The sequence below is a fragment of the Hyphomonas sp. BRH_c22 genome, from assembly GCF_000961795.1.
Taxonomy (GTDB): Bacteria; Pseudomonadota; Alphaproteobacteria; order Caulobacterales; family Hyphomonadaceae; genus Hyphomonas.
Window position 1 is genome coordinate 1 of the sequence record NZ_LADU01000023.1, and the last position, 54007, is coordinate 54007.

The window sequence follows — 54007 nt, forward strand, 5'->3', positions numbered from 1 at the left end:
CATTGCGCCCCCGGCGATCATCGCCTTCGCCCCGGCTGCCGCGATCCCGGCGGTCACCATCGGCGCGCGGGCCATCACCGTCCCGGCGTCCCCGGTCGCCGCGATCATCTCCACGGTCCCGGTCTCCGCGATGCTCACCCCGGTCCCGGTCGCCGTCCACGGGACGGATCGAGGAGATATTGTCGTTCAGGCGCAGGCCGTTCAGCTTGCCCGTCGAGGCGTCGATAATCTCGCAACGGCCCCTGAAATTGGCATGCTCGCAGACTTCCCACCTGCCTGACTTGATGTTCAGCGACGAGACATTGTCATTGAACCGGTACCGGCTGAGATCCTTGACGCCGCGATTGATGCCAAGCGACGCGCCCCGGCCATTGGAATGCACATACAGCGTGGCATCCGCATCGCGCGCCCCATAATGGCCGCGCAGTGGCGGGCGTTCGTGGTGATAGGCGCGATAGGTGTTCAGGCCGCCGCGCGAATAGCCGAAGCCGTAGGGGCCGTATCCGGCCAGCGGGTCATAATAGCCATAGGACCGGTAGGCCGGTGAGTAACCGTAATGGTAGACCTCTATCCGCGTGCTGCGGGCGTAGCCATAATCGTAATCGTCCTGGCCATACCGTGCCGCATCGGCGTAGCGGATATAGCCGTTGGAATCGCGGATGAACATCAACCCATGCGCCGCATCGGTATATTCGTAGATCGGACGGACCGATGAGACGTCGCCATCAAGGTCGAAGTATCGCAGGTCCGCAACGTCCTCGCGCACCAGGACGCATCGCCCGGTAAAGTCACTATGCTCGCAAATTTCCCAAGCGCCGGAAAGCACCGCGACTGACCGTGCGCGGTCATTGAACCCTATTTCCGGCAAGGCGTAGATGGGGTCGAAAATGTTGACGGCTTCGCCGGAATATTCCGGTCCGCTGAACAGGATCAGCGCCGCTTCATCCTGCGGCGCGTCATATTGCGCTGACGCTGTGCCCATGAGGGCCAGCGGCGCGGCGATGATGGCGCCAAGGCGCAGGAGCGTGGCAAACATGGCCAATTCCTCTCGGTTTCAGCCCATAATATGGAACATGGCACCTGAACGCGGCACAACACCGGCAAGGCCTATGCCTGCGGCTCGTCGCCTTCTTCAGCCCATTGCATCAGGTCGGGTATCCTGATCCGTCCGGCATTCAGGTCTATGTCCGGCACATCTGCCAGGGTGAACGGCACGAAAACACTTGCCCCGCCGGTGATCAGCTGGATTTCCAGAAGGTCATCCGCGCCGAAATTCTGGACCGATTTGACGCGGCCTTCGGCAACATTCCCAACAGAATGCACTTCCAGGCCGACAAGGTCCTCGATATAGAATTCGTCCGCATCGGCTGCAGGAAGCTGGGCGCGCGGCACATGAAGCAGGGTGCCTTTCAGGGCGTCCCATTCTTCCTTCTGCTTCTGCTCGCGAGGTTTCACGATGAAGTGATCGTTGCCGGGACGCGCCGATACGGGCGTCAGCACGATCCGGCCCGCCTCATCCGTGAGCGCGCCGTACTCAAACAGGTCAGCCGGGTCTGCGGTAAAGCTTTTGACGCGCACTTCGCCGCGTACGCCATGGGCGCCTTTCAGGGCGCCCACAACAATCAGTTTGCTGCTCGGATCAGACATCATCGCGCTTCTCTAACCGCAGTCCGGCCCGGAGAGAACCAGGCTGCTGAAGTTTAGTGCCGCCAATCGTAGCGGCTGTGATCCCGGCGCGCGTCATGACGCTGGTCGTAACGCCGGATCGACGAGATGTTGTTGTTGAGCCCGATGGGACGCAGATCGCCCGAACCGCGCGAAATCACTTCGCAGCGGCCGCGATAATTTGCATGTTCACAGGCAAGCCATGTCCCGCGCGTCACCAGGATCGAGCTGGCCTTGTCATTGAACCGGTAGTCGGACAGGTTTGCCATGTCCCCGTCGAGTTCGAACGCCTCTCCCCGCAGGTCTTCGCGGGAAAACATCACAACATCCGCCGCCCTGCCTCGTGCACGCTCACGCCTTACAGGCCTGATCGAAGAAATATTATCATTCAACCGCAAATCCCCCAGGCGTGAGATGCTCGTGTCTATTGTGGCGCACTTGCCGCGAAAGTTTGCGTCCGTGCAGACTTCCCAGACACCGGAATGAATGCTGATCGAGGAAATGCGGTCATTGAACCGCACGCGAGCAAAGTCCGGCACGGCGCCGTCGACCTGCAGGGCGCTGCCCCGATATCCCGCGTCGGCGTGCACGACAGCGCCGCCATAACCGTTGCCATAGGAATTGCGGCCACGGTCCGCCTGCGCTGGCAGGCTGAGTGCGGCAAGGCTTGCGGCGACGATTGCGCCATTCCGGATGCGGTTCAGTTTCGACATGGCGAACTCCTTTTGAACAGCGCGATGTCTACGTGAAGCGAACTGAACCGGGGCAAGGTTCCCTGTTGCCGTGCGTTCACCGGTCCCTAACGGGCTGGCAAACAAAAAGGCCAGTGCGCCTGGCACTGGCCTTTTGACGGTTTGCTTGCTGGCCGAACCTATTCGGAAACGGCTTCCTCGGCAGGTGCGTCTTCAGCTGGCGCTTCTTCAACCGGGGCAGGGGCTTTGGCCGCCTCGGCAGCAGCTTCAGCTTTCTCGGCACGTTCCTTGGCGCGTTCCTGCGCCTTCTTGCCTGGCTCGCCCTTGTTCGGGTTGCTGCCGGCGCTCCATGCGTAGATCGGAGCGGATTCGCCTTCGAGTGTTATCTGCGACAGGAAGCGTGCGACGCGCTCGGTGGGCTGGGCGCCTTTCTTGATCCATTCTGCGGCTTTGGCGCCGTCGATTTTCACGCGCTCGCCGGAATCCTTGGCAAGGCGCGGATCGTAGACGCCGATCTTCTCGATGAAACGGCCGTCGCGTGGTGCACGGGCGTCAGCGATGACAACCGAATAGAAGGGGCGTTTCTTGGACCCGCCACGGGCGAGTCGGATCTTGAGGGACATTGGGGTTACTCCTGTAAAGTGTCGTCTCTGGAATTAAAGTTCAGCTTCATCGCTGCGGATTTGCTCATGATGGCGGATGACTTCCGCCACAATGAAAGTGAGGAATTTCTCGGCGAATGCCGGGTCGAGGCCGGCCTCATTGGCCAGGTTGCGAAGGCGTTCGATCTGCTGGCCTTCGCGGGATTTGTCAGCGGGCGGCATATTGTGCAGCGCCTTGAGCTTACCCACTTCCTTGGTCGCCTTGAACCGCTCGGCCAGCGTGTGAACGAGGATGGCATCAAGATTGTCGATGCTGGACCGAAGCTGGTTCAGCTGGAACAGAGCAAGTGTATTGTCAGCGTTTGTCATTTATTTCTTCGTTCCCCCGAGGCCCGGAAGGCCGTTGCCCAGTCCCGGCAAGCCGCCAGAGCCCATGCCCGGCAGTTGCTGGCCGCCCATTCTTGCCAGGTCGGCCGGCGACATGCCGGCCTGTGAGGCCGCGCCCATCATGGCTTTCATGCCGCCCTTGGTACGCATCTTCTTCATCATGCCGGCCATCTGCTGGTGCATCTTGAGAAGCTTGTTCACTTCCTGGACCGTGGTGCCGGACCCTGCCGCGATGCGCTTGCGCCGCGACGCGTTCAGCAGCGCAGGCTTGCGGCGTTCCTTCCGTGTCATGGACAGGATGATCGCTTCCTGGCGCTTCAGGACATTGTCATCGAGATTGGCGCTGGCCATGGCTTCCTTGGCCTTGCGGGCGCCGGGCATCATGCCCATGATGCCGCCAAGGCCGCCCATGCGCTGCATCTGGCGCAGCTGTTCGGCCATGTCTTCGAGATCGAATTCGCCCTTCTTGAGCTTCGCGGCCATCCGCTCGGCCTTGTCGGCGTCCATCTGCTCGGAGGCTTTTTCGACGAGGCTGACAATATCGCCCTGACCGAGGATGCGCCCGGCCACGCGGGAGGCATCGAACGTATCGAGACCATCGAGCTTTTCGCCGACGCCGAGAAACTTGATCGGCAAGCCGGTGACGGCGCGCATTGACAGCGCAGCGCCGCCGCGCCCGTCGCCGTCCATCCGTGTCAGGACAAGGCCGGTCAGTGGCAGGCGGCTGTGAAAGCGTTTCGCTGTTTCAACCGCGTCCTGGCCCGTCAGCGCATCGGCAACCAGAAGCGTTTCGGACGGCTTGGCGATGGCGGCGATTTCCGCCGCCTCATTCATCATCTGCTCGTCAATCGTGGTGCGGCCGGCCGTATCGAGGATCAGGACATCATAGCCGCCGATCTTGGCGGCCTGAACGGCGCGCCGCGCAATGTCGGCTGGCAGCTGGCCTTCGATGATCGGCAGGGACGATACATTGTCGCCGCACTGATCGGCCAGAATCGCCAATTGCTGCATGGCGGCCGGGCGGCGGACATCCAGCGAGGCGAGCAGGACTTTCTTGCGCTGCTTTTCCGACAGGCGCTTGGCAATCTTAGCTGTCGTGGTCGTTTTGCCCGAGCCCTGAAGGCCGGCCATCATCATCACGGCCGGGGGGTTATCGACGCGGAGGCTGGAATCGGCATCTGCGCCGCCGAGCATTTCGACGAGGCCGTCATAAACGATCTTGACGACCTGCTGGCCGGGCTTCACCGAGCGGACAACTTCCTCACCGACGGCACGGCTGCGCACGCTGTCGATGAAATCCTTGACCACGGGCAAGGCTACGTCAGCTTCGAGCAGAGCCACACGTATTTCACGCAGGGCGGCGTTCACGTCCTTTTCGGACAGCGCGCCGCGGCCGGTCAGACCGTCGAAAATGCCGCCAAGACGATCGCTTAATGCGTCGAACATGTGCCTACTCCTTTGCCATTTGCCTGAAGGACAGACATAGGCGCTCAAACCCGGCGCACAAAGCATGAAGCCCCGCTGAGCGAACCTTCGCCGGGCGGGGGGCCTCGCTGACCTCGAGTGTCAGTCAAAGCGCGCTTTTCATGTTTGCGCGGATGTAAGCGCGCCTAAAGCATGCAGGCCGGTTGAGGTCAAGCCAGCTGCATCTGTGCGACCCGGTCCTTCAGGAGGTCGACCGCCGCCCGTATCTCTGCGTCCACAAGCGACAGGATGGCCAAATCAGACCATGATCCGTCGGCGAGGCGCATATAACGGCGCAACACACCTTCCTGGCGCGCACCAAGCCGCTCAAGCGCCCTGATCGCCCTTTCATTGCCCGCGGCAATCGGGAATTCGATACGGCGCATCCGGGCGCCGAAGGCCCGGCCGATCATGGCCATTTGCGTCGCCACGGGTACGACCGTACCGCGCATTTCGGGCGGGTGCCAGACATAGCCAATGCCGACCCGCCGATGGGTCCGCGAAACATCGAGATAGGCGATCACGCCTGCAAAGGCATCGTCAGACTGGCGCGTTATCGAGAAAGGAATGATGCTGCCCTGTTTCTTCATCGCCAGCATGAAGTCGACATAGGCGTGAAAATTGGTGCCTTTGGGGATAACCGGCAGCCAGTCCCACATGGATTGCACCGCGTCCGATACTTCAAGCCGGGCACGGTCACCCTCCTCCAGCATATCCAGCCGGACGACGTCGTTATGGAATCCCTTCTCGTCAAGCCGCATGCCTGAGAAAGTGTCACGGATTGGATAACTGGCAAGACCCAAGCCAGAAAATCATCCAAAGTTCCAATCCGGAACTGATATCCGCACCGCGTTCCAGTTTGGTACTCTCTACGCGTCGAATAGCCGCTCGGACAGGTAGGTGAATTCCAGAGCGGACCGCTTGGCGCGCTCCGTCTGGTTCGCCGCCGCGGAGTGTCCGCCGTCAATGTTCTCGTAATACAGGAAGGGCAGACCGGCAGCCTCAAACAGTTTCGCCATCTTCCGCGCGTGCCCCGGATGAACCCGGTCATCCTTGGTCGAGGTGACAAAGAACGGCGTCGGATAGGACCTGGCCGCATCGAAGTTCTGATAGGGAGAGATCGTCTCGAGAAATGCGCGCTCTTCCGGCACATCCGGGGACCCATATTCATCCACCCATGACGCACCCGCCAGCAAGACATGGTAACGCATCATGTCCAGCAGCGGCACCTGCACGACCACAGCGTTCCAGAGGTCCGGCCGCTGGTTCAGCATGACACCCATCAACAGGCCGCCATTCGAACCGCCCATGATGCCAAGATGCCGAGGACGGGTGACCTTGCGCGCAATCAGGTCTTCGCCGACCGCGATGAAATCATCAAATACGCGCTGCCGGTCGCGCTTGAGGCCCGCCTGGTGCCAGGCCGGACCGAATTCGCCGCCGCCCCGGATATTCGCCAGCACATAGGCCCCGCCCTGTTCCAGCCATAGCCGCCCCGTGACGGGGCTGTAGGCTGGGTTCATCGACACCTGGAACCCGCCATAGCCGTAAAGCAGTGTCGGCGTGCTGCCATCCAGTGGCATGTCGGCCTTATGCACGATGAAATAGGGGACCTTCGTCCCGTCCTTCGAGGTCGCAAAGTACTGTTCGACCTTGAGACCTGATACATCGAATTTGCCCGGCAGGCTCTTCAGGGATGCCACATCGCCGGTCCTGATGTCATAGGACAGGAGCGAATCCGGCGTCAGGAAGTCCTCATAATTGAGGAAGACAGCTTCCTCATGCGCTTCAGCAAACGCGATACCGGCCTGACCGCTGCCCGGCAGGTCGACCGGCGTGCGTGTCCATCCATCCGCACCAGGCTCCAGGCGCATCACACGCCCGACCACATTGTCATTTATCGACAGGAGCGCGGCGCCCTTCGCAATGGCCACGCCGTTCACCGCCTGCGTCGCGCCGGGACGGAACACGAGATCGACTTTGGGCAGCTGCCGTGTTGCCAGGAAAGCTGCCACGTCGAATGCGACAAGATCACCGGAAGTGAACGATTCCGTCTGGCCCTCGGGTGCCCAGTCCTCTTCGAGCGACAAAAGGAACTGGCCCTTGTAGATGCCGTTCGGTGAGGATTTCAGCGGGATCGGCCAGCGCACGGGCTGGGCTTCTCCATCCGGCAGCCACCAATAGGAATGCGTGAAAAAGGTTTCTGCCTTCACCGCGCCCTGCAGCACCTGGCCGTCATCCAGCTCCATGACCATCGGCCAGACGCCAACCTGCGTGCTGGCCCCTCGGATTACTTCCTCGGCTGCATCGAGCGGCGTTCCGCGATGCCAGCGCTTGACGATGAAGGGGTAGCCTGAATCGGTCACCGTGCCGGCGCCCCAGTCAGAGGCGATCAGCAATGTGTCGGCATCCACCCATGCCACGCCCTGCTTGGCTTCAGGCGTGACGAAGCCGTCCTGAACGAATGTCTGGGTCGAGAGGTCGAATTCCCGGTTGATGACCGCGTCCTTGCCGCCATCCGACAGGGACACGAGGCAGTGCCGCGCCGGCTTGCCTGTCTGACGCAGGCAATCGGCGCCCTTGTAGACCCAGTTCTTGCCTTCATCCGCCGACAGCTTGTCGAAATCGACAATCGTTTCCCATTCCGGGTCCGCCGACGCGTAGCTCGTCAGGCTGGTCCGCCGCCACAGGCCGCGGACATTTACATCGTCCTGCCAGAAATTGTAGACCCAGCCATTACGCACCGCGCCATAGGGAATACGTTCCCTGGAGTTCAGCGCATCCAGCGCGGCCGCTTCGAAACCGGCATAGCGCGGATCGGTCTGCAACTCAGCGAGCGTCCGCTCGTTCTGGGCCCGCACCCAGTCAAGCGCTTTCTCGCCCTCAACTTCTTCCAGCCACAGGTTTGGATCGACCGGGGCGGTTTTAGTCATGGGCAATGGTGTGTCAGGCAAAATCGTCTCCGGTTCTGGTGCAAGGGTGCACCCTGTCAGAATGAGGGCGGCAGTTAGGGATTTCAAAAGACGCAAGGGATCTCCATCGTTCATGGCCGCCTCAGCAATCAGATATGTGACTCGTCCCCGCCAAAGCTGGCACGACATAGTTTGTGATCGCGTTCAAGGCAAACGGCGACATGACATGGACGAACGGCCCGCTCGCCCTAGGCGGGACCGTTCGGGGTCCATGGCCCGATCCGCTCGAACGATATCCGCTCGACCAGCAAGGCTCTCGACTTGTCGGGCACGACGGGCCGGATGCCGATATAGTCAACCGCCTGATCGCCCTCGACACGGGGCACATCGTATTCGAACGTGAAATCGGAGAATTCCGGCTTCAGGTCAAAGACCCTCCACCCTGATTCGCCGACACGTCCGGCAGAATAGTTCACGGCAAGCTGCATCGCGCCGCGGTCATCGGTCGGCCGGGCGCGCACGGTGACCCGAATGGTCATGCCGGAAAACTGGGTCTCGATATCGGCTGCCAGCCGGAAATGCGGGCCAAGGTCCGGCTCGTCGCGCAGCGCGCCCGCATCTGCACTGATCAGCAACAGGGTTTTCTTGTCAGGCCCGTCCGTGAGCTCAGTCCGGGCATTCCCGCCGGAAAACACCTTGTTGAGATAATCGCCCTCAATGGTGATCTTGTCGTAATTTGCGCCGTCGCCCGTCACTGGTCCCGTGGGCAAGGCACCGATACCGGGCCGGATCGCCAGGTAAACCATCATGGCGACGAGCGCCAAAGCGGCCGAGAAGAAAAATCGGTCCCGAATCTGCATCTTCCTTCCGTCATACGGGCGCGAGTCAGGGCGCTGGCCAATCCATTGATCTGCTGATAGCAGGAGCACGAACGGTTTGGCGAGCCGTAGCTCGGATTCAGGTGCATTTTGGGGATCAGGCTCGATGTCGAAATCAGCTTTGAAGCGCAGGGCCAGCGAAGCCCGCCTCTGGCTGACTGACGCCTTCTTTCCGCTTTGGGCCGAACGGGGCCTCAATCAGGATGGCCTCTTCTGTGAAGTGCTGGACCTCGATCATGCCCCCGCCGAACGCGATTTCGCGCGGGTGCGGGTGCAGGCGCGCCAGACCTATGTCTTTGCAGAAGCGCTCCGTCTCGGCTGGCGTCCGGATATCGCAACAGACCGTGTCGAGCTCGGGCTCGGCATCCTGACCAACCTCGCCCGGCGCCCTGACGGTCTGGTGGGACGCACACTCAAGGCCGATGGCAGCGGGTTTCTCGACGACACGGCAGACCTTTACGACATCGCCTTTACGCTCTTCGCGATCGGCGAGGCCGACGCCGCGCTGGGAGGCATGGGTGAAACGCGTGCCAGCGCGAGCGCCCTTCTGGATTCCGTCGACCGCCAGATGCGCGACCGGACGAATGGCGGCTATGCCGAAGCATTGCCTCCGCCGCAGGTGCGGCTGCAGAACCCGCACATGCACCTGCTCGAGGCCTGCCTCTCCCTGCACAATGTCGACCCCGATGGCGGTCATCTGGATCGCGCCCGTGAAATACTGTCCCTGTTTCACGCGCGGCTGACGGCAGGACCCGGCAAGTTGCTGGGAGAGCGGTTTGCCGCTGACTGGGGCATCCCCGAGGGACGTGACGCAGACATTGTCGAGCCTGGCCACCAGTTCGAATGGGTCTGGCTGCTCCACCAGTATGCCGAAGCGGCCGGTGTGCCGGTATCTGATGCGGCCGGAACGCTGTACGCTTTCGCCTGCGCAACGCTCGATGACGCCGGCCGAGCCTGCCAGGAAGTCACCCGCGATGGCGTGCCGGCTGACGCTTCACGGCGCACCTGGCCACAGACCGAAGCCCTGAAAGCACATCTGGCCATGTACGAGCACTCCGGCGACGAGCGCTTCGCCGCTGCCGCCTGTACCAGTTTCGACGTGCTGCTGGACGAATTCCTTACCGTCGATGGCGGCTGGATCGACCATTATGGCGCCGACGGCAATGTAGTGGCCCAGGATATGCCCGCCTCGACCGGCTATCATGTCGTTCTGGCCTTTACCGAGCTGATCCGGGTCATGAAAGCTTGAATCTGCAGCCATTTCACCCGAAAAGGGCGGCGAAAGCCCGTTTTGAAGCCCGTTTGAAGAAAGTCACGCCATGACCAAACTCGCCCTTGTCCGGCACGGACAGTCCGCCTGGAACCTCGAAAACCGTTTCACAGGCTGGTGGGACGCCGATCTCACCGAAAAAGGCGAGGCTGAAGCGCGCCATTCCGGCGTCCTGCTGAACGATGTCGATGCCGATTTCCGCGCAGCCTTTACCAGTGTACAGACCCGGGCCATTCGCACGCTCTGGATGGCCCTGACGGAAATGGGGCGCGTCTGGCTGCCGGTCGAAAAGCACTGGCGCCTGAACGAGCGTCACTATGGCGGCCTCACTGGCCTCGACAAGGCCGAAACCGCCGCGAAGCATGGCGACGAGCAGGTCCATGTCTGGCGCCGCTCTTACGACGTCCCGCCGCCGCCGATTGATCCGGATAGCCCGTACAATCCGGCCCGCGACCCCCGCTATCAAGGGATTGACGTGCCGGCGACAGAAAGCCTGAAGACGACGCTGGAGCGCGTTCTTCCCTATTGGACCGGCGCAATCGCCCCCGTCCTGTCCGGTGGCACCGATACAATCATTGCCGCCCATGGCAATTCCCTGCGCGCCCTCGTCAAGCACCTGTTCAATGTCCCCGATGAGTCCATTACAGGGATCGAGATTCCGACCGGCAACCCGCTCCTGATCGATCTCGACGAAAATCTGAAGCCTGTATCCGTGCAGTATCTGGATTCAGGACGCAGCGCACCGCTTCCAAGCCTGCCATGAGCCGCCGCCGCGACCGCCGCATGATGGGCCGTGCCCTCGCGCTGGCGCGGCTGAACCACGGGCTGACTGCCGAGAACCCTTCCGTCGGGTGCGTCATTCTCAATGCAGAAGGCCATATCGTCGGCGATGGCGTTACAGGCCTTGGCGGCCGCCCGCATGCCGAGGAGATCGCCCTCGACGAGGCAGGCGCCGCCGCGCTTGACGGAACGGCCTATGTCACGCTTGAGCCCTGCCGCGAACGCTCGGCTGGCGGGTCATCCTGCTCAACCAGACTGAAAGAGGCCGGGATTGCCCGCGTTGTGTGCGCCATCACCGATCCGCACCCATTGGCCGAAGGCGGCGTCACCGCGCTGCGCAAGGCCGGCATCCGGGTCGAAATCGGCATTGGCCGCGCAACAGCCGCGCACCTCTATGATGGCTTCTTCCGCTCGGTCCACGCCGGCAAAGCCTGACCGGGCCTCCTATTCAGCAAACGGGCCGGCATGGGCGGAAATCTTTTCGTACAGTGCGAGGGAATCCCGCTGGAAAACCGCCTTGGTGAACTGCGCCTCATATGATGCCCGCCCGCCGGCCACCAGTTTCGCTGCAAGCGCCTTGTCAGTCACGACCTTGCGCAGGGCATCGGCCAGGGCGTCGACATCATCCTTAGGGATGAGCAATCCGTTGACGCCATCCTTCACATAGGCCGCTGGCCCGACCGCATCTGCGGCGACAAGCGGCCGCGAGGCTGCCCACGCATCCACCGTCACCGTGCCAAACGGCTCGTAACGCGACGGGAAGGCGACGACATCGCATGCCGCCAGCAAGGCGCCCCGGTCATTGCGCCATCCGAGAAACCGCACACGGTCATCCAGGCCCAGCCGCGTGCACTGCGCTTTCAATTCAGCCTCCAGCGGGCCATCACCCGCGATCCAGACATAGAGACCGTCAATCTTCGCTGTCGCATCCAGCAGCGTGTCGAGGCCTTTTTTCTCATGCAGCCGGGCCAGCGCGAGGGCGACGGGCGCATCATCCGGCGTGTTGAGGGCTTTGCGGCTCGCCGGGTCTGCGCCGCTAAAGTCTGCATAAGTGTGCACAATGGCCGACCGGTCGTCGCTGACACCCTGTTCGCGGATATGGCGCAGCAGGTCCTTGGTCAGGCCGACATGCCATTCGCAATTCGCGAACCGCGCCAGCTTGTAGTATCCGCCATACCAGCCGATTGACCGTGCACGGTATTGCTTGGGCGCGAACTGTCCGGCGCGGCCCATCCAGTATTCAATCACGTCCGGCTTGAACCGGGTAATGGCATCGCCAATCACACGGCGTGTCGGGAACGGCCAGCTATTGTTGAAGGCGGCCACATCGACACCGATGCCGGCCTCACGAAATTTCTGGATACGGAACGCGTTATCCGGGCGCGTGACGACATGCTGTTCCAGGTCCGTTTCGGCCAGTGCGAGGACCGATTCCAGCATGATATTCTCTGCGCCGCCTTCGGCCGCACCTGCCATGACATGCATTACCCGCATTTCATTTATCCTTCGTGTCCTGCCGCCCGGCCAAGCCCGTTGATAGCGCAGCGCATAGCGATTATCGCCCCGCGCGGCAAACGTTGCTTGGCAGTTCGGGGTGAAGTCCCTAGAGAAGGGCTCAACCAGCAAGGACAGCCCGATGACCGATTACCGTCTGTTCGGCGCAGACACGTCTCCCTATTCTCTCAAGGTGCGTGCATTCCTGCGTTACAAGGGCCTCGCATTCGACTGGATATCCCGCTCGCGCGCGAACGAAGCCGACTTCCAGGCGAACGCCCAACAGATTGCGACCGTGCCGCTCCTCATCTCACCCAGCCGCCCGACAAGCCAGGATTCCACGGCGATGCTGGCCGCGCTGGAGGCCGATCATCCCGAGCCGTCCGCCGTGCCTGACGATCCGGCCTGCGCCGTGCTGGCGCTCATGCTTGAGGATTACGGCGACGAGTGGCTGAACAAGTGCATGTTCCAGCAGCGCTGGGGCCAGTCACCTGATCGCGAGGCTGCGGCGCTGCGCGTGCTCACCCAACTCTATGACGGCAAGCTGCCGCGCGCGCGCAAGGCACCGCAGACGCAGATCGCCGAACGCATGGCCGCGCGCCTGCCTTTGGTGGGAGCCGAAGCAGAGAATTGGGAAACGCTGGAAAATTCCTGGCGCCGGTTTGCCGGCCTGCTCAACGATCACCTGAAGGACCACCTGTTCCTGTTTGGCGGGCGCCCCACGGTTGCCGACTTTGCCATCGCGGCCCAGTTCCAGCAGATGCTGCTGGACCCGACCCCGGCTGGGTGGCTAGAGGATCGCGCGCCTTTCCTCGTCGCCTGGTGCGAACATATGGAAGACCCGCGCGCGGGTGGCCCGTTCGAGGATCTCGCAACACTCGGCAAAACGCTCGCGCCGCTGTTCGCGGAGGAACTCAGCCTGACCTACCTGCCCTGGGCCAGCGCCAACGCGGCGAGTGCGTCGCGGAACAAGAAGCGTTTCTCGGTAACGCTCGGCGACGGCATCTTCGAACAATCGACGCAGAGATATGCCGCCCGCTCGTTCCAGTCCGTCCGCGCCGCCCTGGCCAAGTCCGCAGATAACACCCCCCTGCAGGATTTACTCGAGGCAACGGGTGCTAAAAAATACCTTTGATGTAAAAACGGCGCGCCCGGTTGGACGCGCCGCTTAAGGTCAGTCAGCCAGATTTGCCTCAGGCGGCGTTGCTGGCTTTCTTGCCGATCAGTTTGGGTTCCGACGCGGCAGCTTCAGACCCGATTTCGATCTTGCGGGGTTTCTTCTCTTCCGGCAGCTCGCGGACGAGATCGATGCGCAGGACGCCGTGGTCGAGATGGGCGCCGGTCACAATCACGTGATCTGCCAGCTGGAAACGGCGAATGAAGCTGCGCTGCGCGATGCCGCGGTGCAGGTATTCGCGTCCGTCACCATCCTCGTTCTCACCCTTCTTGCCAGCAACCGTAAGCTGGCCTTCCTTGGTTTCGATGTCGAGGTCGGCTTCAGTGAAGCCGGCGACGGCGATTTCGATCGCAAAGGCGTTTTCGCCGGAACGCTCAATATTGTAAGGGGGATAGCCCTGCGTGCCGTCCAGACGCGACGCGGTGTCGATCATGTTCGCCATGCGGTCAAAGCCGACCATGGTGCGGTAGAGGGGGGTCAAATCGATATTGCTCATGGAAACAGTCCTCTCGTTTGAAGCAACTGTGAGGGGCCTGGAGCAACCAGGTCCTTCGTCATTCTCGGGAAATGCGAACACCCAGCCCATCATTGGCGCTGGCACATCACCCGGTCCCGGCCCGCATTGCAGCACCGTGACAACTAGTATTTGGGTAGCGTAAGGGGGTGTTCAAGATGTTGACGGAGGAGAACGCAATGAAGAATTTCCTGATGGCTGGCGCTGCGCTTGGCTTGCTCGCCGCCTGTGGGCCCGCTGAGGCCCCGGCAAAGCCGGAAGCGCCTGTCGCACCTGAGGCGGCTGAAACGGAACCAGTGCTGAACCCGCTGGAAGTTGCAGTCAATAATCCGGCACGCTCGGACGCGGAAAAGGCACGCGATGCCTGGCGCCATCCGGCTGAAACGCTTGAATTCTTTGGCGTCGAGCCCGGCGATACCGTTGTCGAAATCTGGCCGGGCGGCGGATGGTACACAAATATTCTCGCGCCCTATCTGGCCGCTGGCGGCGGCAAGCTGGTTGCCGCCGGGTTCGATCCGGCTGCCGCGCCGGATGAAGAGCGCAAGCAGCGTACCGAAGCCCGCTTGGCCGAATTCAAGGCCAACTATGCCGATCCGCAGTTCGGAACGATTGAATACAGCGTGTTCTCAGGCATTAGCGGGCCGCTGACCGAGCCGGGTACAGCCGATGTCGTGCTGACATTCCGTAATGTCCACAACTGGATGTCGGGCGGCTATACCGAAAAATTCTTCACCGACGCCTATACGGCGCTCAAGCCGGGCGGCGTGCTCGGTGTTGTCGAACACCGGCTGCCCTCGACCGCCACGCAAGACCCGACCGGTTCAACCGGATACGTTCATGAGGACTTCGTGAAAGCCCGTGCGATTGCCGCCGGCTTCGAGTTCGCCGGGTCGAGCGAAATAAACGCCAATCCGGCCGATACGGCGGACCATCCGTTCGGGGTCTGGACATTGCCGCCTGTCAGCTCAACCGCTGATCGCGAAGGCAACACACCGGACGGGTTTGATCCGGCGATCTATGCCGATATCGGCGAGAGCGACCGTATGACGCTGAAATTCGTCAAACCTGAATAGGTGCCTGCCCGTTCACAAACGGCCTGTCATCGTCACCTTGCGGGGGGTGTGCGCCACTCAAGCCGCCCCCCAACCAGCCCCAATGGCCACTCTTCCATGACCGTCCAGACACTCTTCCCGACCCTCCTGCGCCACGCCGAAATCGGTGATGAAACCCTGCGGACATCTCTCGAAAAAGTATGCTGGGTACTCGAGGATGAAGATGAAGCCGGCAATGACTGGTGCGACCGGGAAGGGTATGATGGCTATACGTCCTATGCCTCCCTTGATGACCTTCCGGAGCGGTTCCCTGAAATCGGGGAGTTGAAAGCCCTGCTCGACAGGGTGGCTGAAGCATTTACCCGAGATCTGCATTGGGACATGCAGGATCAGGCGCTCGAACTGAACGGGCTCTGGGTCAATATCCTGGGTGAAAGCGGGACCCATTCGGGCCACATCCACCCCGGCAGCGTCATATCAGGAACCTATTACGTGACCATCCCGGAGGGGGCTGGCGACCTTAAGTTCGAGGACCCGCGCCTCGGCTTCATGATGGCCGCGCCGCAGCCGGAAGACGATGCGCCCGAAACGGCTCGCCGCTTTGTCTACGTCTGCCCGAAAGAAAGCCATGCAATCATGTGGGAAAGCTGGCTGCGCCATGAAGTGATGCCAAACCGCTCCGAAAGTCCGCGCCTGTCGATCAGTTTCAATTACGCACTCAAACATATCTGACGCCGTCCGGCCGCGCGAATTCCGGCCGATATTAACCCTCTCGATCACGCGGCAGGCTTGACGTTAGGGCCACGACAGGCCATCCGCCTCGCCAGAAGAATTTCCCTCCCAGATACAACAAGTGAGCTTTGCCACATGGACCTGTCCAAGATCGCCACCGGCCAAAATCCACCCGATGACGTCAATGTCCTGATCGAAGTGCCGCTGGGCGGTGACCCGATCAAATACGAGATCGACAAGGCGTCTGGTGCCATGTTCGTGGATCGCTACTTGTACACGGAAATGCGTTATCCGTGTAATTACGGGTTCGTTCCGCACACGCTCAGCCTCGATGGTGATCCCATAGACGTCATGGTTGTTGGCAACCGTCCGCTTGTGCCGGGCAGCGTTGTGCGTGCTCGCCCAGTCGGCGTGCTGATGATGACCGACGACAAGGGCCCGGACGAGAAGATCCTCGCCGTGCCGCACGGCGCACTGACCAGCTATTATGACAAGATCGCGACCTATCACGACCTTCCGCAAACGCTGATCGACAAGACGGCCCACTTCTTCGAGCACTACAAGGATCTCGAAAAGGGCAAGTGGACACGCATCGAAGGCTGGTACGGTATTGAAAAGGCGCGCGAGCTGATTTCGCTCGCTGTCGAGCGCGGCAAGAAAGCCTGATCGGCAGGCAGGGCGACGACGCTTGTCGTCGCGCGCCTCTTTCCTTCCTTGGGGCCAAGGGCACCGGTAGATGGACATATCTGTCTGGATAGCGCTCTTGGCGCTCTTCTTTGCTGGCGGCCTGACACCCGGCCCGGCCGTGATGATGGTGATGAGCACGTCGCTCCGCTATGGCACTGCCACCGCGCTTGTTCCCGCACTCGGCATCTCGGCCGCCAATCTGGTCTGGATCTCACTGGCTGCCACCGGTATCGCGACCTTTGCAGCCAACGCGCCATCCGTGTTGCTTGTGCTGAAGATGGCGGGCCTGATTTTCATCGCCTGGCTGGCCTGGAAAATGGCAACCGATTCTCCATCGCAACCCCGCGCAAGCGCGTCACAGGCGCCCCCGAAGGCAAGCCTTTTCGGCCGGGGTGTCGGGCTTCAGCTCCTGAACCCCAATGCGCTCGTGTTCTTCGGCTTGCTGCTGCCCGGCTATTTTGATGCCGCGCGCCCGGTTGCGCTGCAGGCAGGCATCATCATGGCCACCGTCACGGCCACGGAAATGCTTGGACTGACGGTTTATGCCTGGGCAGCGGACGCCATGAACCAGCGCTTCCAGAATCCTGCATTCACGGCCTGGTTCAGCCGGCTGGCTGCGGTGGCCATGCTGGCGTCGGCAGGGTTCGCCGCCTTCCTGACGACGGCTAGGTAGTCGAAACGATTTCGAAACGGCCGGTCGAGGCATTTCGCCAGTGCAGTTCACCATGCACGATGGCGAACCATGCGCCATGCAGCGCCAGTTCCCCGGCTTCAACCGCCTGCGATACAAACGGGAAGGTGAGCAGGTTCTTCAGGGAGGATTCGATGCCTTCCAGTTCAAGCGCAAACTGTGGGTTGATCGAACCGCTGGCAACGACACGCTCGCGCGCTTCCTCCAGCAGGGTCACCCAGGGCGTGACAAACTCGCCGATTGCAGGATTGCCGGCACCGCCAAGTGAGGCGGATATCCCGCCGCACCCGCCATGTCCCATCACGACGATATGTTCAACTTTCAGCACGTTCACCGCATACTCGAGCGCCGCGCTGACCCCGTGCAGGCCGCCATCGGGCTGGTAGGGCGGCACCAGGTTGGCGACGTTGCGCACGACGAACAGCTGGCCGGGCGCCGCATTGAAAATGTCCGACGGCTCTGCGCGGCTATCGGCGCAGGCGATCAGCATGATATTGGGGTCCTGACCCTCGCCCAGCTGGCGGTACAGGCTGGCCTGTTCTGCATAGGCACCCGCGCGAAACCGGCGGTAGCCCGAAATCAGGTCATCAATTGATTCCATGTGCCATTTTCCTGACTGTTTGCGGCCTGCGTACTGCATATTGGCTATTCAGCAAGGCTGAACGGGACAATTTGTTAGCGATATGCATATAATACCGAACAAGGCGTCAATACGTCACCGACCTCCCATCGCCCCTCCAGGAGAATTTAATGGCGACTGCAACTGAAGGAACCAAGGCCTCCCGAAAGGGACCGACGCGGAGCGAGGCGTCGAAGGCAGCGATCCTTGATGCCACGCGCATCGAAATGGCCGAGACGGGTTGGAGGGCCTTCAGCGTGGACAGTGTCGCCAAACGCGCCAGTGCGTCGAAACAGACAATCTACCGCTGGTGGCCGTCCATCGGTGCCATGTGTGTTGACGCAGCGCTTGCGCTGATACCGGACAGTCCCGACGGGGGCCGGGATCCGCAGGAGCGCATCACGGCTTTGATCGTGCCGCTGGAAGCAACGGCCCGGACCGGTCACGGTCACGCAGTCCTCCGCGTTGCCCTGCTGGCGGCCGCCGACGACAAGGACGCCGGAGAAGTCTGGCGCGCATGGATCGGCCGCGACATTCGCCAGCCCTTGCGGATGCTTCTGGCCGAACTGGCCGGAAAGCGTGTCATCCGCCGCGATTTTGACCTGGATGAAGTCGTCGAACTGCTGCTGGGGCCGCTCTGGCATCGCCTGATGATCATGCGTGCGCCCGTTCGGGAAGGTTTCTGCGCTGAACAAGCCGGCAATTTCCTGCGCGTTTACGCTACTTTTTAGGTAATCGCTCCCAACCAGCATGATTCTTGCACCGCATCGGGTAACCAAACCCGGATTCGCTGGACATGCCGCTGGAACGCATCAACTGGATCGATCACGCAAAGGGCGTTTGCATCGTCCTGATTGTCGCGATGTATGCCACTTCGGGCTATACAGACTTGGTCGGGCAGAGCAGCTGGATGAATGCCGTGGTCGCGTGGGCAGAACCTGCGCTCATGCCGGCCTTTTTCTTCCTGTCCGCCCTGTTCCTGAATCTGTCTGTTTTCGGCCCGACCAGGCACTTCCTTGACCGGAAAATCCTCCATTTTGCCTATTTCTACATGGTCTGGCTGCTGATCCAGAACCTGGCGCTGGCACCATTGGCATTTCCGGGCGCGATCCTGACCGCACTCGTCTCACCCCCGGACAGCCTCCTGCTGGTCTATATGCTGATCGTCTTCCATGCCGTGACCCGGCTTTTCAGGTTCCTGCCGACGCAAAAGGTTTTCGTCTTTGCGGCCCTGTTGCAGGTCGCCTTTGCGACCGGGTGGATCGACACCGGATGGATTGTCGCCAACCAGTTGGGCGCATGGTTTGTTTTCTTCTACGCGGGTTTCGTTGCCGCTCCCCATGTGTTCGAGCTTGCTGACCGCGTGAACGGCCACGCACAGGAATTGTGGAAGGTGCTTCTGGGATGGGCCGCAGTCAACGCTGCCTTCGTCGCCCTCAACGTGTCTGACCTGCCTCTGATCAGCCTGGCGCTCGGTTTTGCAGGCACAGGCGCGATTATTGCGCTGGGCCTGCTGCTATGCCGCATTAAATGGCTGGCCGTGCTCGGCCATGCTGGCCGGCATTGCCTCGTCATCTACCTGACATTCTCCATTCCCGTGATCGTGCTGCAGCATGCGCTCGCGGCAAACGGGCGGGTCGGAGATGCAGGGCTTGCCTGCCTGGTGATCACGCTCGGCGGCGTCGCAATGCCGCTCATCTTCCATCGGCTGGTGCGCGCAACTCCATTGAATTTTGTATATAAAAGGCCCGGCTCACTGCGCCTGCGCAACGCGCGAAACCACAGCAAAGCCAGCCTGCTGCCCCCGCCGCCAACTTCCGCCAGCAAAGCCTAGACCTGTCATTTACTTGGCGCGGTGCCAGACCATCAGGGGGTCGAAAGCGCCGGTCTCTGCCGCTTTTTGCAGTTGGGCGATCTGGTCGGATACAGCGTTCCTCGCCTGCCCGGGGATGGGCGCACTGTAGAGCGCCTGATCCAGCCGGCAGATCTGTTCGAACAGGGCTTCTGACCGCGCCACCAGTTCCAGGAACCGCATTGGCAGGCCCTTGTCGCGTTGCGCTTCGGCGTCGAGCGGGGGATCATCCCTGCGGATCCGGTATTTGCGAGCCGACGCGTCTTCCCGGCGCATCTCGCCATCGCGGACGGCTTTCTGCATGACAAGCCAGCTGGCAGCCTGCATCAGACGTGTCGTCAGCTCCATGCTCCAGGCCGAATAGGTCAGACCTGCCTCGCGCGGCAGCGTGCGTGAATGTTCCCTGCCTGGCCCGTCCAGATAGGAGGCCGTTTCTTCCACCAGTGCCATGCCCCTTGCGAACACGGTGTCGAAGAGTTTTCCGCCGGTAAAGCTGTTGAGGCTGTCGAAACCGTTCCCGGGAGACCCGTTTGCCGCCATATTCGAAACCTCAGAACACAAATGCCAACGTAAATACTTAGGTTACAACCCGTTTCCGGGGACTTAACTCTTTCCGCCAAACAGCGCATCTGCTGCAGATTTCTGAGCTTCCTTCTTGCTGATTTCCCGTTCGCAGCCAGCGATCTCTGCGTTCAGCACCCGAACACGTTCCCGCAATTCTTCGATCGACATCTGATCGAGTGTCTGGGCGCGATTTGTCAGGATCGGCTCTTCTTCGAACACGTCCATGCCTCCTCTGCAATCGGTGACAGGCTTTCATAAAACCAGAAACGCGGGATAGAAGCGACTCCCCGGACGTGAAATTTCTGAAGGAATGATCTGAATGACCAATATGATGAAGGCCGTAATTGTCGAAGAAGGCGCGCCGCTCCGCTGGGGTGACGTCGAAGCACCCGTCGTAAAGGCTGGGGAGGTCCTGGTCGAAATTGCCGCCGCCGGGCTCAATCGCGCCGACCTCGTCCAGCGGGCAGGCGCCTATCCGCCGCCCCCCGGCGCCTCGACTATCCTGGGGCTGGAAATTGCCGGAACGGTCAAGGCCCTGGGCGAAGGGGTCACCCGCTGGAAAACCGGAGATGCGGTTTGCGGCCTGCTCGCTGGCGGTGGCTATGCCGAGCTGGCGAGCGTCGACCAGGGCTCACTCCTTCCCGTACCTGAAGGCATGGACATGGTGAACGCTGCGTGCCTGCCAGAGGCGCTGTTTACCGTATGGGCGAATGTGTTCGACCGTGTGGGCCTGCAGGCCGGCGAGACTTTCCTGTGTCACGGCGGAACCAGCGGGATTGGCGTCATGGCAATCCAGATGGCCCGTGTGGCCGGTGCGGCAAAGATCTTTGCCACGGCCGGCAGCCCGGAAAAATGCGCCCTGGCAAGCGAGCTGGGCGCCGACAGGGCGATCAACTATCGCGAAGAGGACTTCGAGACGATTGTCCGGGACGCAGGCGGGGCTGACGTGATCCTCGACATGGTGGGGGGGGATTACGTGCAAAAGAACATCTCCGCGGCCAGGATTGATGGGCGCATCGTCAATATCGCCTATCAGAACGGTTTCCAGGCGACCGTGAATTTCGCGCCTGTCCTGATGAAGCGCCTGACACTTGCCGCCACGACGCTGAGGGCACGCCCGGTGGCGGAAAAACAACGCATCCGCGACGCCGTGGAAAAGGATTTCTGGCCGCATGTCGTGTCGGGCCGGATCAAGCCGGTGCTGGACAGTACATTTGCCTTTGACGACGCGGAATCGGCCCACGCGCGGATGAAGGAGGGCAAGCATTCCGGCAAGATCATTCTGGCCCGGTGAAGTGAACGCCTTTTCATTCCTGGTTGCATGACGTATAAGCATTCTAGGTTCCATGCTTGCCTGAAACCTTGACCGCCCGGCACGAAGTGTCGGGCGGCTGCATTTCAGGCCCCAACGCGCTCCAAGGAGACTTCCATGTCCGAGATACTCATGCCCAAGGCGACCGCCGTCTGGCTGCTGGACAACACGACGCTGACTTTCACCCAGATCTCCGCCTTCTGTGGCCTGCACCATCTTGAAGTCAAAGGCATCGCGGATGGCGACGTGGCAGAGAACATGCGCGGCGTTGACCCGATTGCGGGTGGCATCCTGTCGCGCGAGGAAATTGCCCGCGGCGAAGAGAACCCTGATTATGTTCTGAAAATTGCCGCGTCGAAGATCGCGCACATCCCTCAGCCACCGCGCAAGGGCAGCCGTTACACACCTGTCATTCGCCGCCAGGACAAGCCGGACGCCGTCGCCTGGTTCATTCGCAACCACCCTGAAGTGTCGGATGCGCAGATTTCCAAGACCATCGGAACGACGAAATCGACGATCAATAATGTGCGGGACAAGTCGCACTGGAATTCGCAGAATATTCGTCCGGTTGACCCGGTCACGCTGGGCCTGTGCACGCAGATCGAACTGGACGAAGTGATTGCCAAGTCGGCAGACAAGCGCCGCCGCATCGAGGCTGAACGAAGCGTCAATGTGGAAGGGCCCGGCCTGCAGCCGACGCAGGATGATGCGGCCGGATACGAAGCCGAACCGGAACAGGAAAAGCGTCAGAAAGACGTGTCTGCAGCCGACGTGTTCCGCGACTTCAACTAAGGTAACCTGCTGTTACAGCTGCAGTTTCCGAAGGAAAACGTAGAACGCCCCGGCGCCGCCATGGCGCTGGTGCGCTTCGGCATAGCCCGACACGATTGACCGGGCCTCAGGGGTTTCGAGCCAGGCGAGGAAGTTGCGTTTCAGCACGCCCTCGCCGAGCCTGCCCTTTCCTGTAATCACCAGTACACATCGCGCGCCATCAAGCTGGGCATTCGACAGGAAGCCGGGCAGGGCGCTCGCGGCGCTGGCCTGCGTGTGTCCGTGCAGGTCGAACGTCGCAGCGACTGCGAGCTTTCCGCGCCTGACCCGCTTCTCCTTCCCCCGATTTGCGGGGGTGGGAACGGGGGGTTTGAGGCGGTTTGAGGCGGTTGAAGGGTGCAAAAGGGGTGAAACGGGGCGTGCGGGGGGGTTGGCAGGGGGTGATGTGGGGGCGTGGCCTGCCGGTTCACCAGCCTCGAGCGCCGAAATCAGGGCCTCGAAATCTGACGGCTCGGGACCGATCCGCTTGATCGACCTGGCAACCCGCGACCAGGCTTTCGCTTCATCGGGGGTCAGGCGGCGTTTCGACATGTGCCCCGTCTAGGGTGCCAGGGGCGGATCGCCAAGCGCCGACAGGTCCGAGACCTGCATGGCACGGATCAGGCGCTGTCCGACGCTACGCGGCAGGAGCACCCAAAGGCGCCCGGGCGCATTCATCGTGCCCGCCCGAGCGCCCGCGTCCGGACCGGTGCCGAAATAGAGGTCGCCGCGCACCGCGCCCTTGATTGCGCCGCCCGTGTCTTGCGAGATCAGAAGGCCGGACCAGTTGCCACCAAGGCCCGGCGCGGTGGTCTGCACGAACATCGGCACGCCCAGCGGCTGGATATCGGTATCGACGGCCATGGAGCCGAGCGGGGTGAGCGGCACGCCCTGTGCGCCGACCGGTCCCAGCGTGGGATCGCCCTCCGGTTCGGCGCGGAAGAACACGAAGCGCGGATTCTGGTTCATTGCGAGGCGGGCCTCTGCGGGCCCGGCGCGGTCCATCCAGGCCCGAATGCCCTGCATGCTGGCCTGGCCGGCTGTAATCCGTCGGGTCTGTATCAGCCAGTTGGCCGTTGACTTGAATGGTTGGCCATTGTGCGCCGCATAGACGGCGCGCGTGGTGGACCCGTCCGGGAAGGTCAGGCGCCCGGAGCCTTGAATCTGCAGGAAGAAGACGTCCGAAGGGTGGGCGTAGGCAATAGGCACGACACCGGACCGCGTGATCTCCTCACGCGAGGGATAGGGCCGCGTCGATCCGTTGGGCAGGCGCTGAAGCGGTGAGGCGCCATTGGGCACAAGGTCGGCCGGAAGGGCGGGTACAGGCTCGGTATAGGGCGCAACTGGCGTGCGGCGCGCCTCATAGGTCGGCTCGAAATAGCCGGTGAAACGGCTCTTGCCATCCGGGGACAGGGCCTCGAGCGGGATGAAGAGGGACTCGAAAGCCGCGCGGGCGCCGGCCTCGTCATTCGTCCGTGCCAGCGTGGCGCAGACTGGAATCCATTCGCCGACCGTGCCGGCCCATGTGGCATTCGGCGAGACATAATCAGCCTTGGGGCGTTTGGCGAGGCGCTCGCAGCTGCGCTTGAAGGCCTGGAGGCTGTCCATCAGCCGGACGGACGACCATCCGGGAAGATCGCCGTAAGCCCCGGTCATTGTCGAGGCCGGCGCCTTCAGCACGGCAACGTCCTGATCGGGATAGACGATGGGCGGACGCAGCGAGCTTTGGCACGAAGCCAGCACGAGCGACAGGGCGATGGCGGCGAGAGAGCGAAGCATGGACCGGTTTATGGCCCGCTTCGCGCGCACCTGTCATGTTAAACATGTGCGATCGGGGCGCTGCCGGTCAGTTGGCCGTTTCGACGTCGTCGAGAATCCAGTTGGGATCTGGCGAAGTCACATCGCGCATGAAGGTCCAGATTTCCTTAGCGGTGCGCGTGGTCTCGCCGTCGCCGAGTTCGGCCTCGTAGCGGATCATGATGCGGGCCATGCGTCCGTCGAGCTCAGCACTGTCGATTTCCGCACGCCGGATGCGCAGGAGGTCGAAATGCGCCGCGTCGCCGGGCGTGCGGGCAGAGATGGCCGCGTCCCAGGCTTCATAGACATCATCGTCCAGCAGGGGCCGCAGCGCGTCGCGGTCACCGCGGGCAAAGGCGGCAACGATCATCGTGTAGGCCGCCTTGGCGCCCTGCAGGAAGCCGGATTCCGAAAAGCTGTTATCGGCATTGTAGATCTCTTCCAGACCGCCCGCGGCAGGCCCGGTGAAGATCGGCCGGTCGGATGGCCCACGGCGCTCGCGATGCTCGGACAGGTCAACCGGCTTGGCGTCGCGCGGCGACGGGGCGGGGTTCGGACGCTGGACCGGCCGGTCATTGCCGCCCTTGCCGAGCGCCATATAGAGGCGCGACAGCACGACCAGCGCGACGGCGGCAAGTACAAGAACCTCGATAATAGGGTCGAACATTTAGAACAGATATCCTTCAAGCATTCACGGGTCTCTTCCTAGATAGTCACGAAACGCCTGCGAAGCCAGTGATGCGTTGCGCGTTCTTAGGCCACATGCTAGGCGCGCGTTTCGTTGCAGGTAGAGGAAACATCATGACAGACACGAGCGCACCGGGAAACCCCAATAGCCCAGAGGGCACCAATGGCGACACGCCAAGCGCGCCGGTGATGCGCGTTCTTGGCCAGTACGTCAAAGACCTGTCATTCGAAAACCCGGGCCATTCCCCTGTCCAGTCGCAGCCGAATATCGATCTCGGCATCGATGTCGGCGCCAAGCCGCATGCCGATGGCAACGGCCTGTTCGAAGTGTCGCTGAAACTGTCGGCCAAGGCGATGGCAGACGACAAGGTGATGTTCATTACCGAACTCGATTATGCCGGCCTGTTCCAGTTGCAGAACATTTCCCAGGACCAGCTGGAACCCATGCTGCTGATCGAATGCCCGCGCCTGCTGTTCCCGTTTGCGCGCCGCATCATTGCCGAGATCACCCGCGAAGGCGGCTTCCCGCCCCTGCTGATCGATCCGGTTGATTTTGTTGCACTGTACCAGGCCCAGGTCCGCCGCGCGGCCGCGAGCAACCCGCCGACCCAGCAATAGCAGGCCTCAGGCCTGTTTCCACAGACAGTCAGGCCCCAGCGTTTCGATAAAGGCCGCGTGAGCGGCCCGTTCGGCCTCGGTGATCTGCGAGGCCAGCGGTTGCGGGCGCTGGCGGGCGGATCGGCGCACGCCGCCTTCCATGCCTTCGGCCGGCACATCAAACGAGAAGGCGCGCGCCCGCCCGCCGAGCAGTTCAAGGTAGACGCTGGCCAATAGCTGGCTGTCCAGCAGGGCGCCGTGCAGTGTCCGGCTTTCCAGTGAAATGTCGAACCGCTTGCAAAGGGCATCGAGGCTGGCCGGTGCGCCCGGAAATTTCCTGCGCGCCATGGCCGCCGTATCGATCCAGCGGTGATCCTCGATCGGGGCGCGGCCGCACAGTGCAAGCTCCATATTGAGGAAGCCGCGGTCGAACCCGGCATTGTGGGCGACCAGCAGGTCGTCACCGATGAATTCAAGCAAGGCGCCGATGACATGCTCTTCCTCAAAGAAGGGCGCATCTTTCAGGTGTTCGTCCGTGATGCCTGTAATGCGCACCGTATCCTCGGAGACGAGGCGGCGCGGATTGATGAGCGAGCGGAAGGTCTTGCCGGTGGGGATGTGATTGATCATCTCGACAGCGCCGATTTCGATGATGCGGTCCCCGTCATTCGGATAAAGGCCCGTTGTCTCGGTGTCGAAGGCGATTTCGCGGATATGTGTGGTCATGCGTGGTCGTCGGCGTCCTTGCGAATCATCAGGGCCACTATCGCGCGAACCAGGTCTCGCGCAAACTCGAAACCATGTTCTGTCGGGATGACAAAATCGGCCCGCGCGCGCTTTTCGGCATCCGGCACCTGCCGCGCAAGAATGGATTCGAACGCCTTTTCGGTCATGTCGGGCCTTGAGAGCACGCGTTCACGCTGGACGGCAGCCGAGGCGGTGACAACGACGACATAGTCGCAGAACTGCCAGCCGCCGGTTTCGTAAAGCAGCGGAATATCGATCACCACGAAGGGCGCGCCGGCCTCGCGTGCTGCCTGACGGAAATCATGCTGGGCGGCGCCGGCCAGCGGATGGACGATGGCTTCGAGCCGTTTCATGGCCTCGGCATTGTCGAGCACGCGTTCGCGCAGGCGGAGGCGGTCAATCGCGCCGTCCACCGCCACGCCTGGAAAGGCCGCTTCGACCGGCGCGACGGCGGCGCCACCTTTTTCGTACAGTGCGTGGACGGCGGCGTCCGCGTCATAGACGGGCACATTTTCCTCGCGGAAAAGCTCGGCCGTTGCCGATTTTCCCATGCCGATGGATCCTGTCAGCCCAAGGATGATCATGTCGTTGCCTCCACTACGGCCCGGCAGCGTGCCTCGGCGTCCGCCATGTCGGGAACCATGCCAAACCAGTGTTCGAAGGCGAACGCGGCCTGCGCGACCAGCATGCCAAGCCCGTCCATGGTTTTCCAGTCCTGTTCGGCAGCATGGGCCAGGGTTGGCGCGGCGGCCTTGCCATAGCTGATATCGTAGAAGGTGCGGCCGGTACCTGGGGGCAGCTCCAGCGCCTTGCCGGAATGCCCCAGGCTGACCGTGTTGACGACGAGTTCAGCGGCGGCGAGGCGCTCGAGACCTATATCCAGGGTGCAGATTTCCGGCCGAACCGGCAGATTGTCTGCGATCTCCTCGGCGCGGGAAATCGTCCGGTTGCAAATGGTCAGGTTGGCGCCGAGATCTGTCAGGGCGATGGCGAGCGCCCGGGCCGATCCGCCTGCGCCAAGCAGGAACACGGTCTTGCCGGCGACGTGAATGTCGGCCGTTTCGATGGTGTGGATAAAGCCAGGCGCGTCCGTATTCTCGGCGAGCCATCCGCCTGACTCGGTGCGGATCAGCGTGTTGGCGGCGCCGATACGCCGAGCAAGATCGCCCACTTCATCTGCCAGCACGAGTGCGGTCTGCTTGTGGGGCAGGGTGATATTGAGACCCCGCGCGCCTTGCCTTGTCAGCGTTTCCAGCGCGTCCTTCAGTTCGCCTTCAGGCACCTGCATGGCCTTGTAGAGAGCGTCGATATCATTGTCGCGCATCCATTGGTTGTGGATGAGGGGCGACAGCGAATGGGCGATGGGGTCACCGATGACGCCGTAGAGCCGGGTCATGATTCGAGGGCCCCGCGGGTCCGGAAATAGTCGAGCAGGGGAAGGAGCGGCAGGCCGAGAATGGAGAAATAGTCTCCCTCGATCTTCGTGAAGAGCTGCGCGCCGAGGCCTTCAAGCTGGTAAGCACCCACCGTCGAAAGCAGGGCCTCGCCTGCCTGTTCGACATAGGAATCGATGAAGGCGTCGCTCAGTGGGCGAACGGTCAGCCTGGGCCGGGCCATGTGGCGCCAGACCGGTGTGCCGTTCTCGCAGACGACAATGGCCGTCTCCAGCGTGTGGGTCTTGCCGGAGAGCCTGCGCAGGTGATCGCGCGCCGCATCCAGGTCGGCAGGCTTGTCGAAGGCTTCATTGTCGAGCGAGAGCATCTGGTCGCCGCCAATCACGAGGCCAGGTGTGCGGGCCGAGACCTTCATGGCCTTGAGTTCGGCCAGCTGCATGGCCTGGTCGCGCACGGACATGCCTTCGCCGCGCATGGCGGCCTTGGCGGCATCCTCGTCGACATTCGGCTTGATGCTGGCGGCGTCGATTCCGGCCCCTGCCAGGAGCGCGCGGCGGCTGGCGCTGCCGGAGGCAAGTGTGATGCCGGGGCTCATGCGTGTCCGCGCCGTTCGTTGAGGAAATTGAGGATTGCCGCAGCGGTCTCCTCGACGGAGCGGCGCGACACGTCGATCGTTTTCCACTTGTTGCGCTGGAAGAGGCGGTTGGCCTGGGTGACCTCATCGCGGACCGCATCTTCATCGGCGTAGATTGTGTGTTCGTCCTCGTTCAGCGAGATAAGGCGCTGGCGGCGGATCTGGACGAGCCGCTCGGCGCTGATCTTGAGGCCGACAACCATCGGGCCTTTTTCGCCGAGTTCCTCGATGAAAGCCGGCAGCGGGACGCCGGGAACCAGCGGGATATTGCCGGCGCGGACCTTGCGGTTGGCGAGATAGACGCATGTCGGCGTCTTCGATGTGCGGCTGACGCCTAGCAGGATGACGTCGGCGCCGACCAGGCCATCGACATTCTGGCCGTCATCATGGGCCAGGGTGAAGTTGATGGCTTCCATCCGGTCGAAATAGTCCTGGTCGAGCGCATGCTGGCCAGCGACTTTCTGGTTGGCCGAGACGCCGAGATGGCGGCCGAGCATGGCGATGGAGGCATCGAGCACGGGCAGCGTCGCGACGCCGCGTTCGCGGCAAAAGGCTTCGAGCCGCTTGCGCAGGGCCTCATCGGAAATCGTGTACCAGACGACGCCGGGCGCCGCCTCGATCTCACGCATCACGCGCTCGAGCTGGCGCTCTGACCGAACGAGGTAGTAGTTGTGCTCGAGCGGCTGTACATTCTCGAACTGGGCACAGGCGGCCCGCTGAACGGCGTTCAGGGTTTCACCCGTGCTGTCGGACACGAGGTGGACATTGAAATAGATGCTGGGGCGCGGCGGATTGGGCATGGTTCACTCTCTTGCCGATGGCAGACCGATTTCACAAGACCTGTGTACAAGCTGTGGACAAGAGAATCGTCACACCGGGAGTCACAATCCATCCACATGCAGCCGAATCCGACTCCCCGGTATTCCCGCTATGTTTCATCCTGTGACTCCACAAGGGGTGTTAATCGCTCATTAACCCTCGCGGCGATTGCAGGTTAAGGAAACCTTAATGGGGTGCGACACCCTGTGACTCGCGTGTGGAATTTGCTGGACAAATCCTGTGAGTGGCCTTTCTCCCCTGATATCACCGCATAGTAATAATAAGCGCCCTGACGGGCTTTTTGAAAAATGAGAGATTTGAGAAAGTCATGGGGCAAACCGGCACATCAAAACTGATCAGCGTTCTTGAAGGCACACCTGCCAAGAGGCCTCCAGTATGGATGATGCGCCAGGCCGGACGCCATTTGCCGGAATATCTAGAGCTGCGAGCACGGGCAAAGGACTTTCTCGATTTCTGCTATACGCCTTCAATGGCGACCGAGGCGACACTTCAGCCGGTTCGCCGCTATGGCATGGATGCCGCCATCCTGTTCGCTGACATCCTGCTCATTCTGGACGCGATGGGCCTCGGCGTGGAGTTTGAAAAGGGGGTTGGCCCGCTGGTGCAGCAGATCGATTCCGCCTCAGACCTCGGAAAGGTGCCGGCGCAGAAAGCGGCTGACCGGCTGGCACCGGTTTACGAAACCGTGTCGCGTGTGCGCGCGGAGCTGCCGAAGGACACCGCCCTGATCGGATTTGCCGGTTCGCCCTGGACGGTTAGCCTTTATGCCATCGAGGGCCGGGGCAAGACGGACAAGTCGCTCGCCTGGCGCTGGGCCCATGGCCGGCCGGATGAACTGGCCGCCGTAATGGATCATGTGATCGAAGCGACCGCGCATTATCTGGTGAGGCAGGTCGAGGCGGGCGCTGATGCGCTGATGCTGTTCGATAGCTGGGCCGAAGGCTTGCCGGACAATATCTTCCGGGAAGTCATCATCAGGCCAACGGCGAAGCTGGTGACGCTGTTGCGGGACATGGGTGTGACGGTGCCGGTGATCGGCTTTCCGCGCGGCGCGGCGGCCATGCTGCCTGAATATGCAGCGGTAACCGGAGTGACGGCTGTTGGCCTCGATACGGCAGCGGTACCGTCATTCGTGAACGCCTCCCTGCCACCGCAGATGCCGGTGCAGGGGCATCTTGATCCGCTGCTGCTGATCGAGGGCGGGGAGCGCCTGGATGCGCGCGTCCGCGAACTGGTGGCAGCCTATCAGAGCCGCCCCCATATATTCAATCTTGGGCACGGTATCCGGCCGGAAACGCCGATTGCGAATGTCGAACGTGTTCTCAAGATCATTCGGGAAGGCTGATTATTGATGGGCCGCAAGATTGCCGTCGTATTGTTCAACCTGGGTGGCCCGGATGGCCCGGATGCCGTGCAGCCATTCCTGCGCAACCTGTTCGATGACCCGGCCATCATCCAGGCGCCGCTGCCGATCCGGTGGGCACTGGCGCGGTTCATATCAAAGACCCGTGCGCCGTCCGCCAGGAAGAATTATGCCCTGATGGGCTCTGGCGGTGGATCGCCCCTGTTACCGGAAACCGAGAAACAGGCTGAAGCCCTGCAGATCCAGCTGGCCGCAGCGCTGCCGGGGGATGAGGTGCGGACATTCATTGCGATGCGATACTGGCACCCCTTCACCAAGGATGCAGCCCGGGAGGTCAAGGACTGGGGCGCGGATGAAGTCGTGCTGTTGCCGCTGTATCCGCAATTCTCGACGACGACGACGGGATCGTCCCTGACCGAGTGGAAGAAGCATTATTCCGGCCGGGTGCGGACCGTCTGCTGCTATCCCTTCGAGGAAGGTTTCATCGGGGCGCATGTCGACCAGATCATGGCGGCATTCGATCAGGCCGGCCGGCCAGGCGATGTGAGCCTGCTGCTGTCGGCGCACGGTTTGCCGGAAAAAATCGTTGCCGCAGGTGATCCCTACCAATGGCAGTGCGAGACGCTTGTGGCGATGATCGCAGCGCGCGTGCCGCAGGACTGGAACGTTGTCGGCTGTTACCAGTCCCGTGTCGGCCCGCTGAAATGGATCGGCCCCTCGACCGATGAAGAGGTCGAGCGCGCAGCGAAAGACAGGCGCAATATCCTGATCGCGCCGATTGCGTTCGTTTCAGAGCATATCGAGACTCTGGTGGAACTGGGCGAGGAATACAAGCTGCTGGCCGAGCAGAATGGCGCCCCCAGCTATACGCGCGTCGAGGCGCTGGGCGTGCATCCCGGCTTCATCCGGACACTGGCCAATGAAACATTGGCGGCGCTGGACATGACGGGGACGATCCGGTCATGTGCCGGAAGCCGTCTTTGCCCGACGGGCGCATCGGGCTGTCCACACGCCGATGTGGTGCGCAAGGCCGGCCAGGCCGTGCGTGCGACAGCCTAGGAAGGGCGGAATCTGATGCTGTATCTCTGGGTGAAAGCCCTTCACATCATCTTTGTGGTCTCGCTGATGGCCAGCCTTCTGGTCTATCCGCGCTACAAGATTCACCAATTATCGAGCCAGCCGGGCGAGCCGTTATACGAAGCGATGAAGAAGGCCTCCTACCAGCTGCGCATGATCATCATGAACCCGAGCCTGATCCTCGTCTGGGTATTCGGCCTGGCCATGCTCTGGATGAATCAGGACCTGCTGTCGCACGGCTGGCTGCACGTGAAACTGGTTCTGGTGCTCATCCTGTCCGGCCTGCATGGCTATTTCGTTCGTCTCGGCAAAAAGATTGACCGGGGCGGCGACGGCGTTTCGGCAAAGACCTTGCGCATGCTGAACGAGGTACCATTCCTGCTGATGATCGTGATTGTGATACTGGTCGCCGTCAAACCGTTCTGAGGCGGAGACGCCATTCGCGCTTGACGAAACAGGCTTGTTTGCCGCATATGCAGGCCAACCGGCGCACAGTCCTTGTGCAGCGCGAACTCATTTTCGCCCGGTCCCCCACAATTTGATCCGACCCGGTCTGCATCCCGACTCCCTCCAGAAATGGCCCTATCCATGCTCGACAACCTCACCAGCGTCACCCTGCGCGAACTCAAAGCCAAATCACCCGAAGAGCTGTTGCTCTATGCCGAGGAGCTTGAGGTCGAGAACGCGTCAGCACTGCGTACGCAGGACATGCTGTTCGCGATCCTCAAGGAACTCGCCGACAGCGAAGTCGAGATAACCGGGCTCGGCGTGCTGGAAGTGCTCACCGACGGGTTCGGCTTCCTGCGCTCGCCGGAATCGAACTACCTGCCCGGTCCGGACGACATCTATGTCAGCCCCGAAGTGCTGAAGAAGGCGAACATCCGGACAGGTGACACGGTCGAGGGCCCGATCACCGCCCCGCAGGACAATGAGCGCTACTTCGCCCTGACCGACGTGTCGAAGATCAATTTCGAAGAGCCGGAGAAAGCCAACAAGAAGGTCCACTTCGACAACCTGACCCCGCTTTATCCGGAAGAGCGGATGAAGATGGAGAGCCGCGACCCGACCAAGAAAGACCGGTCCGGCCGCGTGATCGATATTGTGGCGCCGATCGGCAAGGGCCAGCGCGCCCTGATCGTTGCGCCGCCGCGCACCGGCAAGACGGTTCTGCTGCAGAACATTGCCGCCGCGATCGAAGAGAACCATCCGGAATGCTACCTGATCGTACTGCTGATCGACGAACGCCCGGAAGAAGTGACCGACATGCGCCGCACCGTAAAGGGCGAGGTGGTTGCCTCGACATTCGACGAGCCGGCAACACGCCACGTCCAGGTTGCCGAAATGGTGATCGAGAAGGCCAAGCGCCTGGTCGAGCATAAGCGCGATGTTGTCATCCTGCTCGACTCGATCACCCGCCTTGGCCGCGCCTACAACACGACCGTGCCAAGTTCGGGCAAGGTGCTGACCGGCGGTGTGGATGCTAACGCGCTGCAACGGCCGAAGCGTTTCTTCGGCGCCGCGCGGAACGTCGAGAACGGGGGTTCGCTGACCATTGTCGCCACCGCGCTGATCGATACCGGCAGCCGGATGGACGAAGTGATCTTCGAGGAATTCAAGGGCACCGGTAACTCGGAAGTGGTGCTCGACCGGAAGATTGCCGACAAGCGCACCTTCCCGGCTATCGACATCATGAAGTCCGGCACACGTAAGGAAGAGCTGATCACGCCGCCTGATCAGCTGTCCAAGATCTACATCCTGCGCCGCATCCTGGGCCCGATGGGCACCAATGATGCCATTGACTTCCTCATCGACAAATTGCGCCAGACGAAGACCAATGACGAGTTCTTCGAAGCGATGAAAAACTAGGGAAACGGGCACGCATATGAGCGAGCGCGACACAATTTGCGCCCTCGCTTCGGGTGCTCCGCCAGCTGCGATAGCGATCCTTCGTCTGTCCGGGCCGAAGGTTGCCTGGCTGGCCGCGCAACACCTTGATTGCGGCATTCCGGCTGCGCGCCATGCGACGCTGACCGATGTCCGTGATGCGGGTGGCGGGCTGATCGACCGGGGCCTCGCCGTGTTCATGCCAGGGCCCGGCAGCTATACGGGCGAAGACACGCTTGAGCTTTACCTGCATGGCGGGGCCGCAGTGATCGAACACTCACTGAGTGCCCTCACAGCCCATGAGGGCGTGCGCATGGCCGAGCCTGGTGAGTACACGCGGCGCGCCTTCGAGGCCGGCAAGCTGGACCTGACTGAAGCTGAAGGCGTGGCCGACATCATTGAAGCAGAGACTCGCGCGCAAAAGGCGCAGGCGCTGAGGCAGCTCGGGGGCGGATTGTCGGAGACCTATGCGGGCTGGCGTGCCGAGCTGACGGGTGTGCTGGCACTGGTCGAAGTGGCGATTGATTTCCCGGATGAAGGCGATGCGCCGCAGGACACGACGGCCCCAATCCTTGCGAAGCTGGACCACGTGATTGCGCAGGTCCGCGCGGCATTGGGTGATGGCGGCATTGGCGAGCGCATAAGGGATGGCTTTCGGGTCGCCATTATCGGCGCGCCCAATGCCGGCAAGTCGACCCTGCTCAACCGGCTGGCCCGGCGCGAAGCGGCCATCGTTACGGCAAAGGCCGGCACGACACGGGACGTAATTGAAGTGCGCCGCGTGATGGGCGGGCATGTTGTCTGGATAGCCGATACGGCCGGGCTGCGGTCGACCGATGACGAGATTGAAGCGGAAGGCGTGCGCCGGGCGGAACGTGCGGCCCGCGAGGCAGACCTGCGGATTTTCCTGATTGATGCAGAGGTGCCGGAGACAAGTGTTCTGTCAACGGACTATCGCGAGCCGGGCGACCTTGTGGTCCTCAACAAGGTGGACCTTCAATCAGCGCCATCGGAACTGAACGCCGACCATGTGATTTCCGCAAAAGCCGGTAGCGGTGTGGATGCGCTGGAACAAGCCATCGCTGACTTCGTTGGTAAGTATGCAGCCTCTGTGGAAGCGCCGGTGATAACGCGCCAGCGCCACAGGGCCCGGCTGCAGGACGGTTTGAGCAGCCTTGAGGCTGCGCGCGATGCCCTGGCCAATGATGTCGGGGCAGAACTGGCTGCGGAGGATATTCGCATGGCGCTTCGCCAGCTCGGCTCAATTATCGGTGTCGTTGGTGTCGAAGACGTGCTCGGCGCTGTGTTTTCTGAGTTCTGCATCGGCAAATGACCCCTAGGGTTTAGGCGCCTGCGCGGTTATATGTCCGCCAGAATACCCTGTTTCCCGAGGCCTGAACGCGATGGCGATGCCACACGAATTTGATGTAATTGTAATCGGCGGCGGACATGCCGGTTGTGAAGCGGCCGCTGCAGCCGCACGCTATGGCGCGCGAACGGCTCTGGTCACGCACAAGCGATCGACAATCGGTGAAATGAGCTGCAACCCGGCCATCGGGGGCCTCGGAAAAGGCCATCTCGTGCGGGAAATCGATGCGCTGGACGGCCTGATGGGGCGCCTGGCAGACAAAGCCGGCATTCAGTTTCGCATGCTGAACCGGTCAAAGGGGCCGGCCGTTTGGGGACCGCGTGCGCAGATCGACCGGGCGCTCTACCGTGCAGCCATGCAGGCGGAGCTCGCCGACTATCCGAACCTGACCATTGTCGAGGATGGTGCGGAGGATTTGATCCTGGATGAGGGCGTACTGGCGGGTGTGACCGGTCTGACCGGCACGTCATACCGCGCGAAGAAGATCGTCATCACGACGGGCACATTTCTCAAGGGCATGATCCATATCGGCGAGAAGCGTATTCCGGCCGGCCGTGTGGGCGAGGCACCCGCGATCGGTCTTTCGGACCGTCTCTATTCGCTCGGCCTGCCAATGGGACGGTTGAAAACAGGCACGCCTGCCCGGCTCGACGGCAAGACGATTGCCTGGGAGCGGCTCGAAATGCAGCCAGCCGACGAGACGCCGATCCCGTTTTCCTATCTGACAGACGAGATCCGCGTGCCGCAGGTGGCGTGTGGTATTACGTGGACGACGCCGGAAACGCACGCGATCATCGCCCGGAATATCGGCCAGTCAGCCGTCTATTCGGGCGCGATTGCCGGGCGTGGACCGCGATATTGCCCCTCCATCGAAGACAAGGTCGACCGTTTCGCGGATCGCGATCGCCATCAGATATTCCTCGAACCGGAAGGACTCGAAGACGATACCGTCTATCCGAACGGCATTTCGACCTCGCTGCCGGAACCCGTCCAGGATCAGTTTATCCGGACCATTCCGGGACTCGAGGATGTAGTCATTCGCCAATATGCCTATGCGATTGAGTATGACTATGTCGATCCGCGCGCCCTGACGCCCGCATTGGAGGTTCGCGCCTTGCCGGGACTGTATCTGGCGGGCCAGATCAACGGGACGACAGGGTATGAGGAAGCGGGTGCCCAGGGGCTCGTCGCCGGCATGAATGCGGCGCGAAGCGCCGACGGGAAGGATGCCGTGATATTCGACCGGGCCGAGGCCTATATCGGAGTCTTGATCGACGATCTTGTGACGCGGGGCGTTACGGAGCCCTATCGCATGTTCACATCCCGCGCCGAATACCGCCTGGCCCTTCGCGCCGACAATGCAGACCAGCGTTTGACGCGAAAAGGCGTCGAATCCGGCATTGTGGGGCCGATTCGGGCCAAAGTGTTTCACGTGAAACAAGATGCATTAACCCGAGCGCGTGAAACGCTGCAGTCCCTGACCCTGTCTCCGGCCAAGGCCGCCCAGGCGGGATGGGAGATCAATCAGGATGGCCGTGTCCGGTCGGCCTGGGACTATCTCGCCTACAAGGATATCGACCTGGTGGCCCTGACGAAAGTCTGGCCGGAATTGTCTGACATGGCGCCCGCCATTGGCGCCCAATTGGAAATCGAGGCGCTTTACGCCGGATACTTGGAACGGCAGGCAGCGGATGTCGCGGCGCTTCGCCGGGATGAAAGCCTGACCCTTCCGGCAGGCCTGGACTATGCCGCCATCGGCGGGCTTTCGAACGAGGTCCGCCAGAAACTTGAAGCGATCCGCCCGGCAACGCTTGGCCAGGCGGGACGAATCGAAGGCGTGACCCCCGGCGCGCTGACGGCTTTGCTCAGTCACGTGAAACGCCGGGCAAGGGCGGTATGACCCGTGGGTGAGGGGAATGACCGCGCGGTATTTCTGGCCGCCCATGATGTTTCACGTGAAACGCAGGAGCGTCTCGACCGGGTGATCGACACGCTCGATGTGTGGCGCGTGAAGAGCAATTTGATCGGCCCACGCGAATGGCCGAACATCTGGCAGCGCCATGTGGCCGATTGCCTCCAGTTACTGGACCATATCACGGAAGACGCCCGTGTGGTGGACCTCGGATCGGGCGCCGGCTTTCCGGGACTGATCATCGCGGCCGCCCGGCCTGCGGGCCACGTGACGATGATTGAGAGCGTGGGGAAGAAGACCAACTTCCTTCGCGCCGCGATTTCGGCCGGCGATCTTTCGGCAAGTGTGATTCAGGGGCGCGTGGAATCGGCGGAGACCGTACCGGCAGATCTGGTGACCGCACGGGCCTTTGCGCCGCTTCCGAAGCTTCTGGACTATGCCGCACCCTGGATGAAAAAGGGTGCGGCAGGGCTATTCCTGAAGGGCGAACGCTGGGAAGAAGAATTGACGCAGGCCCAACAAAGGTGGAGTTTCGCGTATGAGGCGATTCCGAGTCGCAGTGGCGGTTCGGGCGTCGTATTAATCATAAGGGAGCTGCAAGGTGGCGACTAAGCCGAGAATTTTTGCGGTTGTGAACCAGAAGGGTGGCGTCGGAAAGACGACAACTTCGATCAATCTGGGCACAGCGCTGGCCGCCGTTGGCCGCCGGGTCCTGATCGTGGATTTCGATGCGCAGGGTAATGCCTCCACGGGACTCGGTATTTCCCGGCCAGACCGGACGCTGACGAGCTATGATCTCGTGGTCGATCGTGTCGCGATGGAGAAGACGGTTCTGTCGACCATCGTTCCGCGTCTCGACATCGTTCCCGGAGACGAGAACCTGTCGGGCGTCGAAACCGAACTTGCGACGGATGCGCGCCGGTCCTATCGCCTGCGTGACGCGCTGATGGATTACATCGACCGGGCCGAACACGGCGATCTGGTGAAATACGATTATATCCTGATCGATTGCCCGCCATCCCTGTCGTCCTTGACCCTGAATGCCATGACGGCAGCCGATGCGCTGCTTGTGCCGTTGCAGTGCGAGTTCCTGGCGCTGGAAGGCCTGTCCCAACTGATGCGGACGGTTGAGGCGGTGCGGTCCGGGCTGAATCCCAACCTGGAGATCCAGGGCGTTGTGCTGACCATGTATGACCGGCGCAACAACCTGTCGGATGAGGTGGCCGACCAGGTGCGGGCGCATTTCGGCAACAAGGTCTACAATACGGTCATTCCGCGCAATGTGCGGCTTTCAGAAGCGCCGTCCTTTGGCAAACCGGCCTTGCTGTACGACTATCGGTGTCCGGGAAGCGAGGCCTATATCCGTCTCGCGTCTGAAGTCCTGCAGCGCGAAAAGTCGAGAGCGGCCTGAACGATATGTCCGACGAAGCAAAGAGCAAACCGTCTCGTCTTGGCCGCGGCCTGTCTGCCCTGATGGGTGAGATTGATGCTGTCGGCGCGGTGCCTGCGACCGAGGGAGGCAAGCCGCGAGCGACCGTCTCGAACGAGATCGATATTGAGCTGATCCGCCGCAATCCGGCCCAGCCGCGGCGCTCATTCGACGAGGCTGCGTTGAACGAGCTTGCGGATTCTCTGAAGAGCAAGGGCGTGCTGCAGGCGATTCTCGTTCGGCCCGATCCGAAGGATAGCGGCAAGTACCAGATCATTGCCGGCGAACGACGCTGGCGGGCTGCCAAGCTGGCGGGCCTCAAATCCATCCCCGCGCTGGTGCGCGATATCGATGAGCTCGAACTGCTCGAAATCGGCATCATCGAGAACGTCCAGCGGGCTGACCTCAATCCAATTGAAGAGGCCGAGGCCTATGAGGCGCTGATGAAGCGCTTCGGGCGGACGCAGGACAGCCTGGCAAGCAGTGTCGGCAAGAGCCGTGTTCATATTGCAAACACGCTGCGGCTGCTGCAGCTGCCGGAAAGCGCCCGGGCCTTTGTGCGTGAGGGAAAGCTGAGTGCCGGGCATGCGCGTGCGGCGCTTGGCGCACCCGATCCCGAAGCATTGATCCGCATGGCGGCTGAAAAGGGTCTTAGCGTCCGTGATGTGGAAGCCAGGGCGAAGGATGCACGCGAAGGCGGGTCGATTGAGACCAAGTCTGCCAAGTCACCGGCGCCCGAAAAGGATGTCGATACCGAAGCGCTGGAAGCTGACCTGACGCGTACGCTGGGCCTCGCTGTTGATATCCGGCACGGGAAGGATGGCGGCGAGCTCAGGATCCGGTATCGCGACCTGGAACAGCTCGATGACGTGTGCCGCCGCCTGACGGCCAAACGCTAGATCAGTCCACCAGCGCGGCAGCATTGCCGAGCTCATTCATCAGTACACGAACAACAGGATCGGCGCTGCCGGATCCCGATTTCGCCTGGCTTTCGGCGTCGTAAATCCGCTCGAGAATCCGCAAGAGCCGCTTTTGCGGCCACTTGGCGAGACGCGCGCGAAAGGCTGGCCAGTCGCTTTGCCATACCGGCGGCCTGAGCTTCATGCCGGGCGCGCCTTCACCTGCTGCCATTCGCTTGTGCGCATCCAGCATCCTGAGCGTTTCGCTTTGCAGCGCGCGCAGGATCGAGATGGCGGATGTGCCCGCGATTTCGAGGCGCTGCAGGGCCGTATTGGCCGCGACGAGATCGCCGGACAATGTGGCCCGGATGGCGGCCGAGAGGTCATGATCAATATCGGTCGCAGACAGCGCGCGAATATCCATGAGCGTCACGTCGCGCCCGAGGCCGCGTGCATAAAGTGCAAGCTTTTCGATCTCGGAATTGGCGATGCCCCGATGGCCGGGCAGGTCTCCGGTGAAGGCTGATAGGGCAGAAGGATCGATCGTGGCACCGACCTCGAGCAGGGCGGCCTTGACCCGGTCCTCAATGTCGCCCGCTTCATCGGCAAACAATTGCAGACAGGCTGTGCGGTTGGCCGAACTGGCTGCAGCGCGCAGCTTTGATTTGGACGCCAGACTTCCGGCCTCGATAACCAGCCTGGCGGCGTAGCGGTGTTCGCCCGTGTCGCCTTCGGCAATGGCCTCGGCGAGCAGGGAGGCAATCTTGTCACCGCTCGTGCGGACGCGGATGACCCTTGGCTCGCCGAGCAGTGACACTGCCTCGAGATTATCGAACAGGAGTGCCGGATCTTTCTTGATCGCATCATCATCAAGCACGGACACTTCCAGTGCGCCGGTCCTGGGTGTCCAGGCCTTGACCAGGCTGGCGGATACGTCGCTGGCGAGGCCCTCATCGTCCCCGAAGGCCAGGACAGCCCAGATTGCCGGATCCGGCCTGCGGGAAAAGGTGATCGCCTGCTTGCCCTTTAGCAGCATCAGTTGGCGGAAAGCTGCAAACGCAGGTCGTCGACGATCTCTTTCGCCAGTTCCCGCATCGTCCGGTCATAGGCGCTGGTCTGTGCGGCGATGTCGCCATACGAGCTGGCCGGGACAGCGAAGTCAGTCTGGGCATCAACCCGGCCCGAAATGGCCCCGCTTTCCCGCGCAAGCACATAGCGGCCACTCGCGATCACGCTCGAGCGCGAGGCAGCGCCATCAGGCTTGAAGGCGAGCCGTGTGAGGTTCTCCTTCAGGACAACGTTCAGCGTGGCGGGCTCGGTCACACCAGGCAACCCGATCGCGAGTTCTTCCTGCAGGGCCCGGCGCAACATGTAACCGGACCGGCCGCGAATGGGCTCGACGGTAATCGGCCCGCCAGCAGCAAGCGCACTGGATACTGGCGCGTAGACGGGCTGGAAGCCGCAGGCGGCCAGCGAAAGAAGAAGCAGGGCGGCGAAAAGCTGTTTCATGCGACCACGATATTCACGATACGGCCGGGAACGACAATGGTTTTCTTGACGGCCTTGCCATGGATGAAGGCCGCAACATCCGGCTGGGCAAAGGCGGCCGCCTCGACCGCGTCATTTGCCAGCGTCTTCGAAACCGTGATTTCGCCACGGCGTTTGCCATTCACCTGAACAGCGATGGTGACAGTGTCGTCTTCCAGCAGGGCCGGGTCCGGTTTTGGCCAGCTTGCAGCCGAGACAAAGCCGGTTCCGCCAATCCGTTCCCAGCAGGTTTCAGCCAGGTGCGGCATGAATGGCGTCAGGCAGCGCGCCAGCATGGAGGCTGCTTCGTGCCGTGCACCGCGCGTGTCGTCGCTTCCGGTTTCAGCTTTCTTCAAGGCCGCTACCCATTCATGGATGCTGGCAACAGCAGAGTTGAAGCGGAACTCGTTGACTGCCTTGTCGATGGCGGCAACGGCCTTGTGCGATGCCTTGCGCAGGGCAATGGAGGCCGCGTCAGATCCGATGTCGCCTGTCGCGGTTTCGGGCAGGGCGTCAAAGACGCTCCAGATACGCTGGGTAAATCGCGCTGCACCTTCGGCGCCGGATTGGGTCCACTCGACATCACGCTCTGGCGGTGAATCCGACAGGACAAACCAGCGCGCCGTATCCGCGCCAAATGCCGTGATGATGGCATCCGGGTCGACAGTGTTCTTCTTCGACTTGGACATCTTCTCGATCGGTCCGACACTGGCCGGCTTGCCCGTTGCGATCTCGATCCAGTTGCCGTCTCTTTGTTCGACGTCGGAAGGCTCCAGCCAGTCACCACCGGCAGACCTGTAGGTCTCGTGGGTCACCATGCCTTGCGTGAACAGGCCCGCAAACGGTTCTCCGTTCGGAAGGTCAAGTTCGCCGATGTCGCGCATCGCCCGGGCGAAGAAGCGCGCATACAGCAGGTGGAGCACGGCATGCTCGACGCCGCCGACATACTGGTCGACCGGCAGCCAGTAGGCGCGCTCTGCCATATCGTCCGGGCTGGCGAAGCGGGCATAATACCAGGAACTGTCGACGAACGTGTCGAGCGTATCGGTCTCGCGGCGCGCCTTGCCATTGCAGTCCGGGCAGGCCGTGTGTTTCCAGGTCGGATGGCGTTCCAGCGGATTGCCCGGTGTGTCGAAGGTCACGTCGTCGGGCAGGCGAACCGGCAGGTCAGCCGCCGGCACGGGAACGATGCCACATGTCTCGCAATGGATGACGGGAATCGGACAGCCCCAATAGCGCTGGCGGGAAACACCCCAGTCGCGCAGACGGTAGTTCACCTTGCTCTCGCCGAGACGGAGGGATTCAATCTTTGCAATGGACTGCCGCTTGGCCTCGTCAATCGGCAAGCCATCAAGGAAGCCGGAATTGAAGATTGTGCCGACACCGGTATAGGCGTCGTCTTCGACGTTGAACGTTGCCGCGTCGGCATCCGGCGGCAAGACAACGGGGGTCACGGACAGGCCGTACTTGCGGGCAAACTCGATATCGCGCTGGTCATGCGCCGGGCAGCCGAATATGGCGCCGGTACCATAGCCCATCAGGACAAAGTTCGCGATCCAGACGGGCAGGGTGCGGCCCGGGTCAAACGGGTGCCGGACGGTGAGACCGGTATCGAAGCCAAGCTTCGGCGCCGTCTCGATGGCCTCTTCGCTCGTGCCCACGGCGGCGCACTCGGCGCGGAAAGAGGTAAGCGCGTCATTGTCTTTCGCGAGCTGCAGCGTCAGCGGGTGATCGGGTGACAGGGCGATGAAACTGGCGCCGAACAGCGTGTCGGGGCGGGTCGTGAAAATCTCGACACCGTTTTCGAAGCCCTCGGGCGTGTTTCCGGAAAAGGCAAAGCGCATCTGCAGGCCTTCGGACCGACCGATCCAGTTCGCCTGCATGGTGCGGACCTTTTCAGGCCAGCGTTCGAGTTTCTGCACCTCTTCCAGCAGGCTCTCGGCATAATGGGTGATGCGGAAGAACCATTGCGTCAATTCACGCTGTTCCACGATGGCGCCGGAGCGCCAGCCGCGGCCGTCAACCACCTGCTCATTGGCCAGGACGGTATTGTCGACCGGGTCCCAGTTGACCTTGCTGGCCTTGCGGTAGACGAGGCCCTTATCAAGCATCTTCAGGAACAGGTCCTGCTGCGCGCCATAATATTCCGGATCGCAGGTGGCAAACTCGCGGCTCCAGTCGAGCGACAGGCCCAGCTTTTTCAGCTGCGCGCGCATGGCGGCGATGTTTTCATAGGTCCATTTGCCGGGATGAACCTTGCGCTGAAGCGCGGCGTTTTCAGCCGGCATGCCGAAAGCGTCCCATCCCATCGGGTGCAGGACATTGAAGCCGTTGGCGCGCTTGTACCGCGCCACCACGTCACCCATGGCATAGTTGCGCACATGACCCATGTGAATGCGGCCGGACGGGTAAGGGAACATTTCGAGGATGTATGCCTTAGGCGCGTCCCCGGCCTCGGCAGGTGACTTTGCCCTGAACAGGTCTGCTGCGTCCCACGCGGCACGCCATCTGGTTTCCGCGGCCTGCGGATCATAACGGGTGGCCATGTCCCGCTCCTCTGGAAAAGGTTGATTGTCCGGCGTTCTAGCCGATTTGTGAAGCTTTCAGCGTTCGGGCGCGCTCAAGGATCTTGTTCTCGAGCTGGATTCCGGTTTCGGGATCAACGCTGGCGTCTGTCCAGGTTCCCTCCACATTGGTCTGGCGGAAGACCGACACCTTGACACCGTCCGCCCGGAGGCGCGTGTCGAGGATATAGACCGTCGCCTTGATCCGCTCGTCCGGGGAATCGGCGAATGACTTCCAGTCATAGACGACAAGGCCGCCGACGGGGTCGGCGCTCTGCACCGGCATGTTTTCGAACGTATCAAGCGTGGCGCGCCAGAGGTATGGATTGACCGTGCCGATATTCTGCTGGGTGATCTGGCCTTCGTTCTTCTTGCTGCCGCCGGATTGGCAACCGGAAACGATCAGCATGCCTGCCAGGGCGGCGGTGAGGATGTGTTTGACCATGGAGATTGTTCCTGAGTGCAAGACCTTGTTGACAGCAGTTTGTATAACAAGGGGAGTCCGGGCTCGCCAGTGCTGATGTGCCGTAGAGTGCCCAAGGTGTTTGCAGGAGAAAGACAATGTGGAAACCACTGACGCTGCTGGCTGTACTGGGTGTCGCGGCCAGCCCTGCAATCGCAGAGGAAGACTGGGACGTGTGGGAAACGGCACATGAAGCCGAAGGCGCCATCGCTGCGTCGTCCGCATCGGGTTCGCCCGTTACCATGCTGGGCGCTTTCGGGATATCCACGAACCGGGTTCTGGACAATGGGCTGGAGATCGGGGCGACAGGGCGGTTCGAAGTGCAGCACGACCATCCGGCTCGGGCCGGGTTCAGCGGCATTCCAGAGGGCTTCGAGGCTGTGGCCGGGGGGTGGCAGGGCGGTTTCAGCGGCCTGGCGGCAAGCGCCCGGCGCGAGCATGTCGGGACGCGCGGCCAGCTGGAGCAAGCCTATATCTATGCTGAAGGTGGCTATGGCGAAGTCAGGCTGGGGCGCGACAAGGGCGTGGCGGCCCGCTTCCACGAAGGCGCGCCGAGCGTATTTGTGAAGGCCGCAGCGGCCAACCCGGTGCTCGATCCAACCGGACAGGCCTATATTCGCACCGATCACGACCTGACGGGGCCCGCGCTGAAAGTGAGCTATGCGAGCCCGCGTATCCTCGGCGTGCGGGCAGGCGTGTCATTCACGCCCAGCGCGGATGTGCGCGGCCTGGACCGGGATCCGGCGCGGCGCCTGGCCGGAAGCCCGGAGCTCAGCATCGAATCGGCGGCAGAGGCATCCTTGAACGTGTCGCGGAAATTGCGCGAAAGCGGCGTCAGGCTGCAGGCTGCGCTGGCCTATAGCCGGGCAGATGTCAGCGCGTCGGTGACGCCGGATATCTATGGCACCATAGAAACATGGTCGGCTGGTGCATCGGCTGAATTCGATACGATCACGGTCGGCGCCAGCATCCTCGGCAGCAATAATGGCGTGGACAGCGGCCCCGGAGACTATTCGGCCTGGTCGATTGGTGTAACGAAGCGGGCATTCTCGATCGATTTTGGTGCCGACTATGGCGAGGCAACTGACGACCTGACTGGCCTGGAAAGCGAATCATGGAGCCTCGGCGCCGCCCGGGAAGTGCACGAAGGAGTGCGCATTGCGGCCGGGTATCGCAGCCAGACAACCCGCCAAAGGCGAACCGGAGTGATTTCAGTGCCCATGAATCGGGATTCTGCCGAAGGTGTTGTGTTAGAAATCACACTATCGCTTTAAAATGCCCGCCTCTCCGAATGTTAATCTTCTCTTAACCGGCTCGGATGACTATTCTTAAGCGCGAAGGTGTAGGAAATGAAATCGGGCTTGATCCTCTCTCTCACAGTGTTTTCAGCCATGCTGGCCCTGCCGGCAGTGGCCGATCCGTCTGTGCCTGGAGACATACTCAAGATCGAAGCACCCTCCCTTTCCGAAAGCAAGGCTGCGGAAGCTGACTGGTATCGCCAGTTTGCCCAGGCCAAGCCTGCAGACGCCAAGCCTTCGTGGCAGCCAGAATCGACCGATGACTTTTCCGTCCAGTTTGGCGGCAATGCCCGCTGGCAGCTGAATCTCGACATGTTGACCCGCGCGGATTCCTCGCCGCTTCCGCGAGAGCAGATGCAGGCTGGCGCCACATTCCGCGTGACACCCCGCTTCTCGGTTGGCGGTGAAGTCAGTCTGGGCGCCGAACGGTTGAATGACACATCGCAGTGGGAGGACAGCCAGGTTGAGACCGGTATTCGTCTCAAGTCGGCCTTCAAGTTCTGATTTTCTGCGTTCCAGCAAATTTAGCATCTGACCGCGCCTGACCATCGTCTTGCGCCGGGACATCGCTGTGCTCGTCGCGCCTAGAAAACCTGCGTGAGCGCATCCACGGCCGCGATGCCGGAAAAGCTTGCCACTTGCGCAGCATTTTCGGCGGAGACGCCGCCAAGGGCAAAAACCGGGCAAGCGCTGGCGCGCGCGATGGCTCGCAAGCGAAGAGCCCCAAGCGGCGCCCGGGCAGACGGGCTGTTTGACGCAAAGGCGGTCGAGACCAGCGCGGCATCGACGGGATAGCGGGCGAGCACGCGGAGCTCTTCGGGGGAATGGGCGCTCGCCGTCATCAGAGCAAACCGGCCCTGCCATTTGCGTGAGGCGGCGACTTTTGCGTGAGGCCAGTGAACGCCGTCTGCGCCAGTGGCCATTGCCAGAAGCGGGTCGGACGCAATCAGGAAGCAGAGCCCGCGCTCGCGGCAAATACGGGCCAGGGCGCTGGCCGTGCCTGCGGCATCAGACGCGCCGAAGTGGCGGTAGATCACGCCCCATCCGGCGGGCAGGCGCTTTGCTGTGGCAACAGGAACGGGCGTGCGGGACGGATCCGTCAAGAACAGGACGGGCGGCAGAGCGCCGGGCAAATGCGACCTGGCCGCGCGCGCGGCTGCCAGAAGCTTGCGCTTTGGCGAGGATTGGCGTTTCAAGGTCATCAGCATGACTGATACGGTTTCCCTCACACTTGCCAAGCGGCGCAGCGAGATTCTGGCGGAGCTGGCAGATGCGGCCACGCCGCCGCCTGTTCTGGTGGCCGTCTCCAAGACTCAACCGGACGAGAAAATCGAGGCGATGCTGGCGGCGGGCCAGCGCGTGTTTGGCGAAAACCGTGTACAGGAGGCACAGGCGCACTGGACCGGGCGGCGCGCGCAATTCCCGGATCTCGAATTGCGCCTGATCGGGCCGCTGCAGACCAACAAGGCCGAGGATGCCGTCGCGCTGTTTGACGTGATCGAGACGCTGGACCGGGAAAAACTGGCGCGGGCGCTGGCCAAGGCGATGGAAAAGGCCGGGCGAAACGTACCGGTGTTCATTCAGGTCAATACAGGCGAAGAACCGCAAAAGGCGGGCGTCCTGCCCGACGGGCTGGCCGGCCTGCTTGCGTTTGCGGCCGGAGACTGCGGCCTCGATGTGCAGGGGCTGATGTGTATTCCCCCCGTCGATGAGCCAGCGGGTCCGCACTTTGCGCTGCTGGCCAAGCTGGCGAAGCGCCATGGGCTTGCCGGCCTGTCGATGGGCATGAGCAGCGATTATGCGCTGGCCGCGCAGTTCGGCGCGACGCATGTGCGGATCGGCTCGGCCCTGTTCGGGGCGCGCTAGATGGCGATCTCGATGCGCGAGTCCGGCGTCAGGAAGCGCAGCACTGTGCGCAGGTCTGTCTCGGCGAGCGCGATGCAGCCTTCGGTCGGCTGGTAGGCTTCGCGGGCAAGATGCAGGAAGATGGCGCTGCCTTTGCCCGGCACGACCGGATCGTCATTGTAGCCGAGCTCGACAATGAGATTGTAGACATGATCGGCCCGCCAGAGCTTTTCCGCCGAGGCCGCGTAGGGCAGGGAGACGGGGCGGTTGTAGAGCGGATCATCCGGTGCATCGCACCAGCCGTCATGGGCCCGCAGCGGAACCATTGGCAGCCGGGTTTCAGGCGGGGCGGTCCGGTCAGGACGGTAGAACAGGCGGCGTGTCAGCCAGATGCCGATCGGCGAGGCGCCATCGCCTTCGCGCTTCAGGTCTGCGCCAATGACACCGCCGACGCCGAGCGCGCACTGGCAGGCGAAATCCATGCCGAAGAAGCTGCCATCGGCGCGGGCAATGAAGTGGCTGTTCACGGGCAACTCCCTGTGTTGTGATCGGCTGTCATTCACATTCTTATGACTTCTGCCGCCGTCTTGGATATGTGCAAGGCGAAATTGGACCGGATGGAGCGCCCATATGTCTGCAAAAAAGACAATCCTGCTCGTTGATGACGATAATGACCTGCGTGAGGCACTGGCCGAGCAGTTCGAATTGCATGACGGCTTTGAAACCCTGCAGGCGGCCAATGCGCGCGATGGCATCGAGACAGCCGTGGCCGAGCGGATCGATCTGATCCTGCTGGATGTCGAGATGCCCGACCTTGACGGCCGCGAAGCCTGCAAGCTGATGCGCCAGAAGGGCGTGCGCGCGCCGATCATCATGCTGACCGGGCAGGACGGGGATGCAGACACGATCCTGGGGCTGGATTCCGGGGCGAATGATTATGTCACCAAGCCGTTCAAGTTTTCCGTCCTGCTGGCGCGCGTCCGGGCGCATTTGCGCAGCTTTGAACAGTCGGAAGACGCGACCTTCCAGGTGGGGCCGTATGATTTCCGCCCGTCGATGAAGCTGCTGGTGACATCCGAGGGCCGCAAGGTGCGCCTGACGGAGAAGGAAACCAATATCCTGAAATATCTCTACCGCGCCGGCGGCAAGCCGGTGGCGCGCGAGGAACTCCTGTCGGAAGTGTGGGGCTATAATGCCGCCGTGACGACGCACACGCTGGAAACGCATATCTACCGCCTGCGCCAGAAGGTCGAGCCGGATCCGTCGCATGCGCGCCTCTTGCTGACGGATGCGGGCGGGTATCGGTTGCAGCCTTGAGACTTCCCCCTTCTCGCCTTGGGAAGAAGGGGGGATGAGGGGGCACCGGCCCGCGCGTCCACAGCCATAATCTCTTTGCAGCAATGCCCCCTGACACCTGGCCCCTTGCTCGGGCCATCTCAGTGCGATGACTGGTCCTCACAAGCCCGAGGGAGAGGGGTGCGCCCGTAACCGGGAACACCTCCCGGCGCCCGGCATGCCAGTCTGACAAGCGTGTCGGACTCAGCTTGAATTGTCCCACTTTTCCAGCGCGAAGTTGAGCAATCCCGGCAGGACCGTGGCGATCAGCCCGAGTTCGGGTCGGAGGCGATAGGCACTGGCCATCGGCAGGGCGACAGGTCTTGGGTCGCCGCCTTCCTGCTGGCGGGCAAGGCTGGGCGCGAGGCGTTTGGCATAGCGTTCCGGCGCTTCGAGCACCTTGTAGAGCGCAGAGACGCGCGCGAGGAAGGGCGCGGCAGGGACCGGGCCGCTTGCCCGGACGCTGCCCGGAAACAGCATGGACGCGTCCGGGTCGACATCCGGCTGGACCCTTCCTTACAGGGCGAATCGGCGCGGGGCCGGGAAGGTGACGATCTCGGTGCCCTCGGGGAGCGGCGTGGGGGTGGCACAGGTGAGGCGGGTCCGTGGGCGGACCGCTGGCAGGGTGAGCGCCAGGGCCATCAGGGTGAGCAACCTCCGCACGATGATTTCGAACTGTTTCAACCGGCCCATGGCCTTCTGCTTGAGACTGCGCCGCAGTGTGAGCGGGCGCAGGTGGGCATTGGTCATGTTGATCATCGCCCACAGCGCGAGCCGCGCCTGTTCGAGGCCATGATGGATGATGTCGGGCGGATGGCTCATGGGGCCCAGTATAGCGCGAGTGGGATATGGGTTGGAAAAGGGCGTGGAGAGAGCACGCCCTTCTCCCTTGGCAGAACGGTTGGAGATGAGGGGTAGCGGAAGTCGCGGCGAGGGCCGTGTTTGCGGGGTGTCCTGGACCCCTCACCCCCGGCCCCTCAGGGGCGCGCGGGAGGCGAGTTCCTTTCTCCAACGGCATGAGGTCCCGGCGTTCGCCAGGAGCGCGGCGCCTCGGCGAAGCCACGGGTAAGGATGGCGGACGGGCCTGTCATGGCGGCCGGTATAGGCCGGGCGGGGATCAGGTGGGGGAAGGTGTGGGATAGACCCCTTTGCCGCGGCGGCCCGGCAAGCGGCGATCGTCTGCGTCTTCGCCTGCGTCCGGGCCGAGGCCGACACCTGTTCCCGCGTTGCCATCACCCGATGCGCCGCCGATATCGAAGCCGGGGCGGTCGACGGGGGCGGGCGATGTGTCTGCGGGTTTGTCAGTTTTCTTTGTGGTTGGCGTCTCGGGTTTTTTGCTGGTCATGATCTTGTTCCTCGCGGGTGGGTTGGGTGGCGTATCTGGCGGCTGTCGTCCGCTTACAACTCGCCGGTACGGATCGTTTCCGCGCCCTTGACGTGATTGCGCTTGCCGAGGGTCGTCTCCAGGACGTGCTGCAATTTCTTCGCGGCGCCCGACCAGGCGCCTTCGAGCGTGTCGGCCTCGTCGCTGGCCACCTCCGGCTGGCGGCCCTCGATGCGGGCTTCGATGAGGCAACGTTTGTCATGCGCGCCGGACTTGTCCGCGTTCCCATCGCTGAGATGCACTTCGATGCGGGAGATGTGCTCGCTGTAGCGGTCGAGACGGGTGTGGATCTCTGTCGAAATGTGGGCAGAGAGCTCTTCGCTACCCTCTACGTTTTCGTCGGTGTTGATCTGGATATGCATGACTGACTTTCTTTCTGAGACCACCGCCCACCGGGGAGACGCCGAAAAGGGGGAGGTCGATTGCTGTTTCCGACCCGGGCCAGTGTGAAAAGAGATCGACCGGCTCGCGGACAATTGAACCATAGCACAGTTCGGTGCTGTCAGGTTGATCCATGTCTATGCACTATTCGACGAGGATCAGCTTGAGTAGGGCGGGAAATGGGTTGGGGAAGGCGCGGGAGTGACGCCGCATCCCCGGCGAAGGCCGGGGTCTCCTGCGGCTGGTCCGGTCTTTAATTGCGTGAGGTCCCGGCGTTCGCCGGGAGTGCGGGCGCTGGGGGTAATGGCTAAACGCTCACCTTGACGCTGATCGGGGCGTGGTCGGAGGGTTTCCAGCCGCCGCGCCAGGCGAGGTGGACACGGTAGGTGTCGATCTTGGTGTTTGGCAGGGCGTCCGGATTGGCCCAGATATGATCGAGGCGGCGGCCCTTGTTGGCGGCGGCCCAGTCCTTGGCGCGATAGCTCCACCAGGAATAGAGCTTCTGTTCGTCGGGCACCGCGAGGCGGGCAATGTCGGCAAAGGCGGCGGTCTGGCGCGAGTCTTCGAGGAGGCCGGTTTCGACCGGCGTGTGCGACACGATCTTCAGGAGCTGTTTGTGCGACCAGACATCGTTCTCGTGCGGGGCGACGTTGAGGTCGCCGACGAGGAGGCGCGGGGCCCGGGGGAGCGTCTTGTAGCCCCTGCCCAGCTTTTCGAGGAAATCGAGCTTGTGGGCGAACTTGTCATTCTTGACCGGGTCCGGCTCGTCGCCGCCGGCGGGCAGGTAGATATTGTGGATTTCGAGCCCGCCCACGCGCGCCGCAATGGCGCGGGCATGGCCGTGGCGGCAGAGGTCCGGCACGTCGACCCGCTCAAGCGGCAGGCGCGAGGCGATGGCGACGCCGTGATGGCCGCCTTTCTGCCCGTTGAGGATCAGGTGCTTGAAGCCCATTTCGCGGAACTGCTTTTCCGGGAATTCGCCATCCTGGCACTTGGTTTCCTGCAGGCAGATGACATCAGGCGCCTCGGCGGCAACAAAGCCGGCGACATTCGGCGCGCGCAGGCGCACAGAGTTGATGTTCCAGCTGACGATCTTGAGCGGTTTGGCCATGTTCAGGTGCGTACCACCGATCCCTGAAACGTCAACGCGCCCGAACGCGGGGGAGTTCGGGCGCGCCTGACGCAAGTTTCAACGTCTCACCGGCAAGGGAGGTCCGGCGGCGATGTCACGGGAGTTCACAGCGGGGGGTCAATTGCTGCGCGGGGTGTCCGTTTCATCGACAGTTGCAAAGATGTCACGCTTGCAGAGATAATCAAGTAAATTATGCGTTAGTTGGTTGCTTTTCCCGTTTTTGACAGTTTCGCAACGCGCATCCAGGCGGATGCGCGCCGAAAAGAATGCCTATTCGTCGTCGAAATCCTTGAGGATGAAGAGGCGCGGGTTGAGCTTCTTGCCATATTCGACATCAACCAGCTGGACCGAGGTGATGTTGCCGCCGGTATCCTCGGTGCGCCAGCCGAGCAATTCCTTTGTGACATCCGACAGGACGAGGGTCAGCGTGCCGTCCATCTCGCCGGACCTGTCGCGGAGCGTGACGCCGATGCGGCCATTGGCACGGACGACGTCGAGCACCTGGGCTTCGTTTTCGAAATCGAGGCTGTCATCGAGCAGGAGAGAGAGCGGCGTCGAGCTGAGGGGCACGCGGTCGGTTGTTTCCAGTTCGCTGTCCTGCATGGCAACGGTCGCGCCATTGCTGACGATAAGGATCGGGGTCGGGTCGTCATAGTCGAAGCGCACCTTGCCGGGACGCGAGAGGGCGAAGCTGCCGGTGGACACGGTATAGTCGGGGGCAAGCTGTTCGAACTTGCCGCGCGCGGTCCTGACCTCGGTCATCGCCTGCGAAACGCTCTTGAGGATGGCCGAGCGTTCCTGTGCGGTCAGCGCCGAGGTGGTGGCCGGGGCGGTCACGGGAGGCGCGACCGGGACCGCGTCCTGGAGGGAAACGGCGAGCGGTGCGGTGGCAATGGCGGTGATCGCGCCGAGGGTTGTCAGCAGATTCATCATGGGAATGGCCTCCTTTGACCATGGGTATCAACTTAATGGTCTGAACCTCACCTAAACAGGGCAGGATCAAGGTATTTCGGCCGCTTTTCGTTGGCAGCCGTTCAGGTAGGGAGCCCGACGGGCGGAAACCGGACGGGAGATGAACATGGCTTGCGGGTTTGCGGTTGCGGCGCGATTACAGACTGCCTTGCGCATCGCCGCCTGCGGGCCCATCTTTGCGCCCGTATATAAAGGCCCGTACATAAAGGAATGCCACCCATGCCCGACACGGCCCCGCTCAATACCAAGGACAGCACCGACCAGGATTTCATGGCCGATGTGGTCGAAGCCTCGAATACGCAGCCGGTGATCGTCGACTTCTGGGCGCCGTGGTGCGGGCCGTGCAAGCAGCTCGGCCCGGTGATCGAGCGCGTGGTCGATGCCCGGAAGGGCGCGGTCAAGCTGGTGAAGATCAATATCGACGAGAACCCGGCCTATGCCGGCCAGCTCGGCGTGCGTTCCATCCCGGCCGTATATGCCTTCGACAAGGGCCGCCCGGTCGATGCGTTCCTCGGCGCGCTGCCGGAGGGACAGGTCAAGGCCTTTGTCGACAAGCTGCTGACCGGCACCGACAGCGCGCAGGTGATTGCCGAGGCGCTGGCGCAGGCCGAAGCGGCCAGCCAGGCGGGCGATATCAGCACCGCTGCGCAGATCTATGCCAGCGTGATCCAGGAAGACCCGGACAATGTGACCGCGATTGCAGGGCTTGCGCGGTGTTACCTGGCCAATGGCGACAAGGAGCGCGCTAGCGCGACGCTCGATATGCTGCCGGAATCGGCCAGGCACGATAGTGCCGTCAAGGGCGTCCGCACGGCGATCGAGCTGATGGCCGACGCGCCCGAGCCGGGCGAGTTCGACGCATTGCTGAGCGCGGTGAGCGCGGCGCCGGAGGATCACGCCAAGCGTTTCGAGCTGGCGGAGAAATATGTCGGCACCCAGCGCTACAAGGATGCCATCGACCATTTGCTGATCATCCTCGGCGCGAAACTCGACTGGGAAGGCGGCAAGGCGAAGGAAAAGCTGCTACAAGTGTTCGAAGCCGCCGGGCCGACCGATCCGGCGACTGTCGAGGGTCGGCGCCGGCTGGCATCGCTGATGTTTGCCTAAACCGGCATTCGGCCCACCTTGGTATCCATGACGGAGACAGGAACAGGACCGATGAGCGCGGGACATTACCGGAAGACGAGCGACCTGCCGGAGGTGTTGGCCGTGTTTCCGCTGCCCGGCGCGCTGTTATTGCCGCGCTGGCAATTGCCGCTCAACATTTTCGAGCCGCGCTACCTGAACATGATCGACGATGCCATATCGGGCTCGCGGCTGATCGGGATGGTGCAGGCCATGGGCGGACCGAAAGCGCGTCCGGGCCTTGCCGATGTCGGTTGCGCGGGGCGGATCACATCCTATTCGGAGACCGAGGACGGGCGCTATCTCATCACGCTGACCGGCATTGCGCGCTTTGCGATCCGTGACGAGCTTGACGTGACCACACCCTATCGCAAGGTCAGGCCGGACTGGGCGCCCTATGAGTCCGACCTGTTTCCAGCCAATGACACGGACCTGCCGAGCCGGGACAAGCTGGTCGGCGCGCTGAGGGCCTATGTTGCGATCAACAAGATGGAGGCCGACTGGTCGGCGGTGGAAGACGCGCCGCTGGAGACGCTGGTCAACGCCCTGTGTTCGGGATGTCCGTTCTCGACCATTGAAAAGCAGGCGCTGATCGAGGCACCGACCTTGAAAGCGCGCGCTGAAACGCTCATTACTCTGCTCAGAATGGATGTTCCGGGCAATGATGGCGGAACCATGCAATAGGACGGACACTGAATGAGCAGCGAAGCGACTGGCAAGCCGGAACGGGGATCGGGCGTGGATCCGCGCCTCCTGGAAATCCTGATCTGCCCGGTGACGCGCCAGACGCTGACCTATGACCGCGCGGCCGGCGAACTCGTGTCGAAGAAAGCCAGGCTCGCCTATCCGATCCGCGGCGGCATTCCGATCATGCTGGCCGACGAAGCGCGCGACCTCGACACAGGCGCGCCAGAGGGAGATGAGTCATGAGCGCGCCCGCCTGGCCGGTGCGGCTGACATTCGCCCGCACGCGGCGCGAACTGGTGGCCGATTTCGATGACGGTTCGTCCGGATCGGTTGGTTTCGTACGCCTGCGGGAAAACAGTCCCTCGGCCGAAGTGCAGGGACATGGCGCGGGACCGAAGCCGGTCCAGCCGCCGGTGGCGCCGGACATTACGGTCGAACGGGCCGAGCCGGTGGGCCGCTATGCGGTCAGGATTATCTTCTCGGACGGGCATTCAAGCGGTCTTTATACCTG

General features: G+C 62.2%; 64 protein-coding genes (1 of these 64 cut by a window edge). 30 read left to right on the plus strand and 34 right to left on the minus strand.

The features are described from left to right. The 9 genes from VR74_RS20445 to VR74_RS03445 form a co-directional block, all read right to left on the minus strand. The coding region (locus VR74_RS20445; protein WP_299949489.1) for a beta/gamma crystallin-related protein at nucleotides 1-1036 on the minus strand (1036 nt) is incomplete at its 3' end. A gap of 71 nt (nucleotides 1037-1107) precedes the next feature. Further along, complete coding sequence (rimM, locus tag VR74_RS03410; protein ID WP_299949491.1) at nucleotides 1108-1647, minus strand: ribosome maturation factor RimM; 540 nt, start codon at nucleotides 1645-1647, stop codon at nucleotides 1108-1110. Nucleotides 1648-1700: 53 nt separating this feature from the next. After that, entirely contained in the window at nucleotides 1701-2378 is a 678-nt protein-coding gene (locus VR74_RS20450) for a beta/gamma crystallin-related protein (RefSeq protein WP_299949493.1), read from the minus strand. 158 nt (nucleotides 2379-2536) lie between these two features. Then, nucleotides 2537-2980: a 30S ribosomal protein S16 gene (gene rpsP / locus VR74_RS03420; protein ID WP_045694447.1), complete on the minus strand. Its 444-nt coding sequence runs from the start codon at nucleotides 2978-2980 to the stop codon at nucleotides 2537-2539. 33 nt (nucleotides 2981-3013) lie between these two features. Further along, nucleotides 3014-3328, minus strand: coding sequence for a chorismate mutase (locus VR74_RS03425; protein ID WP_045694449.1), 315 nt, complete (start codon nucleotides 3326-3328; stop codon nucleotides 3014-3016). Beyond that, nucleotides 3329-4792: a signal recognition particle protein gene (ffh, locus tag VR74_RS03430; RefSeq protein WP_045694450.1), complete on the minus strand. Its 1464-nt coding sequence runs from the start codon at nucleotides 4790-4792 to the stop codon at nucleotides 3329-3331. 188 nt (nucleotides 4793-4980) lie between these two features. Then, nucleotides 4981-5613, minus strand: coding sequence for a GNAT family protein (locus tag VR74_RS03435; RefSeq protein WP_299949495.1), 633 nt, complete (start codon nucleotides 5611-5613; stop codon nucleotides 4981-4983). Nucleotides 5614-5679: 66 nt separating this feature from the next. Continuing rightward, complete coding sequence (locus tag VR74_RS03440) at nucleotides 5680-7743, minus strand: prolyl oligopeptidase family serine peptidase (RefSeq protein WP_299949497.1); 2064 nt, start codon at nucleotides 7741-7743, stop codon at nucleotides 5680-5682. Between the two features lie 227 nt (nucleotides 7744-7970). Further along, nucleotides 7971-8582: a hypothetical protein gene (locus VR74_RS03445; protein WP_045694454.1), complete on the minus strand. Its 612-nt coding sequence runs from the start codon at nucleotides 8580-8582 to the stop codon at nucleotides 7971-7973. A 124-nt stretch (nucleotides 8583-8706) separates the two neighbouring features. On the opposite strand from VR74_RS03445, the gene VR74_RS03450 reads away from it, so the two are divergent. The 3 genes from VR74_RS03450 (at nucleotide 8707) to VR74_RS03460 (ending at nucleotide 11085) form a co-directional block, all read left to right on the plus strand. Beyond that, nucleotides 8707-9849 (plus strand): AGE family epimerase/isomerase, encoded by a 1143-nt coding sequence (locus tag VR74_RS03450; RefSeq protein WP_299949500.1) that lies wholly within the window; start codon nucleotides 8707-8709, stop codon nucleotides 9847-9849. 70 nt (nucleotides 9850-9919) lie between these two features. Next, nucleotides 9920-10633, plus strand: coding sequence for a 2,3-diphosphoglycerate-dependent phosphoglycerate mutase (gene gpmA / locus VR74_RS03455; RefSeq protein WP_045694456.1), 714 nt, complete (start codon nucleotides 9920-9922; stop codon nucleotides 10631-10633). Further along, nucleotides 10630-11085, plus strand: coding sequence for a riboflavin biosynthesis protein RibD (locus VR74_RS03460; protein ID WP_299949502.1), 456 nt, complete (start codon nucleotides 10630-10632; stop codon nucleotides 11083-11085). Before gpmA ends, VR74_RS03460 begins: the two co-directional genes overlap by 4 nt. A 9-nt stretch (nucleotides 11086-11094) precedes the next feature. On the opposite strand, the gene VR74_RS03465 is transcribed toward VR74_RS03460, so the two are convergent. Next, nucleotides 11095-12144, minus strand: coding sequence for a glycosyltransferase (locus VR74_RS03465; protein WP_045694457.1), 1050 nt, complete (start codon nucleotides 12142-12144; stop codon nucleotides 11095-11097). 142 nt (nucleotides 12145-12286) lie between these two features. Here VR74_RS03465 and VR74_RS03470 point away from each other — a divergent pair, with 142 nt between their 5' ends. After that, a complete protein-coding gene (locus VR74_RS03470) occupies nucleotides 12287-13279 on the plus strand; it encodes a glutathione S-transferase family protein (RefSeq protein WP_045694458.1) in 993 nt (330 codons plus the stop codon). 58 nt (nucleotides 13280-13337) lie between these two features. Here the strand turns inward: VR74_RS03470 and VR74_RS03475 are convergent, their stop codons facing one another. Further along, nucleotides 13338-13817: an Hsp20 family protein gene (locus tag VR74_RS03475; RefSeq protein ID WP_045694460.1), complete on the minus strand. Its 480-nt coding sequence runs from the start codon at nucleotides 13815-13817 to the stop codon at nucleotides 13338-13340. Nucleotides 13818-14014: 197 nt separating this feature from the next. On the opposite strand from VR74_RS03475, the gene VR74_RS03480 reads away from it, so the two are divergent. From VR74_RS03480 to VR74_RS03495, 4 genes are all read left to right on the plus strand, one after another. Continuing rightward, nucleotides 14015-14908, plus strand: coding sequence for a class I SAM-dependent methyltransferase (locus VR74_RS03480; protein WP_045694461.1), 894 nt, complete (start codon nucleotides 14015-14017; stop codon nucleotides 14906-14908). 96 nt (nucleotides 14909-15004) lie between these two features. After that, the gene (locus VR74_RS03485) at nucleotides 15005-15619 is read left to right on the plus strand and encodes a TIGR02466 family protein (RefSeq protein ID WP_045694462.1); all 615 of its coding nucleotides are present in this window, start codon (nucleotides 15005-15007) and stop codon (nucleotides 15617-15619) included. Nucleotides 15620-15754: 135 nt separating this feature from the next. Continuing rightward, nucleotides 15755-16285 (plus strand): inorganic diphosphatase, encoded by a 531-nt coding sequence (ppa, locus tag VR74_RS03490; RefSeq protein WP_045694464.1) that lies wholly within the window; start codon nucleotides 15755-15757, stop codon nucleotides 16283-16285. 70 nt (nucleotides 16286-16355) lie between these two features. Next, nucleotides 16356-16979, plus strand: coding sequence for a LysE family translocator (locus VR74_RS03495; RefSeq protein WP_045694465.1), 624 nt, complete (start codon nucleotides 16356-16358; stop codon nucleotides 16977-16979). Here VR74_RS03495 and VR74_RS03500 read toward each other — a convergent pair. Next, nucleotides 16972-17598: a carbonic anhydrase gene (locus VR74_RS03500; protein WP_045694466.1), complete on the minus strand. Its 627-nt coding sequence runs from the start codon at nucleotides 17596-17598 to the stop codon at nucleotides 16972-16974. The two genes, VR74_RS03495 and VR74_RS03500, sit on opposite strands and share 8 nt — an antisense overlap. Before the next feature lie 149 nt (nucleotides 17599-17747). Here VR74_RS03500 and VR74_RS03505 point away from each other — a divergent pair, with 149 nt between their 5' ends. Together VR74_RS03505 and VR74_RS03510 are read left to right on the plus strand one after the other, a co-directional pair. Next, entirely contained in the window at nucleotides 17748-18347 is a 600-nt protein-coding gene (locus VR74_RS03505) for a TetR/AcrR family transcriptional regulator (protein ID WP_045694468.1), read from the plus strand. Between the two features lie 65 nt (nucleotides 18348-18412). Then, on the plus strand, nucleotides 18413-19450 hold the full coding sequence (locus VR74_RS03510; protein WP_299949504.1) for an acyltransferase family protein: 1038 nt from the start codon (nucleotides 18413-18415) through the stop codon (nucleotides 19448-19450). A 9-nt stretch (nucleotides 19451-19459) separates the two neighbouring features. Here the strand turns inward: VR74_RS03510 and VR74_RS03515 are convergent, their stop codons facing one another. Further along, nucleotides 19460-20008 carry a DUF1465 family protein gene (locus VR74_RS03515; protein ID WP_299949507.1) on the minus strand — a complete coding sequence of 183 codons (549 nt, stop codon included), beginning with the start codon at nucleotides 20006-20008 and terminating at the stop codon, nucleotides 19460-19462. A 63-nt stretch (nucleotides 20009-20071) separates the two neighbouring features. Next, complete coding sequence (locus VR74_RS03520) at nucleotides 20072-20257, minus strand: DUF1192 domain-containing protein (protein WP_045694469.1); 186 nt, start codon at nucleotides 20255-20257, stop codon at nucleotides 20072-20074. Between the two features lie 94 nt (nucleotides 20258-20351). Between VR74_RS03520 and VR74_RS03525 the strand changes: the two genes are divergently transcribed. Both VR74_RS03525 and VR74_RS03530 read left to right on the plus strand, forming a co-directional pair. Continuing rightward, entirely contained in the window at nucleotides 20352-21326 is a 975-nt protein-coding gene (locus VR74_RS03525) for an NAD(P)H-quinone oxidoreductase (RefSeq protein WP_045694470.1), read from the plus strand. A 135-nt stretch (nucleotides 21327-21461) separates the two neighbouring features. Then, entirely contained in the window at nucleotides 21462-22136 is a 675-nt protein-coding gene (locus tag VR74_RS03530; protein WP_045694472.1) for a cell cycle transcriptional regulator TrcR, read from the plus strand. Nucleotides 22137-22148: 12 nt separating this feature from the next. On the opposite strand, the gene VR74_RS03535 is transcribed toward VR74_RS03530, so the two are convergent. From VR74_RS03535 to VR74_RS03545, 3 genes are all read right to left on the minus strand, one after another. Beyond that, entirely contained in the window at nucleotides 22149-22706 is a 558-nt protein-coding gene (locus VR74_RS03535) for a Smr/MutS family protein (RefSeq protein WP_045694473.1), read from the minus strand. Between the two features lie 9 nt (nucleotides 22707-22715). Continuing rightward, nucleotides 22716-23933 carry an MltA domain-containing protein gene (locus VR74_RS03540; protein ID WP_045694475.1) on the minus strand — a complete coding sequence of 406 codons (1218 nt, stop codon included), beginning with the start codon at nucleotides 23931-23933 and terminating at the stop codon, nucleotides 22716-22718. Between the two features lie 67 nt (nucleotides 23934-24000). Then, the gene (locus tag VR74_RS03545) at nucleotides 24001-24618 is read right to left on the minus strand and encodes a Tim44/TimA family putative adaptor protein (protein WP_045694476.1); all 618 of its coding nucleotides are present in this window, start codon (nucleotides 24616-24618) and stop codon (nucleotides 24001-24003) included. Between the two features lie 134 nt (nucleotides 24619-24752). Between VR74_RS03545 and secB the strand changes: the two genes are divergently transcribed. Next, a complete protein-coding gene (secB, locus tag VR74_RS03550) occupies nucleotides 24753-25256 on the plus strand; it encodes a protein-export chaperone SecB (protein ID WP_045694477.1) in 504 nt (167 codons plus the stop codon). 6 nt (nucleotides 25257-25262) lie between these two features. On the opposite strand, the gene dnaQ is transcribed toward secB, so the two are convergent. From dnaQ to VR74_RS03575, 5 genes are read right to left on the minus strand one after another with little or no spacing between them, the layout of a single operon-like run. Further along, nucleotides 25263-25961: a DNA polymerase III subunit epsilon gene (gene dnaQ, locus VR74_RS03555; RefSeq protein WP_045694479.1), complete on the minus strand. Its 699-nt coding sequence runs from the start codon at nucleotides 25959-25961 to the stop codon at nucleotides 25263-25265. Further along, complete coding sequence (coaE, locus tag VR74_RS03560; protein ID WP_045694481.1) at nucleotides 25958-26566, minus strand: dephospho-CoA kinase; 609 nt, start codon at nucleotides 26564-26566, stop codon at nucleotides 25958-25960. The genes dnaQ and coaE overlap by 4 nt, the downstream gene beginning before the upstream one ends. Next, nucleotides 26563-27378, minus strand: a complete 816-nt coding sequence (gene aroE, locus VR74_RS03565) for a shikimate dehydrogenase (RefSeq protein ID WP_045694482.1) — start codon at nucleotides 27376-27378, stop codon at nucleotides 26563-26565. The genes coaE and aroE overlap by 4 nt, the downstream gene beginning before the upstream one ends. Next, nucleotides 27375-27971 (minus strand): Maf family protein, encoded by a 597-nt coding sequence (locus VR74_RS03570; protein WP_045694484.1) that lies wholly within the window; start codon nucleotides 27969-27971, stop codon nucleotides 27375-27377. Before VR74_RS03570 ends, aroE begins: the two co-directional genes overlap by 4 nt. Then, complete coding sequence (locus VR74_RS03575; RefSeq protein ID WP_045694485.1) at nucleotides 27968-28810, minus strand: pyruvate, water dikinase regulatory protein; 843 nt, start codon at nucleotides 28808-28810, stop codon at nucleotides 27968-27970. Before VR74_RS03575 ends, VR74_RS03570 begins: the two co-directional genes overlap by 4 nt. 347 nt (nucleotides 28811-29157) lie before the next feature. Between VR74_RS03575 and hemE the strand changes: the two genes are divergently transcribed. From hemE to VR74_RS03620, 9 genes are all read left to right on the plus strand, one after another. After that, nucleotides 29158-30195, plus strand: coding sequence for a uroporphyrinogen decarboxylase (hemE, locus tag VR74_RS03580; RefSeq protein WP_045694486.1), 1038 nt, complete (start codon nucleotides 29158-29160; stop codon nucleotides 30193-30195). A gap of 6 nt (nucleotides 30196-30201) precedes the next feature. Then, nucleotides 30202-31272 carry a ferrochelatase gene (gene hemH / locus VR74_RS03585; RefSeq protein ID WP_045694488.1) on the plus strand — a complete coding sequence of 357 codons (1071 nt, stop codon included), beginning with the start codon at nucleotides 30202-30204 and terminating at the stop codon, nucleotides 31270-31272. A 15-nt stretch (nucleotides 31273-31287) separates the two neighbouring features. Next, entirely contained in the window at nucleotides 31288-31716 is a 429-nt protein-coding gene (locus tag VR74_RS03590; protein WP_045694489.1) for a CopD family protein, read from the plus strand. Nucleotides 31717-31866: 150 nt separating this feature from the next. Further along, on the plus strand, nucleotides 31867-33156 hold the full coding sequence (gene rho, locus VR74_RS03595; protein WP_045694491.1) for a transcription termination factor Rho: 1290 nt from the start codon (nucleotides 31867-31869) through the stop codon (nucleotides 33154-33156). A 16-nt stretch (nucleotides 33157-33172) separates the two neighbouring features. Next, a complete protein-coding gene (mnmE, locus tag VR74_RS03600) occupies nucleotides 33173-34507 on the plus strand; it encodes a tRNA uridine-5-carboxymethylaminomethyl(34) synthesis GTPase MnmE (RefSeq protein ID WP_045694492.1) in 1335 nt (444 codons plus the stop codon). Between the two features lie 76 nt (nucleotides 34508-34583). Continuing rightward, complete coding sequence (gene mnmG, locus VR74_RS03605; RefSeq protein WP_366462115.1) at nucleotides 34584-36443, plus strand: tRNA uridine-5-carboxymethylaminomethyl(34) synthesis enzyme MnmG; 1860 nt, start codon at nucleotides 34584-34586, stop codon at nucleotides 36441-36443. Nucleotides 36444-36446: 3 nt separating this feature from the next. Beyond that, a complete protein-coding gene (gene rsmG / locus VR74_RS03610) occupies nucleotides 36447-37067 on the plus strand; it encodes a 16S rRNA (guanine(527)-N(7))-methyltransferase RsmG (RefSeq protein ID WP_045694494.1) in 621 nt (206 codons plus the stop codon). Next, a complete protein-coding gene (locus VR74_RS03615; protein WP_045694495.1) occupies nucleotides 37057-37866 on the plus strand; it encodes a ParA family protein in 810 nt (269 codons plus the stop codon). The genes rsmG and VR74_RS03615 overlap by 11 nt, the downstream gene beginning before the upstream one ends. Before the next feature lie 5 nt (nucleotides 37867-37871). After that, a complete protein-coding gene (locus VR74_RS03620) occupies nucleotides 37872-38783 on the plus strand; it encodes a ParB/RepB/Spo0J family partition protein (RefSeq protein WP_045694496.1) in 912 nt (303 codons plus the stop codon). Between the two features lies 1 nt (nucleotide 38784). On the opposite strand, the gene holA is transcribed toward VR74_RS03620, so the two are convergent. The 4 genes from holA to VR74_RS03640 are packed head-to-tail and all read right to left on the minus strand — an operon-like array spanning nucleotide 38785 to nucleotide 43319. Then, the gene (gene holA / locus VR74_RS03625; protein ID WP_045694497.1) at nucleotides 38785-39819 is read right to left on the minus strand and encodes a DNA polymerase III subunit delta; all 1035 of its coding nucleotides are present in this window, start codon (nucleotides 39817-39819) and stop codon (nucleotides 38785-38787) included. Then, nucleotides 39819-40292 (minus strand): LPS assembly lipoprotein LptE, encoded by a 474-nt coding sequence (lptE, locus tag VR74_RS03630; RefSeq protein ID WP_299949511.1) that lies wholly within the window; start codon nucleotides 40290-40292, stop codon nucleotides 39819-39821. The genes holA and lptE overlap by 1 nt, the downstream gene beginning before the upstream one ends. Next, nucleotides 40289-42856: a leucine--tRNA ligase gene (gene leuS, locus VR74_RS03635; RefSeq protein WP_045694498.1), complete on the minus strand. Its 2568-nt coding sequence runs from the start codon at nucleotides 42854-42856 to the stop codon at nucleotides 40289-40291. Before leuS ends, lptE begins: the two co-directional genes overlap by 4 nt. Before the next feature lie 37 nt (nucleotides 42857-42893). Beyond that, nucleotides 42894-43319 carry a DUF3576 domain-containing protein gene (locus tag VR74_RS03640; protein ID WP_045694499.1) on the minus strand — a complete coding sequence of 142 codons (426 nt, stop codon included), beginning with the start codon at nucleotides 43317-43319 and terminating at the stop codon, nucleotides 42894-42896. Nucleotides 43320-43435: 116 nt separating this feature from the next. Between VR74_RS03640 and VR74_RS03645 the strand changes: the two genes are divergently transcribed. Together VR74_RS03645 and VR74_RS03650 are read left to right on the plus strand one after the other, a co-directional pair. After that, nucleotides 43436-44611: a porin gene (locus VR74_RS03645; protein WP_045694500.1), complete on the plus strand. Its 1176-nt coding sequence runs from the start codon at nucleotides 43436-43438 to the stop codon at nucleotides 44609-44611. 75 nt (nucleotides 44612-44686) lie between these two features. After that, nucleotides 44687-45139, plus strand: coding sequence for an NtrZ family periplasmic regulatory protein (locus tag VR74_RS03650; protein WP_045694501.1), 453 nt, complete (start codon nucleotides 44687-44689; stop codon nucleotides 45137-45139). 80 nt (nucleotides 45140-45219) lie between these two features. Here the strand turns inward: VR74_RS03650 and VR74_RS03655 are convergent, their stop codons facing one another. After that, nucleotides 45220-45843 carry a thiamine phosphate synthase gene (locus VR74_RS03655; RefSeq protein ID WP_299949513.1) on the minus strand — a complete coding sequence of 208 codons (624 nt, stop codon included), beginning with the start codon at nucleotides 45841-45843 and terminating at the stop codon, nucleotides 45220-45222. Between VR74_RS03655 and VR74_RS03660 the strand changes: the two genes are divergently transcribed. Next, a complete protein-coding gene (locus VR74_RS03660; protein WP_045694503.1) occupies nucleotides 45842-46501 on the plus strand; it encodes a YggS family pyridoxal phosphate-dependent enzyme in 660 nt (219 codons plus the stop codon). The genes VR74_RS03655 and VR74_RS03660 overlap by 2 nt on opposite strands. Here the strand turns inward: VR74_RS03660 and VR74_RS03665 are convergent. Continuing rightward, nucleotides 46498-46962, minus strand: a complete 465-nt coding sequence (locus tag VR74_RS03665; protein ID WP_045694541.1) for a L,D-transpeptidase family protein — start codon at nucleotides 46960-46962, stop codon at nucleotides 46498-46500. The two genes, VR74_RS03660 and VR74_RS03665, sit on opposite strands and share 4 nt — an antisense overlap. A 148-nt stretch (nucleotides 46963-47110) precedes the next feature. Here VR74_RS03665 and VR74_RS03670 point away from each other — a divergent pair, with 148 nt between their 5' ends. Continuing rightward, nucleotides 47111-47797 (plus strand): response regulator transcription factor, encoded by a 687-nt coding sequence (locus VR74_RS03670; RefSeq protein ID WP_045694505.1) that lies wholly within the window; start codon nucleotides 47111-47113, stop codon nucleotides 47795-47797. A gap of 222 nt (nucleotides 47798-48019) precedes the next feature. Here the strand turns inward: VR74_RS03670 and VR74_RS03675 are convergent, their stop codons facing one another. The 6 genes from VR74_RS03675 to VR74_RS03700 form a co-directional block, all read right to left on the minus strand. Then, entirely contained in the window at nucleotides 48020-48295 is a 276-nt protein-coding gene (locus VR74_RS03675) for a hypothetical protein (protein WP_045694507.1), read from the minus strand. A gap of 36 nt (nucleotides 48296-48331) precedes the next feature. Next, entirely contained in the window at nucleotides 48332-48637 is a 306-nt protein-coding gene (locus tag VR74_RS03680; RefSeq protein ID WP_045694508.1) for a hypothetical protein, read from the minus strand. 295 nt (nucleotides 48638-48932) lie between these two features. Beyond that, a complete protein-coding gene (locus tag VR74_RS03685) occupies nucleotides 48933-49160 on the minus strand; it encodes a hypothetical protein (protein WP_299949517.1) in 228 nt (75 codons plus the stop codon). A gap of 53 nt (nucleotides 49161-49213) precedes the next feature. Next, complete coding sequence (locus VR74_RS03690; RefSeq protein WP_045694510.1) at nucleotides 49214-49561, minus strand: HPF/RaiA family ribosome-associated protein; 348 nt, start codon at nucleotides 49559-49561, stop codon at nucleotides 49214-49216. A gap of 326 nt (nucleotides 49562-49887) precedes the next feature. After that, a complete protein-coding gene (locus tag VR74_RS03695; protein WP_045694543.1) occupies nucleotides 49888-50691 on the minus strand; it encodes an exodeoxyribonuclease III in 804 nt (267 codons plus the stop codon). 291 nt (nucleotides 50692-50982) lie between these two features. Then, entirely contained in the window at nucleotides 50983-51645 is a 663-nt protein-coding gene (locus tag VR74_RS03700) for an outer membrane lipoprotein carrier protein LolA (RefSeq protein WP_045694512.1), read from the minus strand. A 258-nt stretch (nucleotides 51646-51903) separates the two neighbouring features. On the opposite strand from VR74_RS03700, the gene trxA reads away from it, so the two are divergent. The 4 genes in view from trxA to VR74_RS03720 are tightly spaced (at most 51 nt apart) and all read left to right on the plus strand, a layout consistent with a single transcriptional unit that may run on beyond the window. Further along, nucleotides 51904-52791 (plus strand): thioredoxin, encoded by an 888-nt coding sequence (trxA, locus tag VR74_RS03705; protein ID WP_299949519.1) that lies wholly within the window; start codon nucleotides 51904-51906, stop codon nucleotides 52789-52791. A gap of 51 nt (nucleotides 52792-52842) precedes the next feature. Further along, nucleotides 52843-53493 (plus strand): LON peptidase substrate-binding domain-containing protein, encoded by a 651-nt coding sequence (locus tag VR74_RS03710; protein ID WP_045694515.1) that lies wholly within the window; start codon nucleotides 52843-52845, stop codon nucleotides 53491-53493. Nucleotides 53494-53505: 12 nt separating this feature from the next. Beyond that, nucleotides 53506-53739: a Trm112 family protein gene (locus VR74_RS03715; protein WP_045694516.1), complete on the plus strand. Its 234-nt coding sequence runs from the start codon at nucleotides 53506-53508 to the stop codon at nucleotides 53737-53739. Further along, nucleotides 53736-54007 carry the 5' portion of a DUF971 domain-containing protein gene (locus VR74_RS03720; RefSeq protein WP_045694517.1) on the plus strand. The gene runs 34 nt beyond the window's last position, so 272 of the gene's 306 nt are visible here — the first part of the coding sequence; its start codon is at nucleotides 53736-53738; the stop codon falls past the right edge of the window. Before VR74_RS03715 ends, VR74_RS03720 begins: the two co-directional genes overlap by 4 nt.

Bases quoted from the DNA above. Each gene is read 5' to 3' on its own strand.
- rimM (WP_299949491.1), bottom strand. From the start codon at position 1,647: ATGTCTGATCCGAGCAGCAAACTGATTGTTGTGGGCGCCCTGAAAGGC.
- VR74_RS20450 (WP_299949493.1), bottom strand. From the start codon at position 2,378: ATGTCGAAACTGAACCGCATCCGGAATGGCGCAATCGTCGCCGCAAGC.
- rpsP (WP_045694447.1), bottom strand. From the start codon at position 2,980: ATGTCCCTCAAGATCCGACTCGCCCGTGGCGGGTCCAAGAAACGCCCC.
- VR74_RS03425 (WP_045694449.1), bottom strand. From the start codon at position 3,328: ATGACAAACGCTGACAATACACTTGCTCTGTTCCAGCTGAACCAGCTT.
- ffh (WP_045694450.1), bottom strand. From the start codon at position 4,792: ATGTTCGACGCATTAAGCGATCGTCTTGGCGGCATTTTCGACGGTCTG.
- VR74_RS03440 (WP_299949497.1), bottom strand. From the start codon at position 7,743: ATGACTAAAACCGCCCCGGTCGATCCAAACCTGTGGCTGGAAGAAGTT.
- VR74_RS03445 (WP_045694454.1), bottom strand. From the start codon at position 8,582: ATGCAGATTCGGGACCGATTTTTCTTCTCGGCCGCTTTGGCGCTCGTC.
- VR74_RS03450 (WP_299949500.1), top strand. From the start codon at position 8,707: ATGTCGAAATCAGCTTTGAAGCGCAGGGCCAGCGAAGCCCGCCTCTGG.
- gpmA (WP_045694456.1), top strand. From the start codon at position 9,920: ATGACCAAACTCGCCCTTGTCCGGCACGGACAGTCCGCCTGGAACCTC.
- VR74_RS03460 (WP_299949502.1), top strand. From the start codon at position 10,630: ATGAGCCGCCGCCGCGACCGCCGCATGATGGGCCGTGCCCTCGCGCTG.
- VR74_RS03465 (WP_045694457.1), bottom strand. From the start codon at position 12,144: ATGCGGGTAATGCATGTCATGGCAGGTGCGGCCGAAGGCGGCGCAGAG.
- VR74_RS03470 (WP_045694458.1), top strand. From the start codon at position 12,287: ATGACCGATTACCGTCTGTTCGGCGCAGACACGTCTCCCTATTCTCTC.
- VR74_RS03475 (WP_045694460.1), bottom strand. From the start codon at position 13,817: ATGAGCAATATCGATTTGACCCCCCTCTACCGCACCATGGTCGGCTTT.
- VR74_RS03480 (WP_045694461.1), top strand. From the start codon at position 14,015: ATGAAGAATTTCCTGATGGCTGGCGCTGCGCTTGGCTTGCTCGCCGCC.
- VR74_RS03485 (WP_045694462.1), top strand. From the start codon at position 15,005: ATGACCGTCCAGACACTCTTCCCGACCCTCCTGCGCCACGCCGAAATC.
- ppa (WP_045694464.1), top strand. From the start codon at position 15,755: ATGGACCTGTCCAAGATCGCCACCGGCCAAAATCCACCCGATGACGTC.
- VR74_RS03495 (WP_045694465.1), top strand. From the start codon at position 16,356: ATGGACATATCTGTCTGGATAGCGCTCTTGGCGCTCTTCTTTGCTGGC.
- VR74_RS03500 (WP_045694466.1), bottom strand. From the start codon at position 17,598: ATGGAATCAATTGATGACCTGATTTCGGGCTACCGCCGGTTTCGCGCG.
- VR74_RS03505 (WP_045694468.1), top strand. From the start codon at position 17,748: ATGGCGACTGCAACTGAAGGAACCAAGGCCTCCCGAAAGGGACCGACG.
- VR74_RS03510 (WP_299949504.1), top strand. From the start codon at position 18,413: ATGCCGCTGGAACGCATCAACTGGATCGATCACGCAAAGGGCGTTTGC.
- VR74_RS03515 (WP_299949507.1), bottom strand. From the start codon at position 20,008: ATGGCGGCAAACGGGTCTCCCGGGAACGGTTTCGACAGCCTCAACAGC.
- VR74_RS03520 (WP_045694469.1), bottom strand. From the start codon at position 20,257: ATGGACGTGTTCGAAGAAGAGCCGATCCTGACAAATCGCGCCCAGACA.
- VR74_RS03525 (WP_045694470.1), top strand. From the start codon at position 20,352: ATGACCAATATGATGAAGGCCGTAATTGTCGAAGAAGGCGCGCCGCTC.
- VR74_RS03530 (WP_045694472.1), top strand. From the start codon at position 21,462: ATGTCCGAGATACTCATGCCCAAGGCGACCGCCGTCTGGCTGCTGGAC.
- VR74_RS03535 (WP_045694473.1), bottom strand. From the start codon at position 22,706: ATGTCGAAACGCCGCCTGACCCCCGATGAAGCGAAAGCCTGGTCGCGG.
- VR74_RS03540 (WP_045694475.1), bottom strand. From the start codon at position 23,933: ATGCTTCGCTCTCTCGCCGCCATCGCCCTGTCGCTCGTGCTGGCTTCG.
- VR74_RS03545 (WP_045694476.1), bottom strand. From the start codon at position 24,618: ATGTTCGACCCTATTATCGAGGTTCTTGTACTTGCCGCCGTCGCGCTG.
- secB (WP_045694477.1), top strand. From the start codon at position 24,753: ATGACAGACACGAGCGCACCGGGAAACCCCAATAGCCCAGAGGGCACC.
- dnaQ (WP_045694479.1), bottom strand. From the start codon at position 25,961: ATGACCACACATATCCGCGAAATCGCCTTCGACACCGAGACAACGGGC.
- coaE (WP_045694481.1), bottom strand. From the start codon at position 26,566: ATGATCATCCTTGGGCTGACAGGATCCATCGGCATGGGAAAATCGGCA.
- aroE (WP_045694482.1), bottom strand. From the start codon at position 27,378: ATGACCCGGCTCTACGGCGTCATCGGTGACCCCATCGCCCATTCGCTG.
- VR74_RS03570 (WP_045694484.1), bottom strand. From the start codon at position 27,971: ATGAGCCCCGGCATCACACTTGCCTCCGGCAGCGCCAGCCGCCGCGCG.
- VR74_RS03575 (WP_045694485.1), bottom strand. From the start codon at position 28,810: ATGCCCAATCCGCCGCGCCCCAGCATCTATTTCAATGTCCACCTCGTG.
- hemE (WP_045694486.1), top strand. From the start codon at position 29,158: ATGGGGCAAACCGGCACATCAAAACTGATCAGCGTTCTTGAAGGCACA.
- hemH (WP_045694488.1), top strand. From the start codon at position 30,202: ATGGGCCGCAAGATTGCCGTCGTATTGTTCAACCTGGGTGGCCCGGAT.
- VR74_RS03590 (WP_045694489.1), top strand. From the start codon at position 31,288: ATGCTGTATCTCTGGGTGAAAGCCCTTCACATCATCTTTGTGGTCTCG.
- rho (WP_045694491.1), top strand. From the start codon at position 31,867: ATGGCCCTATCCATGCTCGACAACCTCACCAGCGTCACCCTGCGCGAA.
- mnmE (WP_045694492.1), top strand. From the start codon at position 33,173: ATGAGCGAGCGCGACACAATTTGCGCCCTCGCTTCGGGTGCTCCGCCA.
- mnmG (WP_366462115.1), top strand. From the start codon at position 34,584: ATGCCACACGAATTTGATGTAATTGTAATCGGCGGCGGACATGCCGGT.
- VR74_RS03620 (WP_045694496.1), top strand. From the start codon at position 37,872: ATGTCCGACGAAGCAAAGAGCAAACCGTCTCGTCTTGGCCGCGGCCTG.
- holA (WP_045694497.1), bottom strand. From the start codon at position 39,819: ATGCTGCTAAAGGGCAAGCAGGCGATCACCTTTTCCCGCAGGCCGGAT.
- lptE (WP_299949511.1), bottom strand. From the start codon at position 40,292: ATGAAACAGCTTTTCGCCGCCCTGCTTCTTCTTTCGCTGGCCGCCTGC.
- leuS (WP_045694498.1), bottom strand. From the start codon at position 42,856: ATGGCCACCCGTTATGATCCGCAGGCCGCGGAAACCAGATGGCGTGCC.
- VR74_RS03640 (WP_045694499.1), bottom strand. From the start codon at position 43,319: ATGGTCAAACACATCCTCACCGCCGCCCTGGCAGGCATGCTGATCGTT.
- VR74_RS03645 (WP_045694500.1), top strand. From the start codon at position 43,436: ATGTGGAAACCACTGACGCTGCTGGCTGTACTGGGTGTCGCGGCCAGC.
- VR74_RS03650 (WP_045694501.1), top strand. From the start codon at position 44,687: ATGAAATCGGGCTTGATCCTCTCTCTCACAGTGTTTTCAGCCATGCTG.
- VR74_RS03660 (WP_045694503.1), top strand. From the start codon at position 45,842: ATGACTGATACGGTTTCCCTCACACTTGCCAAGCGGCGCAGCGAGATT.
- VR74_RS03655 (WP_299949513.1), bottom strand. From the start codon at position 45,843: ATGCTGATGACCTTGAAACGCCAATCCTCGCCAAAGCGCAAGCTTCTG.
- VR74_RS03665 (WP_045694541.1), bottom strand. From the start codon at position 46,962: ATGGATTTCGCCTGCCAGTGCGCGCTCGGCGTCGGCGGTGTCATTGGC.
- VR74_RS03670 (WP_045694505.1), top strand. From the start codon at position 47,111: ATGTCTGCAAAAAAGACAATCCTGCTCGTTGATGACGATAATGACCTG.
- VR74_RS03675 (WP_045694507.1), bottom strand. From the start codon at position 48,295: ATGCTGTTTCCGGGCAGCGTCCGGGCAAGCGGCCCGGTCCCTGCCGCG.
- VR74_RS03680 (WP_045694508.1), bottom strand. From the start codon at position 48,637: ATGAGCCATCCGCCCGACATCATCCATCATGGCCTCGAACAGGCGCGG.
- VR74_RS03685 (WP_299949517.1), bottom strand. From the start codon at position 49,160: ATGACCAGCAAAAAACCCGAGACGCCAACCACAAAGAAAACTGACAAA.
- VR74_RS03690 (WP_045694510.1), bottom strand. From the start codon at position 49,561: ATGCATATCCAGATCAACACCGACGAAAACGTAGAGGGTAGCGAAGAG.
- VR74_RS03695 (WP_045694543.1), bottom strand. From the start codon at position 50,691: ATGGCCAAACCGCTCAAGATCGTCAGCTGGAACATCAACTCTGTGCGC.
- VR74_RS03700 (WP_045694512.1), bottom strand. From the start codon at position 51,645: ATGATGAATCTGCTGACAACCCTCGGCGCGATCACCGCCATTGCCACC.
- trxA (WP_299949519.1), top strand. From the start codon at position 51,904: ATGCCCGACACGGCCCCGCTCAATACCAAGGACAGCACCGACCAGGAT.
- VR74_RS03710 (WP_045694515.1), top strand. From the start codon at position 52,843: ATGAGCGCGGGACATTACCGGAAGACGAGCGACCTGCCGGAGGTGTTG.
- VR74_RS03715 (WP_045694516.1), top strand. From the start codon at position 53,506: ATGAGCAGCGAAGCGACTGGCAAGCCGGAACGGGGATCGGGCGTGGAT.